Here is a 56,163-nt window from a genome sequence, read left to right on the forward strand (position 1 = left end):
GCTCGTATTTTTTAAGAAGATCGTAAAGCGTGCTGCGCGGGAAGCTCCCGCCGTCCGCTTCGAATGTCTGCTTATTTCCGACGACCCCGAGGAGCTTCTCCGGCGCGGCGACGTTGATTTTCTGATTATGCCGGAAGTGTTCATGTCGAAACATCCTCGCGCAGCCCTGTTCGAAGATATACTCGTATGCGTAGGCTGCGGCACGAACAAGCAGCTGTCAGAGCCACTTACATTCGACCGATACTTGTCGATGGGGCAGGTTGTGCTTAAATTCGGGGACACCCGGCAGCCCTCCATCGAGGAATGGTATTTGCTCGAGAACGGTTTCGAGAGACGTATCGAGGTCGTCGTACAGGGCTTTAGCATGATCCCGCCCCTTCTATCAGGCACCAACCGCATCGGGACAATGCCCTTACGGCTGGCGCAGCATTTCGCAAAATTAACACCCCTGCGGATTGTCGAACTTCCGCCGCCACTTCCTGCCGCATTCACGGAGGCCGTCCAATGGCCTGCGCTTCACAATAATGATCCGGCAAGCCTATGGATGCGGGAAATGATGTTGCAGGAGGCATCTCGTATGATTACCCCGCCTAAGAGCACCGGACGTCTCAGTTGTCGGCCGACGACCCCTCGGTTATGAGAGGAGGCATGGATGGCGATTGGGATTGGGCGATTCCTGCATTGTCGAGAACGATGCAGGGAGAGCAGATCCTTCAGCCTGAAGAGGTGGCAGCGATGCTGCCGCTGCATGAGCTTGGCTGGGGAACCGACGGGCGAACGAATTCGGGTGCGCTCGCAACACGGTGCCTCGGTATCTAAGCGAGGGCGGGACTGTTCCGTTTCGCAAGCCTGTGCGGCCGACCGCGTTTGACGGACTGGACGATTGGCTGCGGGAGCGCTTCTTCCCCCATGGCTCGGGCTGGATGACGATCTCGACCCGCTCCAGATGCGCCGGGAACGCCTTGCGCGGTCGCGCAGCACGTCGCGGCTCGCCTGTCGGTCTTGCGGCCTCGAGCTCGGACTCAATCGCGCCGAGCCCGGTCTGGATTTCGAAGGCGAAGGCCTGCTGGGCACGTTCGAGCTTCTCGGAGCTGCGACCGAAGCGGCGCGCTCCAGCTGCTTGACGATCCCATGAAGGTCGGCGATCCTCTCCTGGGCACGCTCGTTGAGTGTCGCCATCCGGACGATCTCGGCCTTGAGTGTTTCGCTCCGGAGTTGTTGCAGTTCGGCCTTCTCCGCCGCCATGGCGACGAACATCGCCTTGAGCGGATCGATTTCGTGGGGACGGGCCGAAGCGCTTCTCGTCATGACGCCGACAGGAGCTTGTTTTACACGGCCTGAAGCCCGCCTTTTGCGCCTGAGTCACTTCGCCACCGCCTTCCGGCCGGACGCCGTCGCCGTTCGGCTCGAACGCGCGTCCAGTCCATGCCTTCGACGAGCGCCATCAGTTTCGGCGCGGCAAGCCGATCACGCCGTTCTCCGCCAGCGGAACTTGTCCTCGTCCAGCGCTCACGGTGCGGGTATGCCGGCGTCGAGCAAACAGAGAGAAGTTTGGGGCCCAACCAGGACGGCCCCGTTACGAAGTTCGTCCTAGTCTAGTCCCGGTTTGAGTGTCGAATCTTCATCGATTGCATCGGCGACCAGCGTCCCCGCCGCCTGCGAGCCCGCAACTGCTCAGCAGAAGGAAGTGAACGTGAGTGCATCCATTTCGTAAATGCGTGTCTATCCAAGCAATCGATTTCTCTAATTATCCGATGAGGAATATGAAACGCGTCAGGCAGGGTGCATCATTAGGAGTATTTTCGATGGCAAACATTATCGAGGGTGGCCCGGGTTCCGAAACACTCCTCGGCACCAAGCTTGAAGATTGGATGGAGGGTTTCGGGGGCAATGACTGGATTGACGGTCGTGGCGGCAACGACGAGATCTCGGCTGGCGCGGGCAGTGACCGAGCCCTCGGCGGCGAGGGTAACGACCGCATCTTCGGCGGAGATGGCTGGGACGATCTCTCCGGCGACAACGGCCGCTTCAACGCGCGCATCTCCGGTGAGGACAATGACAGGCTCAGCGGCGGTCCCGGCCAGGATGTCGTCTACGTGGGTGACGGCCAGGACACGTTGACCGGGGGCACCGACAGTGACACGTTCGTGTTCCAGTTCCACAATCCGGTGCCTGGGGTCGTCCCGAGTGTCGGGTCGAAGCCGGACATTTCCACTATCACCGATTTCAACCCGGCGGAGGACAAGTTCGCCTTCGATGCGGTGGGCCTCTACAACGACGGTTTTGGCGCGAACTTCGTCAACAACGCCAGCATACAGTCCGGCTACCCGGTGAGCAGCTTCTACAGTGGTGCGGCCTCGGGTGCGAACGGCGAACACGTCGTGGTGATCACTGGCGAATCTTTCAACTCTGCTTCTGAAGCCGCGAGTGCGATCTCCGGCGAGCACGCCGGCGACATCATTGTCTACCAAAGCAGCTACACCGACAGAGTCGCAACTCTGGCCTATGTCACCGCCGACAACAGCGCGCATGAGTTCGTCCACCTGGGCGGTGTGGTCACCGTGGCCGACCTAGGCCTGACCGCGTCGGACTTCACCTTCGTTTGATCCGGAAAACCCATACGGAACAGCGCCCCGCCCCCCTGGGCGGGCGCTTTCCGTTTCCGCTACTTGCGATGGGCCGGGGCGCCCGGGAGCAGTCGCAGCGTGTACAGCTTGACGAAGCCCTGCACGTCGCGCTGGTCGTACACCGAAATCTCCCTGAACGCGTGGAGGCGGAAGCCTGTTCGGGCCCTTGCGGCCGGCCACGATGACGTTGCCCTTCCAAACCTTCAGCCGGACGGTGTTGTTGTTGACCCGCTCCATTAGATGCCAAATCAAACATATTCGGCGGGAGCACTGATCCTGAATCAGCGAGTCGGTTGCCGCTCGGGGAGCAATATAGGGAGCTGGGTCGCCAGATCCTCACGGAGACCTACGTGAGTAACCATTCCTTGAAGGATTCAGCTTTGAGACCTTTCCCTCTGACTTCCGCTATTTGGGGAATTCTGTTGATCAGCGGCGTGGTCAACGTGCTTGCGCTGATCTCGCCGCTGTTCATGCTTCAGGTCTACGACCGCGTTCTGGCAAGTGGCAGCGTATCGACGCTAGTGGGGCTCGTCGTGCTTGCTGCAGGGCTTTATGCGTTCCAATGCCTGCTCGACGTTTTGCGCGCCCGCGTGCTGCTGCGGATTGGCGAGCGTTTCGATGAACAGTTTTCCGGACGCGTTCACGATGCGATCGTTCGCCTTCCGCTTTTAACGCGCATGCCGGGCGACGGCTTGCAGCCGCTTCGCGATCTCGACAATATTCGCGGATTCTTAGGTGGAAACGGTCCGACAGCGTTCTTCGATCTGCCATGGATGCTGCTTTATCTTGCCATTTGCTTCCTCTTTCATTTCTGGATCGGCATGACGGCACTTATCGGGGCGATCGGTCTCACATCTCTGACACTTCTTACCAACACTCTCTCGCAACGGCCGATACGCGAGACCATTGCCCACGACATGGTACGCAATGGCCTACTGCAAGCAGCGCGTTGCAATGCCGAGGTCGTGCAAGCTCTCGGTCTCGGAAAGCGGATCGCTGCCCGATGGCACAAGGCCAATGCCGAGTATCTGGCCGCCAACCGGAAAGCTGGGGACGTGGCAGGTGGGCTGGGTGGCATTGCAAAGTCGTTGCGCGTGCTGCTGCAATCGGCCATTCTTGCCGTCGGCGCGTACCTTGTCATCAGGCAGGAGGCTACGGCCGGGGTCATGATTGCCAGTTCGATCATGATGGGGCGTGCGCTGGCTCCGGTCGATCTGGCCATTTCAAGCTGGAAACCCTTCCTCATGGCGCGCCAGGGTTGGGCGCGGCTGGAGGACCTCCTGGGAACGGTTCCTGAAACCGCTTCTGTTATGCCAATGCCTGCACCTGAACGCGAACTCCGCCTCGAAGGCGTGACAATCGTTCCGCCCGGCGAAAGGAAGCCGACCGTGACCGGCCTTGCGTTTGCCGTTCAGGCGGGAAGCGCACTCGGGATCATCGGTGCATCGGGTTCGGGCAAGTCGACACTCTCGCGCGCCATCGTCGGCGCATGGACGCCGGTCGCCGGAAAGGTTCGCATCGACAGCGCAAGCCTCGATCAATGGGACCGGGAAGCGCTAGGCCGTCATATCGGCTATTTGCCGCAAGGTGTTGAACTGTTCGACGGCACCATTGCCGAAAACATCGCTCGTTTTGAAGATAATCCTGACCCTGAGGCTATTGTCACCGCGGCGAAAGCAGCGGGCACGCACGAACTGATCCTCCGATTTGAGCACGGCTACGAAACTCCGATTGGTGAGGCCGGATCGGCACTTTCCGCCGGGCAGCGCCAGCGTATCGGTCTTGCCCGTGCTCTTTATCGAGACCCTTTCCTTGTTGTGCTGGATGAACCCAATGCCAATCTCGATGCGGAAGGCGAGGCTGCGGTCGTCAAGGCGATCGCCTCCGTGCGCGGGCGCAAGGGCATTGCGGTTGTCGTCGCCCATCGGCCGAGCGCCATCCGCGCCGTGGATTTTGTGTTGGTCATGGAAGGTGGACGGCAGCGAGCATTCGGTGCGCGTGATGAAGCGCTTTCCAAAGTCTTGAAGAGGGCAGCGATGGCACCAGGCGCTGGCGTCAAGGCCATCGAGTCTACACAGGATAACGTGGGAGAGCGCGCTGACATGGAGGATCCCGGTGGCCGGCATTCATCAGAATAATGACGTTTCCAGCTCCATTCGCCGGCACCTGGTGGCGGGCCTTCTGGCGAGCGTGATCTTTGTTGGAGGAGCCGGAGCCTGGGCGGCCTTCACGAATCTCTCCGGTGCGGTTGTCGCGTCCGGACACTTTGTCGTCGATTCCTATGTGAAGAAGGTGCAGCACCCGACCGGCGGGGTGGTGGGAGAAATCCTGGTGAGCGAAGGTGATAAAGTAAAAGCCGGCGACATCCTCATGCGGCTCGACGCCACCCAGACGCGCGCCACTCTCGCTGTAGTCACCAAGCGGCTCGATGAGCTGGCCGCCAACCTGGCACGACTCGAAGCTGAGCGTGACGATCTGGCGGAGATCGCCTTCCCGGACTGGCTGCTCGCCCGCAGAGATGTTCCGGACGTAGCTTCGGCAGTACATGGCGAGACGCGGCTGTTCGAATTCCGCAGACAATCCCGCGACGGAAGGCAGGCGCAGCTAGCGGAACGCATCACTCAATATGAGCACGAGATCGAGGGGCTCAAGGCGCAGGAAATCGCTTGTGAGAAAAGCACCGAGATTCTCCAAAAGGAAATTGCTGCCCTGAGTGGGCTGCGCGACCAAGGCATTGTCTCGGACCAACGCTTGAACAGCCTGAAGACGCAGGTTGCCACTTTCGGCGGCGAACGCGGTGAGAAGATTGCACATCAGGCACAGACGGCAGCCCGCATAGCCGAAACGCGCCTGCAGATCCTGCAGATCGATCCGGATTTCAAGACGGAAGTCGGCCAGGAGCTCAGAGAGGTTCAGGCGCAGGTTGGGGAGTATGTTGAGCGCAAGGTGGCGGCTGAACAGGAACTGCGACGGATCGATATTGTCGCGCCGCAGTCAGGCGCCATTCAACAACTCGCAGTTCATACGGTCGGAGGAGTGATCACGCCCGCCGATCCGATTATGCTAATCGTGCCGGAAGGCGACGATCTTGCGCTTGAAGCACGAATCACCCCGAAGGACATCGACCAAATCCAGCTTGGTCACAAGGCCGTGCTGCGGATGTCAGCCTTCAATCTGAGGACCACGCCGGTATTGAACGGATATGTCAGCCGGATCGCAGCCGATCTGGCGACGGACGAAAAAAACGGCGTCTCGTATTACCTGGTGCGTCTGTCGGTTCCGCATGCGGAACTGACGAAGCTCAAGGACCTGACGCTCGTGCCCGGCATGCCGGCCGAAGCGATGATCCAGACGGGCGAGCGTACGGCGCTTTCTTATTTTGTGAAGCCGCTGTCGGACCAAATCAGTCGCGCATTCCATGAGGAATGAAAGTGATCCACAGAAATATTTTGTTGGTATTCTTGTTGGTTGTTACGCATGCATGAAAGTCATAACCGTCTGAAAACACAACCATGCGTTCCTCAGTTGGATTGCGCCTCTGACTCAGATACGTGGTTCCGCGGTCATTTTGCCCTTGCAAGTCGCCGCCCATTCAGTTCTTGGCCTCGAGCGCATTAAGATACCCATCATCGTACACAAAGGCTGGAAAAGAGTCCGGTGTCTTGAGCGATCCTAGGTCTGGAGACCTAGGGTGAGCCTGCAAGCACAGGGCCAGGACATGATTGAGCGTCTGCAATATTCGGACAGGTGCATAGAAAGACAGGCAGGCGCCAAAGACGCGCTTTCAACGCACTAAACCGATGCTGCGCACCCCGAGCGTCTTGCCGCCCTCGCTCCCGCCGGTAGGAATCAATCGCGAGCAGGCTGCGACGTTCATCGGCGTAAGCTCAACGACCTTTGATGAAATGGTCCAGGACGGCCGGATGCCGCAGCCACGAATGCCGAGCAAGGGGCGCATTGTTTGGGACGTCGAGGAACTTGTATTGGCGTTTCGAAAGCTCCCTCACCGCCAAATCGGAGGAGCACCAAAGCTTGACGAAGATTCGCCGCCACTAGACAATCCTTGGGATCGAAAACCACGAACATGACGGATGAGCCCGTGAAGGTCGCTCTTAAGGGCGTAGTGAAGGACACTGATCGCCACGGCAATGATCGGTACTATTTTCGCGCACCGGGTCGGAAGAAGGTCCGGCTCCGTGAACCGACCGGCAGCGACGAGTTCCTCGAGGAACTGCGGTGCGCGCGCGCCGAGGTCACTTATGTTCGGCCCGGCACTCTTCCCGAGATTTGCCGGCGCCTCCCCAAGCCTTCCGAGCCAGCGAAGAAAGGCACGTTGCTGTGGCTTTGCCAGGAGTATTACCGTCGGGGCGGCACGGAAATCACCCAAGACACTATGGCGCGCCGACGAGCAATTCTGGAGCGCGTATGCGAATTACCTCATCCCCTCGAAGGTGACCCGGATCCTCAGTATCCCACCAAGGGATCTCTGCCATTCGCCGGTATGAAACGGTCTCATGTTAAGGAGATCAGGGACACCAGGCTCGACGCCCTTGGCGCGGCAAACAATATCGTAAAAGCCATCAGCGCGATGTTTGAGTGGGCAAAGGACACAGAGATTCCGGGCGTCGACTCCAATCCCGCCCGCGGCATCAGACGGCTAAAGAGCGGCGACGGCTGGCACCCATGGGACGTGTCGGAGATCGTTCAATATGAGAAGCGGCATCCGCTGGGTACCGCAGCCAGACGTGCGCTCTCGATCTTCATGTTTACTGGCCTGCGGTTGTCCGACGTCGCGATCTTCGGTCGACAGCACATCACGCTCGTCTACAACGAGGAGACCGAGCAGTGGGAGAAGTGGATCAGAATTAAGCCTGGGAAGACCAGTCGTAACAAGGATGCGGTGTTGGTGGAGCTCCCGCTTCTGCCCGAACTAGAGGCGGAACTTGAGCACACGCCCTCCGACCAGATGACCTTCCTGGTCAATGAGTATGGTCGCCCGTTCTCGGAGAACGGTCTGGGCAACAAGATGCGCCAGTGGTGTGATCAAGCTGAGCTGCCGCACTGCAGTGCTCATGGAATTCGCAAGGCCGGCGCGACGATCGCCGCTGAGAACGGCGCGACGCACGAGCAGCTGAAGGCGATATATGGGTGGACTACGTACCAGCAGCCCGACCACTACATCAAGAAAGCGCGTCGCCGGAAGGTAGCGAGAGCGGCGAAATACCTGCTGGTTATCGATCGAAAAGAGAACAAAATTGTCCCACTTTCTGAGGGGGTTGAAAGAGGTGGGACAAAAATGGCCAAAAAATCCAATTAAATCAACGGCCACAAAAGCCAATGGTGGGCCCGGAGGGACTCGAACCCCCAACCAAGCGGTTATGAGCCGCCGGCTCTAACCATTGAGCTACAGGCCCCACGGCGCTGGATTAGTGTTTTTCCCTGAACCGCACAAGGCTTTCCGAGGCCTTTCCGAGCAGGCGTTCCAAGGGGGCTGGCAGAGATCGCCCAAATCAGCCCATATTGATAACCTATTGCACGTCGCCCATTGGACGCCGGCCAACACTCGGCTGTCTTGGGATCCCAGATCGAGGAGATTTCATGACCAGACGTATTTTGCCCCTGGCGATTGCCGCCGCAATCGCATTTCCGGCGATCGCGGCCGCCGCCGATTCGCCACCGCCGCCGCGTATCGTCGTCACCGGTGAAGGCGAGGCGGCGATAGCACCCGATCTGGCTCTGCTGACGCTCAGCGTCATGCGCGAAGCCAAGACGGCACGTGCAGCGCTCGATGCCAATAACGACGCCATGGCCGCAGTGATCGCTGCCATGAAATCGTCCGGCATCAAGGAGCGCGACCTGCAGACCGCGGGCATCCAGATCAATCCGCGCTATAACTACACCAACAAGCCCGACGGCAGCCAGGAGGCCGAGCTTGTCGCCTACCAGGTGACCAACACGCTTTCGGTGCGCATCCGAGACATCGACAAGACCGGCGACATTCTCGATAAGGCGGTGTCGCTCGGCGTCAACCAGGGCGGCGGCATCTCCTTCTCCAACGACGATCCGGCGGCAGCCGTCACCGAGGCGCGCAAGAAGGCCGTCGCCAATGCCATGGCCAAGGCCAAGACGCTGGCCGAAGCGGCCGGCGTCGGCATCGGCCGGGTCCTGGAAATCACCGACCAGAATTTCGCACCACCGCCGATGCCGATCAACGCCAAGGCATTCGATGCCGCCGGTGCGTCGGTCCCGGTGCAAGCCGGCGAAAATTCCTATACCGCACAGGTGACGGTGACTTTCGAATTGAAATGATCATCGCTTGCAGCATGAAAAACCCCGGAGGATCGATCCTCCGGGGTTTTTTGAGCCGCGCTTCCTGGCGGAAAGGGCTCCGCTACTCTACCGGCTGCAAGTCAGCCGGCCGCAGGCCCGAAGACCTTAGCGATAGATGATCGGACAGCCGCGCTCGTTGGCGAATACGATCACGACGCGGTCGCCATACTGGCGGCCGGCGACCTTGACCGTGCGGCGGTTGATGTCGATGATGCGGGCGCGGTGCAGGCCCATGCGTTCGGCCTTGTCGATGGCACGCTCCGGCGAACAGGACCGGCGCCAGCCGCCATGACGGCGGTGTTCGCGATAGTAACCATCATCTTCGTCGCCGGTATAGACGCCGACGCGCGGATCCTGGTTGTTGCCGAAGCCGAGATAGATGCTGTCAGCATGAGCGGGGATGGCAGCAAGCGTGCCAAGGCCGACAAGAGCCGAAAGAGCCGCCGTCTTGATGGTGTTGAACATTGTCTTCTCTCCTTGTTGAGGGTTTCCACACGTTTTCGTCGAACCGATGGGAGGAGAATGCACCCGTCTGTCTGAATTTTTTGCGAACCGGCCGTTCATCTCCAGTTCATGAGGCAGAACCGGAATAGTCTCTCGCTTCTGGAACCGGTGTTATGGACGGCGGTGCTGCATAGGGTGGGCATGGTGGATGGACAACGTCCGTTTTGCCGTCGGTTCCGGATTCTCGATTTCGCGGTAAAATCCTAAGGCTCGTCCGCGAGCATATGGTCGAAATAGTCGTCCGGCTCGGCAAGGTCGGTCTCGCTGGCGCTGACCCGGCCGCGCATCGAGATGCCGGCCTCGTGCACGGTCTCGTCGCTTCCCGACACCAGCCTGTGCCACCAATAGAGATCGCGGCCCTCGGCCACCAGCCGGTAAGCGCAAGTCTTGGGCAGCCAGCTGATGGTGCGCACATTCTGCGGCGTCAGCCCGACGCAATCCGGAACACGCGCCAGCCGGTTGGCATAGTCGGAGCAGCGGCAGCTTCCAGCGTCGAACAGCCGGCAGCCGACGCTGGTCCAGTAGATCTCTCCGGTGTCCTCGTCTTCGAGTTTGGACAGGCAGCATTTGCCGCAGCCGTCGCAGAGTGATTCCCACTCGGCCGGGGTCATCGCCTCGAGCGTCTTGGTCTTCCAGAATGGCTTTTCCATCGTCGGCATGTGGCCCTCGGACGCTTCAAGGTCAAGCACGGCAACCGTGCACCCTCGTCCGAACGATACGCCGGGACAATACGCCGGAACATGCGCCAGGACCATACGAATGACATGAAGTCGCCTTCAAAACGCCGGTCAATCGCCCTGTGCCACAGCTAGAACCTACAAACAGGAACCAAACATGGTTGCTGAATGTTTGGGCAGGGATGGGACGCCACAAGGAGTGTTTATGATGAAACGCCAACCACGGATTCTGGCAGGCACGGCGCTTGGCCTGTTGATGGCGTCCGCGCCGTTAGGCGCGTTCCCGCTGCAAGGCAATGCCGCATTCAGCCCCGTGCAACGTACCGCGGCGCCGCTCATCCCAGTGCAATCGAGTTGCGCCGAGGGCGAGTCGGCGGAGGCCTGCGCGCATAGCCAGCAGGCAGAGCAGCCCAGAAAGAAGAAGCGCGACCAGCAGCAGCAAACGGAATCCGCTCCGGCCGAGCAGGCGGCTCCAGCCGAGTCCGAGCAACCCCGCAAGAAGCGGCGCAATCAGCAGCAGCAAACAGAATCCGCTCCGGCCGAGCAGATCGCTCCAGCCGAGTCCGAGCAACCCCGCAAGAAGCGGCGCAATCAGCAGCAGCAAACAGAATCCGCTCCGGCCGAGCAGATCGCTCCGGCCGAGACCGAGCAACCCCGCAAGAAGCGGCGCAACCAACAGCAGCAAACGGAATCCGCTCCGGCCGAGCAGATCGCTCCGGCCGAGTCCGAGCAACCCCGCAAGAAGCGGCGCAATCGGCAGCAGATCGAAGCGGCCCCATCGGAACAACCGGCCGAGCAGGCAGCGCCGGCAAACGACAACCAGCCCAACGTCAATCCGCGCAAGAAGAAGCAAAAACAGAACCAGCAGATCGAGGCTGCCCCGGCAGAACAGGCTCCGACTGTCGAGCCCGGACAAAAGCCGGGCAAGCGCAAGAAGCCTGCTGAATTGACCGGACCCGCCACGGAGGCGGAAGGCCAGCCGGCGCCGACCAATAAGGAAGCGACCCCACAGGCCCAACCGGCTCCGACCGAGCAGCAGGCCGCTCCCGTCCAGGGCGAACAGCCCCAGGACAAGATCAAGAAACGTGGCAAGAGGCCTGTCGGCGAACAGCCGGTGACAGGAGAGCAACAGCCCTCGACCGGCGAACAGCCTTCGACTGGCCAGGCCGCGCCTGTCCAGGGTGAAAATCCGGTCCAGGGTGAAGCCCAGGCCAATCCGAACGAGGCACCTGTTCTGGACAGCCAGAAGGATGTCTTGCGCAAGCGCAAGGGTGGCAAGGAGCGCGGCCAAAATGCTGGTAAGCAGCAGGGCAACCAGCCCGCCCAGCAGGGCGAGAACCAGGTCGAACCCCCGAAGCCGGCTCCGGTCGATCAGGGGCCGCCACCCACCGACGACCGGGCAGCCCAGCGGGAGATCAAGCCTGAAAAGATCGTTCCGGTGACCGAGGAAAAAGGCAAGCGCGTCGAGCGTGCGCCGGACATCGAGGATGTTCGCCGCCGTCCGCGCCCCCAGGGCGCCAACGTCGTCAGGGAATTCGGCGACCGCGTCATCCTCCAGTTCAACAACCAGACGTTCGTGGAAAGCAGCGATGCACCGCGCATGCACCGCGGCGCCAGGAATGTCTATTATGAGGACCTGTCGGGCGATCGCACCCGGGAAATCGTCGAGCGTGACAATGGTGTCCGGATCGTCACCATCCGCAACCGCTACGGCGACGTCATCCAGCGTTCACGCATCGCGCCCGACGGCCGCGAATATGTGCTGAGCTATGTCGACGAGCGGAACTATGACGATGATGCAGACTGGCGCGACCCGGGCGACGACCTGCCGCCGATGCGCCTTACCATCCCGCAAGAGGAATACATTCTGGATTCCGAAGAGGTCGAGGATCCGGACGACTACTACACCTTCCTCGAACGGCCGCCGGTCGAGAGGGTCCAGCGCCTCTATTCGATCGACGAGGTCAAGCGCTCGGCCCGCGTGCGCGACATCGCCCGCCGCATCGACCTCGACACGCTCAACTTCGAATTCGGTTCGGCCTCGATTTCCGACACCGAGGTCCAGAAGCTGGAGGGTGTTGCCAACGCCATGGACAAGCTGCTGAAGAAAAACCCGGCCGAGAGCTTCCTGATCGAGGGCCATACCGACGCTGTCGGCACACCGGAAGCGAACCTTGCTCTGTCCGACCGCCGCGCCGAGGCGGTCGCCGAAGCCTTGACCAACGCCTTTGGCATCCCGCCGGAGAACCTGACGACGCAGGGCTATGGCGAGGAGTATCTCAAGGTCAACACGTCGGGACCCAACCGCGAGAACCGCCGCGTCGCCATCCGCCGGATTACCCCCCTGGTAGCGCCGGTGGCCAGCGCCCAATAAACCGCAATGTGAACCGCGCGATTTGATCAACCATTGAATCGCGCGGTCATCAATCTTGAAACGCGCGGTTACCCATCCCAGATTCTGGAAAGGGCGTTCCCTGCCCTGTCCCGACTCCAGCGGGACACACGAGCCCCGCCGGTTCCCCTCCCCGGCGGGGTTTCGTTTTTTTGCAACCTTGCAAACCGCCGCAGCCTGCCCGAAATACGGCACTCCGACAACGGAGCCCGAATCGCCGCATGAAGCGCCTCGAACTCGCCATCGAATCGATCATTCTCGCCTCGCGCTGGCTGCTGGTCGCCTTCTATCTCGGACTGGGTGCGGCACTTGCCATCTATGCCGTGTCCTTCGGCAAGAAGCTGTTCGAGTTCGTCTCCGTCGCCTTCACGCTCGATGACACCGACACCATCCTGAAAATACTCGGCCTCATCGATGCCGCGCTGGTCGCCTCACTGGTGGTGATGGTGATCATCTCGGGTTACGAAAACTTCGTCAGCCGCTTCGATGAAAATGACGGCAAGGTGCATTGGCTGGGCACGATCGATGTCGGCTCGCTGAAGGTCAAGGTCGCCTCGACAATCGTAGCGATCTCCTCGATCCACCTCTTGCAGGTGTTCCTGAACTCGGTCTCCTACACGACCGACCAGCTGATGTGGCTGACCATCATTCATCTGGCCTTCGTTCTGTCGGCACTGATGCTTGCCTATATCGACCGGCTGATGGGTCTTGGCAAAGCCAAGAAAGCCGAGGACTGAGCACGCGTCTGTGCCGGTCTTTAAGAGACCGGTCTTTAAGAGATATGCCTGTCAGCTAGATACTTTCCGTCAGTAGATACCTTTGATTTTGGTATCCGTCCGGCCGAACACCTCGTCCGGCACAAAAAAGTCGCCGGCGAGCGGGCCTGTCGCACCCGGCGCATAGGCCAAGAAATCGCTGACGCCCTCAGCGCGCAGCACTTCTTCGTCAATGTAGAAATTGCCGGTCGCTTCACGCGACGGCCTGACCAGGATGGCGTATGCCGCATCGGCCATGATGTCGGGCGAACGGCTCATCGCCGCCACCGTCGCCCCGCCCAGGAGGTTACGCACCGCCGCGGTGTCGATGGTCGAGATCGGCCATAGCGAATTGACCGCAATGCCATCCCTGGCGAACTCGGCGCTCATGCCCAGCGTGCACATCGACATGCCGAACTTCGCCATCGTGTAGGCGACATGGTTCTTGAACCACTTGGCCTTCATGTCGAGCGGCGGCGCCAGATTCAAGATGTGAGGATTTTCCGCCAACCTCAAGTGCGGAATGCACATTTTGGAGACGAGAAAAGTGCCGCGCGCGTTTATCTGGTGCATCAGATCGTAGCGCTTCATATCAGTCTCCAGCGTGCCGGTGAGTTGGATGGCACTGGCGTTGTTGACGCAGATATCGATGCCGCCGAACCTCTCCACGGTCTTGGCGACCGCTTCGGCGACCTGTTCTTCATCCCGAATGTCGCACAGCACCGGCAGCGCCTTGCCGCCGGCCTGCTCGATCTCGTGCGCCGCTGTGTAGATCGTCCCGGGCAGCTTCGGATGCGGCTCGGCGGTCTTGGCCGCGATCGTCACATTGGCGCCATCGCGCGCGGCGCGCAGCGCAATCGCCAGCCCGATGCCGCGCGACCCGCCGGAGATGAAAAGCGTCTTTCCCTTGAGCGACATCCTTGCGCCTTCCTGCAACATGAAAGACACGATCCTTGCGCGGCTGAGAACCGCCGCGCAAGGCCCAACACACCGCATGCGGGTTACGCTGCGTCGGCCTTGAGACAATCTGAGCTAGACCAGCACCAGGCCCTGCCGCATGGCGATGGCAATCGCATCGGTGCGGTTGGCGGCACCGAGCTTCGTCAGGATCGCTGCGACATGGAACTTCGCCGTATGCACGGAGATGTTCAGCCGCCGCGCGATGACCTTGTTGGGGGCGCCCTCGGCCAGCAGCGCCAGCACTTCGCTCTCGCGCGGCGAAAGCGTCGGCCGGACGATCTGCTCGTCGGTCAGTTCCTCTTCGAACCGGTCGCTGTCATGGAAGATCAAATCGTGATGCCGATCGGATAGAGCATGGCTGTCGCGCGAAATCCGGTAGCCCGCAGCCGCGAGCCGCGCGGCGGCGGCGATCAGCAACTCGTCTGCTTGCACCGGCAGCACGGCAAACACTGTATCGGCCGGCCGTTCGCGGGCCGCTCGCGACGATAGCAGCACGCGAGGCATAGCCGCGTCGACGAGCCCGCCTTGTAGCCCATGATCATCGACGATGGCGACATCCGCCGCCTCACGCCCGTCGACTTCGCCGGCCAGAACCGGCCGCAGATCATCGGTCGCGGCGAGAACGGCGGACAGACTTCGCGCGCGCTCGACGTCACCGAGCGCGATCAGCACCGTCAGCCGTCTGCCAGCGACCTCACCGCTTACCATCTATCCCTCAGCTCAGTGGCTTTTCACCGATGGTCAGGGAAACCTCACGGTTCTCGCCGCCGCGCACCACGCCGAGTGTCACCAAGGCACCGGCGCTGTCCGGCCCGAGCTTGCGGATCAGCTCGCGCGGGCCATGCACCGTCTCTGCGTTCCACGACACGATGATGTCGCCGAGACTGAGACCGGCTGATTTCGCCGGCCCGTTATCGTCGAGGCTCATCACCATGGCGCCCTGGGTATCACCATTGCGGACCGGATGCAGGCCGGCGCCAAGATAGCCGCGCGCCACATGACCCTTCTCGCGCAGCGTCGTGACTGCCCGCTCGATCGTTTCGTAAGGCATGACCAGCGCCCGCCGGCGTGGCCCGAACAGCAGCATGCCGATCAGTCCACCCTTGGCGTCGAGCACAGGGCCACCCTCGAAACGGCCGCCGGCATTGACGGCAAGGTTGATGCGCCGGTCGATCGTGCCGCCGCGCATTGAACGCCAGGCCGGGCCGACCTCGCCGACCGTGCCGAAGGTAGCGAGCGAGGTGCCGTCGCTATTGCCCGCCACGACCGCCAGGTTGCCCGGCCGCACCGCATCCGCCTTTACCAGTGACGGGGCGCCCGGCGCGCCGGCCGGTTTCAAAACGGCCGTGCCGGTGGACGGGTCGCGGCCGACCAGTTCCGCCTTGACGGCTTCGCCCGAAGAAAACGTCAGCTCGATCTCCTCGCCGGCCTCGACCGCCTCCTCGGCAGTGACGAAATAGCCGTCCCGCCAGTGGAAAGCAGTTGACGTCCGGTGGTGGGTCGCGAAGCTGGCCGTCGCTGGTGCCGCGGCTGCCGCGATGTCGGCAATGGCGTCGGAAAACGTGCTCAGATTGAAATCGCTCATGATCTGTCTCCTGGGTTCTTCGTGACCCAGATATCGCCCGGCAGGACGTTGGCGGATACTCGCCTGACGGCTAGTTTGGGCATGTGACTGGCCATCTGGTCAGGTCGCGGCCGGTCCGGCCGCTCCGCACATATAGGCATTGTTCATCTTGTTCCAAACGGAGCCCTCGGATGGCCCTGCCCGCCCAGCAATTGCAATATGACGATGCCCTTCTCGATGCCTATTCGGCGACGGTCGCCGATGCCGTCGACCGCATCGGGCCCGCCGTCTGCCGCATCGAGCGCATCGGTGGCCCGGGCGGCCATGGCTCCGGCTTCGTCATCGCGCAGGACGGGCTGGTCGTCACCAACTTCCACGTCGTCGGCGATGCGCGCAGCGTGCGCGTATCAATGCCGGATGGCGCCTCCAGGGAAGGCCGCGTGCTCGGCCGCGATCCCGACACCGACATTGCGCTGGTGCGCGCCGACGGCAACTTTGCCGACGTCGCGCCGCTTGGCGATTCCAAGCGATTGAGGCGCGGCCAGATTGCTATTGCCATCGGCAATCCGCTCGGCTTCGAATGGACCGTCACCACTGGCGTCGTCTCGGCACTCGGCCGCTCGATGCGTGCCTCCACCGGCCGGCTGATCGACGACGTCATCCAGACCGACGCCGCGCTCAACCCCGGCAATTCCGGCGGACCGCTGGTGTCCTCGGCTGGCGAGGTGATCGGCGTTAACACCGCGATGATCCACGGTGCGCAAGGCATCGCCTTCGCGGTTGCCTCCAACACCGCCAATTTCGTCATCTCGGAAATCATCCGCTTCGGCCGTGTGCGCCGTGCCTTCATCGGCGTTTCCGCCGACACCACCAACCTGCCGCGCCGCGCAGCCCTTTTGTCGCAAGTATCGAGCAGCACGGCGGTGCGCCTGCGCACCGTCGAAAAGAACAGCCCGGCGGCCAAAGCCGGCCTCAGGGAAGGCGACATTATTGCCGCCATCGACGGCCGTCCGGTCACCGGCGTCGACGATCTGGTGCGCATGCTCGACGCCGAGCGAATCGGCCGCGAGACACTGTGCACGGTGGTGCGCCGCTCCGGCATTACTCAGGTCACCGTGATGCCGTTGGCGCGGGCGAGTTAGCGCGCCGCAGCACCCTGCGCATATTGCGCCATAAATTCTGGGCTCGGCGGGATCGGCCTGATCACGTCGATCAGCACGCCATTGGGATCCCTGGTGATGAAATGGCGCTGGCCGAAGGGTTCGTCGCGTAGCGTCCGCAGGATCGGCAGGCCAGCGGCGGTGATCCGCTTATAGATGGCATCCGGATCCCTGACCTCGAAATTGATCAGCAGGCCAGATGTGCGGCCCCGCCCTTCCTCCGGGATCGTCTCATGATCGCCCTGGACGATGCCGAGGTTGACGCGACGGTCTTCGGCCGAGCGCAGATGCACGTACCAGTCGGCCTCAAACAGCGGCTTGAAGCCGAAATGCGCAACATAAAAGGCTGCCGTGCCGGCAACGTCGCTCGTCATCAGCACCGGATAATAGCTCGTCGTCCTCATCTTTCCTTCTCCCGGCAAATAACATACAGTCTGCAGGTAAATGGAATTAACATACAGGCTGCATGTATGCAACAAGGATCCGCTCGTCGCTCCAACCGTGATCGCACCGCCGCGACACGCGCCGAGCTCATCGCCGCGGCTCGCAAACTGTTCACCGAAAAGTCCTATGCCGAGACCGGCACACCCGAGATCGCCGCCGCTGCCGGCGTCACGCGCGGCGCGCTCTATCATCACTTTGCCGACAAGCAGGCGTTGTTTGCCGCTGTGGTCGAACAGGAGGCGCAAGCCGTCTCGGAAGAGATCGAACGCGCGTCGCCGCCTTCGCTATTTGCCCGCGATGCGCTGATTGCCGGCTCGGATGCCTATCTGGCTGCCATGCGTGCGCCCGGCCGTACGCGGCTCTTGCTGCTTGATGGCCCGGCCGTGCTGGGCCGCGCCGCCATGGATGCGATCGACAATCGCCATGGCAACCGTTCGCTGCGCGAAGGCCTTGTTGCCGCGATGCGCTCGCACTCCATGACGAGACTGCCTGTGGAAGCACTGACCGCTTTGCTCGCAGCCGCCTTCGACCGCGCAGCGCTCGCCATCGAAACTGGAGCATCGATCGAGGACTATCGCGCCGTTCTCATGGCGCTGATCGACGGCCTGTCTCCGGCTGCTCCTCAGGTATCTCACCCGGTTCGAACTCGTTGAAACAGCCTAGCTGGCGCTTGAACTGGTCGATCAGCCAGGCGGCCGCCGGTTTCGGGCTGCGATCGGCGCGGTGCATGGCATAGAGCGGCGAGCGGACTTCGCTGTAAGGCTCGAGATCGAGTTCGACGAGCCGGCCGGTCGCCAGATCATCGGCAATCAGCCATCGCGGCAGCCCGCCCCAGCCCAGCCCCTCGCGCATCAGCACGTGCTTGGTGCGCACATCCGTCAGCCGCCAGGTGCGGTAGGCGAAGACGCCATAGTCACGCCCGCGCGTACGCTCGGACTGGTCCGAGACGACCAGTTGGATGTGTTCGCGGACATCCTCTAGCGCCACTGGTCTCGGCAGCAGCGCCAGGGGGTGATCAGGCGCTGCGGCTGGCACCAGGGAGAAGAAGCCGATGCGAAGCAGATTCACGTCCGTCTCACCCAGAAGCCCCCCGATGCCGAGATCGGCCTGTCCGCCGACAACATGATCGAGGATAAGGCCAAGCGAGCCGATATGGAGACGCAGCGTCACGGCCGGGAACTGCGCCTCGAATGCCTTTAGCACCCGAACCAGAACCGGCGACGGTAGCGTCACGTCGACCGACAGCGTAACTTCCGCCTCCAATCCCTGCCGGTATCCGTCGACACGCGAGCGGATGCGTTGCAGCACGCCGACCATGCGCCGCGCATCTTCCAGCGTCGCCTTGCCGACATCGGTCAGTTGCGGTTCACGCGTGCCCTCGCGCTCGAACAGCTTCAGCCCGAGCTGCGCTTCGAGGTTGGCGATGGCGTAGCTGATCACCGATTGCGCGCGATTCAATTTGCGCCCGGCGGCCGAGAAGCTGCCGGTCTCGGCCACCGCAACCAGGATCTGCAGTTGGTCAAGCGTCGGGTTCGGTTGCATCGTTCAATCCACATTTTAGATGGATAATATACAAAATACACCAGTTTTTCAAATGGGTCTGCGCACACATATTTGCCAGGAGATTTTAATCCAACCCTGGAGACCCCATTATGTCCATCCTTCTTGTCACATCGAGCCCGCGCGGCGCTGCCTCGCACTCGACCCGAATTGCTACTGAATTCGCTGAAAAGCTTGTTGCCGCCGATCCGTCGAACACGCTTGTCGTGCGCGACCTCGTCGCCAATCCGTTGCCGCACATCGATGCCGATTATGCGACCGGCATCTACACGCCGGCCGAAGCGCGCACCTCACGCCAGGCTGAAGTCGTTGGCGTCTCCGATGTCGTGCTGGATGAACTATTCGCGGCCGATACGGTGATTCTCGCCACCGGCTTCATCAACTTCAACATCTCCTCGACGCTGAAGTCCTGGGTCGATCACATTGCCCGTTCCGGCAAGAGCTTTGCCTATGGCGAGAACGGCCCCAAGGGGCTCGTCACCGGCAAGAAGGTCTACATCGTACTGGCTTCGGGCGGCATCTATTCCGAAGGTGCGGCCGTGCAGTTCGATCACGCCATTCCCTACCTGCGCAGCGTGCTTGGCTTCCTCGGCATGACCGATGTCGAGGTCATCCGCATCGAAGGGGTCGGCATGGGCGCCGATGCGGTGGCAGCAGCGCTGGCCAAGGCCTCGACCAAGGTCGACGCCATTGTAGCCGCGACCGGTAATGCCGAGCGCGTCGCCACCGCGGCGTAAAAGCGTCAGCATCGTCTGAATTGTACAAGGGCAGGCGCCCGGCGCCTGCCCTTGTTATCGTTGGCGACAACCTATTGTGGTGGGCCACACAACCGCCATTGGTTATTCCGCTTGTCTGCGCTATCGGTCGCGGATGTTCCTTTCCGTTGCCACAACGCACCGTCCGGCCACCGATCTCGGTTTCTTGCTGCACAAGCATCCGGATCGCCTGCACGAGACCGACCTGTCTTTCGGCAAGGCGTGGCTGTTCTATCCCGAGGCAACCGAAGAGCGTTGCGAGGCTGCACTCCTGCTCGATGTCGATCCTGTGGGACTGGTGCGGGGCAAGGGCCAGGCAGAAGGCCTGCTCGACCAATATGTGAACGACCGGCCTTACGCAGCATCATCCTTCCTGTCGGTGGCGCTGAACAAAATGTTGCGGACGGCGATGACCGGTATATCGAAGGAGCGCCAGGAACTGGCCGACAGCGAACTGCCGCTGGAAGCCGTGGTTACGCCACTGCCAATGCGCGGCGGTGAGGTTCTGGTTCGAAGTTTGTTCGAACCCTTGGGCTGGACAGTCGATCTGACGCCAATCGAAGGAATCGGGGGTGCTGCAGGCGAGCCCCAATACGGCCATCTGAAGCTGACCGGCACGGGTCGGCTCCGCGCCTTGTTGAATCACCTCTATGTGCTGATCCCGGTGATGGACGATGCCAAGCATTACTGGGTCGGCGAAGCAGAGATCGACAAGCTGCTGTCCAAGGGAGAGGGCTGGCTGGAAAACCATCCGGCCAAAGACCTTATCGTGCGCCGCTACCTTGGCAATCGCCGGGCTTTGGCCCGCATCGCCCTGGAGCGGCTGGCTCCCGAGACGGCTGGCGAGGCACAACCTGCCGAGCTGCGCGTTACGCCCGAGGAAGCGCTGGAGACGCCGATCCGGCTCAACGATCTGCGCATGGAAGCTGTAGTCCAGGCCATTCAGGCGACGGGGTCAACCTCGATTGCAGATTTAGGATGCGGCGAAGGCAAGCTGCTCGGTCGGCTCGTGCGCGAGCGATGGGTTCATAAGCTGTTCGGGCTGGATCCGGCGGTACGCGAACTGGAATGGGCCGCAAAGCGTCTCAAGCTGAACGAATTAGGCGGGCCGCCCGAAGGCCGGGTCACGCTGCTGCATGGATCGCTGACCTACCGGGACAGCCGTTGGGCCGCAGCCGACGTCGCCGTTCTGGTCGAGGTCATCGAGCATCTCGACGAGGACAGGCTGCCCCTGGTCGAACGCATCGTTTTCGGTGAGACGGCGCCCAAATCCGTCATCGTGACCACTCCGAATGCGGACTACAACGCTCTGTTTCCAAGATTGGTCCCTGGCGCATTTCGCCATCCCGATCACCGTTTCGAATGGAGCCGGGCTCAGTTCCAAGCCTGGGCGGCCAAAATCGGCGAGATCTATGGCTATGCAGCCACCTTCAGCGGTATCGGAGCCGAGGACCCGACCCTCGGCGCCCCCACACAGATGGCGGTGTTCACCCGATGAGAGAACCCGATAAGACCAACCTCACCATTCCTGACTTCGCCCTCGTCGTGCTGATCGGCTCGACCGGATCGGGCAAGTCGACTTTCGCCGCCAAGCATTTCCTGACGACCGAGATTATCTCCTCGGACCAGTGCCGGGCGCTGATCTCCGACGACGAAACCGACCAGGACGTCTCTGCGGATGCCTTCGATCTGGTTCGCGAAATAGCCGGCAAACGGCTTAAACACCGCAGGCTGGCCGTCATCGACGCCACCAATGTGCGAGCCGCCGACCGCAAGGCCTGGATTGAGCTGGCGCGCAAGTGGCACGCTTTGCCCGTCGCCGTGGTCCTCAATCCAGGCGTCGAGGTGTGCGTCGCACGCAATGCGGTGCGAGTCGACCGGCCGTTTGGCGCCGGGGTCGCCCAGCGCATGACAACCGAGATCCGCAAGGGTCTTGGCGGCCTCCAACGCGAGGGCTTCCGCCAAGTCTGGAAGCTTACCAGCGAGGCCAGCATCGACGCGGCCGAGGTGTCGCGACAGCCGCTGTGGACCGATAAGCGCGACGACCATGGCCCGTTCGATATCATTGGCGACATCCACGGCTGTTCGGATGAGCTTCATATCCTGCTCGCTCGATTGGGCTACAGCATCGTCTGGTCTGAGCATCAGGGCGACCGAACGGTCACCGTGGTCCCACCAGAGGGCCGCAAGATCGTCTTTGTCGGCGACCTCGTCGATCGCGGCCCCAACTCGCCCGACGTGCTGCGCATTGCCATGAGCATGGTCGCGGCTGGAACCGCATACTGTGTCCAGGGCAACCATGAACGCAAACTCAGCCGCTGGCTGGAAGGCCGCAAGGTCACGGTCGCTCACGGCCTCCAGCAGACCGTCGATCAGCTAAATGCACAGGACCGAGGCCTGCGCGAGGCGCTGCCGGCCTTTCTCGACGGCCTGCGCAGCCATGTCTGGCTCGATGGCGGAGGCCTCGCCGTCGCCCATGCCGGCCTCAAGGAAGAGATGATCGGACGCGGTTCCGGCGCTGTGCGCGAGTTCGCTCTGTACGGCGAGACCACAGGCGAGACCGACGAGTTCGGGCTGCCCGTCCGTGCCGACTGGGCCGCGGCCTATCGTGGCAAGACGGCCATTATCTATGGACATACGCCCACGCTATCGGCCGAATGGGTCAACAGCACCCTGTGCATCGACACCGGATGCGTATTCGGCGGCAAGCTGACGGCCTTGCGCTGGCCGGAACGCGAACTGGTCGAGGTGCCGGCAATCCAGACCTGGTCGGAGCCGATACGTCCGCTGGGCGGGTCCGGTCCCGGTAAATCGGCACAGGCCGACGCCGACGGCGTGCTCGATTATCAGGATGTCTCCGGTCGCCGTTGGATCGAGACCGGACTGAGGGGCCGGATTGTCGTGGCCGAGGAGAACGCGTCGGCAGCACTGGAGGTGATGAGCCGCTTCGCGCTCTCGCCGCAATGGCTGATCTATCTGCCGCCGACCATGTCGCCGTCCGAGACCAGCAGCCAGGACGGCTGGCTGGAACGTCCGGAGGATGCCTTCGCTTACTTCCGCGAGCGCGGCGTTGCGCAGATCGTGTGCGAGGAGAAGCACATGGGTTCGCGGGCAGTGATCGCGCTCTGCCGGAACGCGCAGGCGGCACGCAGCCGCTTCGGGGTCCCTGGCGACGAAACCGGCGCAATCTGGACCCGCACCGGACGCTCCTTTTTCAATGACAGTGCCATGACGGAGGACCTGCTCGCCCGTCTTCGCACCGAGGTCGACGCGGCGGATCTGTGGAAGGAATTGAACAGCGACTGGCTGCTGCTGGACTCCGAGATAATGCCTTGGTCGGCCAAAGCCGGCAGTCTGATCGAAAGCCAGTATGCGCCTGTGGCCACATCCTCTGCCGCCGGTCTCAAGGCCAGCAGCGAGGCGCTGGCCCGTGCGATGGCGCGCGGCGTCGATGCAGCCGCCCTGAACGCACGCCTTGAAGACCGGGCCGTCCGCGCAGCCAAATACGCCACCGCCTGGGCGCCCTACGTATGGCCAGTTTCGGGCGTCGAGGACCTTAAGGCCGCGCCTTTCCACCTGCTGGCCAGCGAGGGACGTGTTTGGTTTGACCAGGACCATGTCTGGCACATGTCGCTCGCGGACCGTCTGGCTGCCCGTGGCGGCGTGGTCACGCCGACTCGATGGCGTATGGTTGATCTGGCCGACGGCAGCGCGTGTGCCGAGGCCGTCGCCTGGTGGGAAGCGCTGACTGGCGTAGGCGGCGAAGGCATGGTGGTCAAACCACGCGACTTCGTCAGCCGTGGCAAGAAGGGGCTCATCCAGCCGGCGCTGAAGGTCCGCGGCCCGGAATATTTGCGCATCATCTATGGTCCCGAATATGACGCGCCCGACAATCTCGTCCGCCTCCGAGAACGCGGCCTGGCCGGCAAGCGCAGCCTGGCGCTCAGAGAGTTCGCGCTTGGCCACGAAGCGCTAACGCGATTTGTCGCCAAGCAGCCGCTACGCCGGGTTCACGAGTGTGTCTTCGCCGTGCTGGCGTTGGAAAGCGAGCCAATCGACCCAAGGCTGTAGTAGCCGATCTATCCGAAGATCTTCTCGCCTTGCTCGTCGACCAGCTGGATGCCCTTTTTGATCGAGATGTCGACAGCGTCATCAAGCCCGGCAAAGCGGTCGGCGCGGATGAATTTGTGCTCCTTCATCACGCCGTCGATCTCCTTCGAAACCACGCCGCAGGTCTGGTACTGGCCCTCCGCCTTGTAGGGCGTGGCGCTGATCAAAAATCCCTTGTGCTCGATCTGCTTTGCCGGCGCCGCTGTCTTTGGCTCGGCGGCTTCGTTGCCTCCGCCGAAAAGACGCTTCAGAAAAGACATGGGGTATCCTCCAACGGCAATCATCCTGCACTACATAGCGCGGTGCAGGATGATTTTCAGTACCGGTCCTTGGCCGAGCGGGCAAGGGCCGCAGCTGGCTTGGCAGCCAGAGATCAGTCGCGCGACAACGCTTCCAAGGCCTCTGCGGCAGCTTCCAATATGCTGATTGCCTCGGCCTGCTTTGCTTCAGGCGCATCGACGATCTCGCCGAGCGCGGCGCGCAGCCGGTGGCGCACGGCGCGAAACTCGTCGCGCTTTTCCGAGCGGCCGCGGCCGCGCCGGCCACCGTCGCCGTCATCGTTCCAGCCGAACCAGTCGCGCGCCTTCGCCATCTTGCGGCCGAAGCGCTCGAGATGTTCGAGCACGTGGTCGATCATCTCGCGATTTTCGTTGAGGTGCGCCTGCCCAGCCTCGGTGATTGAAAACACCTTCTTGTTGCCTTCCGCCGCAGAAACGGCGTAGCCGGCCTCTTCCAGGAAGGTCAGCGTCGGGTAGACCACGCCGGGGCTCGGGCTGTAGAAGCCGCTGGTGCGCTCCTCCAGCGCCTTGATGATGTCGTAGCCGTGCCGCGGCGCCTCGGCCAGCAGCGACAGCGTGATCAGCTTGAGGTCGCCGTCGGCCAGCATGCGCCCGGCGCGGAACATGTCGCCCGGCCCGCCGCGTCCGCCGCCTCTCATGCCATGCCCGAACGGGCCGAAGCCGCCGCGTCCGCCGAATTTGCCGGCCATATGCATGAAAACACGCTCGGCATGTTCGCCAAAACGATGACGCCCGAAATGATTGTCTTTGTGCATTGTCTGCTCCTTGAGTTATGTCTTACGATATATCTCACCTAAGTGCCCGCCACGGTCGAGTCAAGATATATCTTACGATGTATCTGAAAATGGCACCAGCAGGATTGATTTCGCCAGCGAGGGCAGCTAGAGGGTGCATGAGGGCCGAAGGCCGCTCCGTAAGCGTCTGACGTGAAGCAACGCATCCACCCCGGTCGTTCCGGGCAGTTACGCCGACAATACCGGCGAAAGGATGCAAGGCGACGAACCGGATGCTTCAGGGAAATCCAAATGACCATGAAAACCCCGCGCAGCAAGCTGCCTGCGCGCTATGCCGCCGTGCTCGGCCCGCTGGTGCTGTCGTTGCTGATGACGTTCATCGTGTCGTTCATCTCGACACTGAAAAGCCTTGGCTTCCAGCCCGACATGCTGGCCACTTGGCTGACGGCTTGGGGCCTGTCCTGGCTGGTGGCCTTTCCGACGCTGCTGCTGGTGCTGCCGGCGGTGCGCCGCATCGTTGGCTGGCTTTGCGAGCCCGTGGCTCGATAGCAGGGCACGCGAAAGGCCTGGAAACAATCTCCGGACCTTTCGGTGCGGAGCGAATAATACCCGTTACCAGCGGCCTTTGCGCCGGTTCCAGGCATAGAGCAGATCGGCAAAGCGATCATAGCCATAGCGCGTCAACGGCAGTGCGCCGGGATTGCCGAACAGCGTTGCGAGCCAGCCTTCGCCGGGCGTCGTCCGCCATACAGCAATGGCAACATCGGCGCCGGCCAGCAATTTGCCGTCGGCGTCGATCGCATACAGCCGGCGCCGGATGTCCTCCAGCCTTATGCCGTATCCGGCCAGCGCCGCCGGTTCGGCATTGATGTCGCGAAATTCGATCCGGCCGGCCTTGACCGTCTCGATCAGCCGCCGCTTCTGCCGGTTGATACCGGCATCACAGACCGGACAGCGCGTATTATACCAGACGGTCAGCAGAGGCTTGCTCATATTTCGAAACGGCACCAGAGGACACGCACGGATTATCCGAGAAATGCCGTTGCGCCGCAACGTGACACGATACCGGCGGAATGGCCGGTTTCGCTGATCCAGGTCGCCTAAAGGGTACGCAGCGGTTTTACGATAACGACATGCATAAAAAGAAGAGCTTAAAGCGCGTCGCAAAGGCCGTTCAGCGCGACGCGCTTCAGGAGCAGCGGCTCACCCGAGCGAGGTGATGATCTCGCGATAGGCATCCTCCGGGAAAGCCCTGAGCGTCCGAGTCCTGACGTTGCCAGCCGTCGCCAGCATTAACGAGAAACGAGCCAGGACGGCATCGTCGGGCGCTTCGAGCACCGCCACCATGTCGCAATCCCCCATGGTGAGATAAAATGCCTTGAATGATCCGCCCATGTCTCCCAGCATCTTCTTGGCGGCATCGAGCCGCTTCGGCGACTCGCGCACGTTTTTGGCGCCTTGTTCCGTCCAGTTGATCAGCACGATGTAAGTTGTCATGGCACACCTCCCTCCGGGGCCACGGAGCACGGCGTCAACCGCCGGGGCGGGCATCCGGGTTTGTCGCCCAGAAATGCATCCGATACGAAATTATCCTCCCGCAAGCCGCAGGCCGCAAGAGCGATAGCGTCGAATAGCCGATCGCCTATGCACAAACGAAAAAGGGCGCCGACGGCGCCCTTTGAATCCCTAACCCTTGTTGGCCTCAGCTGTCGAGGAAGCTTCTGAGCTTGCGCGACCGGCTCGGGTGCTTGAGCTTGCGCAGCGCCTTGGCTTCGATCTGGCGGATGCGCTCGCGGGTGACCGAGAATTGCTGGCCGACCTCTTCAAGCGTGTGGTCGGTGTTCATGCCGATGCCGAAGCGCATTCTGAGCACGCGCTCTTCGCGCGGCGTCAGCGAGGCCAGCACGCGCGTCGTCGTCTCGCGCAAATTGGCCTGGATCGCTGCGTCGATCGGCAGGATCGCCATCTTGTCCTCGATGAAGTCGCCAAGATGCGAATCCTCCTCGTCGCCGACCGGCGTTTCGAGCGAGATCGGCTCCTTGGCGATCTTCAGCACCTTGCGCACTTTTTCCAGCGGCATGGCGAGCTTTTCCGCCAGTTCTTCCGGCGTCGGCTCACGGCCGATCTCATGCAGCATCTGGCGCGAGGTGCGCACGATCTTGTTGATCGTTTCGATCATGTGCACCGGAATGCGGATGGTGCGCGCCTGGTCGGCGATCGAACGGGTGATCGCCTGCCGGATCCACCACGTCGCGTAGGTCGAGAACTTGTAGCCGCGGCGGTATTCGAATTTGTCGACCGCCTTCATCAGGCCGATATTGCCTTCCTGGATCAGGTCGAGGAACTGCAGGCCGCGATTGGTGTATTTCTTGGCGATGGAGATGACGAGGCGCAGATTGGCCTCGACCATTTCCTTCTTGGCGATCGCGGCTTCGCGCTCGCCCTTCTGCACCTGGTTGACGATCTTGCGGAATTCCTGGATCGAAATCGCCGTCTCGGTGGCGAGGTTCTGGATCTCGGCGCGCAGGTCGCGGATGGCGTCCTTCTCGTTCTTGGTGAATTCCTTCCAGCCGCGCGAGGTCAGATTGCCGATCGAGCGGGTCCAGTTCGGATCGAGCTCCGAGCCCTGATATTCCTTGAGGAATTCCTCGCGGCGCACGCCATAGCTTTCGGCCAGCCGCAACAGCTTGCCTTCGTTCTGCACCAGGCGCTTGTTGATGTCGTAGAGCTGCTCGACCAGCGCCTCGATGCGCGCCGTGTTCAAGGACAGCGACTTCACCGCCTTGATCAGTTGGTCCTTCAATTCCTTCAGCCGGCGGTCCTGACTGGGCGACAGCGTGCCGGCGGCGGCCAGCCGGTTCTCGACCTGCTGGTCCTGCAGCTTACGCAGTTTCTTGTAGGTGTCGGCAATGACGTCGAGCGTCTCCATCACCTGCGGGCGCAGTTCCGCTTCCATCGCCGCCAGCGACAGGCTCGCCTCGTCATCGTCTTCCTCGTCGTCGTCCACCAGGCCACGCGTGTCGCCGCCGACATTGGTGATGTCGTCCTCGTCCTCGCGCGAACGGCGCGACTTTTCCTCGGTCTTGGCTTCCTCGATACGCTCGACAACCGGCGCCTGCTTGGCCTCCGGCCCGGCATAGGTCGCCTCGAGGTCGATGATCTCGCGCAGCAGGATCTTCGATTCGTTGAGCTCGTCACGCCAGATGATGATGGCCTGGAAAGTCAGCGGGCTTTCGCAAAGGCCCGCGATCATCGTCTCGCGGCCGGCCTCGATGCGCTTGGCGATCGCGATTTCGCCCTCGCGCGACAGAAGCTCCACCGAGCCCATCTCGCGCAGATACATGCGGACCGGATCGTCGGTTCGGTCGGTCGGCTCTTTCTTGGTCGTGGTGGCGGCGACGGCGGTGCCGGTCTGCTCGGCGAGCTCGTTGGCGTCTTCCTCGGCATCAGCGGCGGTGTCGGCGGCTTCGGGCTCCTCGCCCTGCTCGTCGTCCTCGACCACGTTGATGCCCATGTCGGAAAGCATGGCCATCGTGTCCTCGATCTGCTCGGAGGTCACTTCCTCCGAGGGCAGCACCGAATTCAGCTCGTCCATGGTGACATAACCGCGCTTCTTGGCGGCCTTGATCATCTTCTTGACAGCATCGTCGGAAAGGTCGAGCAGAGGGCCATCGGTCGCGGCCTCGCGTTCGGTCTCGACTTCTTCCTTTTCTTTTGTCGCCATAGTCTTTATTTTCTCCAAGCGGCTGAGTATCAAAGCCGCGTAAGCTGCCGGTCCGGTCAAATTGGATGCGCTCCTTCCAGAACGCGCTTTACCGGGCCAGTAACTGCATCTCTCGTTAAGTCCAGATTAACCCTGATATCTGTGGCAAGCTGACTGCCTGTCCAGTGATCAGTACCTTACATCGCTGCATTCCCGTCGATGCCGGGGCGGGTTAACGTTTCGAATCGACCTGATTCCGCCATTCTGCCGGAAGGTCAAGCGCCTCTCGCATGATTCGCATGAAAAAAGCGAATCAATTACCCGACTTAGAGCACCGCACGCTTGATTCAACGCGCAAGCACGGCCTTACATTTCAGTCTTCTGGAGGCTTCGATCTAAACGCGCCCAGCTCTGCCCGACGATACGCCAAACCCTTCGATCAGCGCTTCCGTTGCCTGCACATCACGAAATTGCGCCTGGATTTCGACCAGGTGCCGGTAATTTTCGTCCGTGGGATCGCTGGCGAGCGCTGCTTCCGCCTGCTTCAGCTCCTTATGTAAGGTGCGCGCGCTGCGCTGCAAGTGGAGAGCTTGGCTGAACGCATCGCGAGCATCGTCGAGTGCTGCCGTTTCCAGCGCCGGCCATTGCCGCGCACGTTTGATCAGCGCCACCGCGCGCTGCCAGATCTCACCGCAGCCGGCCCGCTCGATCGTCGCGATTACAGCCTCGCGGTTGTTGGCCATATCGTGCGCCATGGCGTCGAGGATGGCCGCATGCAGCCGCTTCAGATCGGAATTGGCGAGATCGAGGAACTCGACATGGGCGAAATTCTCGTCGATCAGCACGGGATGGTTGACGAGGGCCGCAATGATCGTCGCCTCGCGCACCGACATGCCCTCGCCGCCGCGTTTGACCAGCGCCGAGCGGCCGAGGCTTTCGGTGATCGCGGTGCGCCCACCGGCACCGCCGCCACGTGCAAACTGTCCGCCGGGTGCTGAGACCCTGCCCGGGAAGCGCTCACCGGGCCGTCCGTCCTGACGTCCCTGGCGTCCGCGCTGGGCACCGAAGAAGCTCTGCACGCGCTCGCGCATTTCCTGTTGGTAGTGATAGCGAAGGCTCTCGTCGCGGATGCGGCTGGTCAGTTCGCGTAGCGTCTTTTCGAGCTCCGCCCGCCGTTCCGGCGTGTCGAAGATGCCGCCGGCGGTCTCGCGCATCCACAAGAGGTCGGCCAGCGGCCGCGCCTCGGAAAGCACGGCGCGGAACGCATCCGGCCCGTCACCCTTGACCAGATCGTCGGGATCCTTGCCCTCCGGCAGCAGGGCGAAGCGCACGGAGCGGCCTGCCTGGACCGCCGGCAGCGCCATGTCGGCGGCGCGCCACGCTGCCTTCAACCCGGCTTGGTCGCCGTCGAAGCACAGCACCGGCTCGCCAGCCATGCGCCATAGAAGTTCGAGCTGGTTTTCAGTCAACGCGGTGCCGAGCGGCGCCACCACGTTTTCGAAGCCGGCCTGCGCCAGCGCGATCACATCCATGTAGCCTTCGACGGCAATGACGGTGCCGCCCTTGGCCAGCGCCCCCTTTCCCAGTGCTTGCCGCGCACGGGCGAAATTGTAGAGCACGTTGCCCTTGTGGAAGAGCTCCGTATCGGGCGAGTTCATATATTTGGCCAGCGCATCCGGCGCCAGTGCCCGCCCTCCGAAGGCGATGATCTTGCCCCTGGAATCCGGGATCGGGAACATGATGCGGTCGCGGAACCAATCATAGGAAACCGGGACGTCGTCGCCATGGCGCACCAGCCCGCACGCCTCGATGTCGGCCTTGGGGACACCCTTGGCGGCAAGATGCTCCTTCAGCGCATTGCGGCTGTCGGGGGCATAGCCGAGGCGGAAAGACTGCTGCGTCGCCGGTGTCAGCCCCCGGTCGCGCAGATAGGCGCGGGCCTTTGCCCCTTCCGGTCCCTGCAGCCGTTCCTGGAAGAACGCCGTCGCCATCTCCATGACGTCAGTCAGGCTGGCGCGTTCCTTTTCGCGCCGCTCCTCCTGGGCATCGCGAACCGGCATCGGCACGCCGGCCATGTCGGCGATCTTCTCGACCGCTTCAGGAAAGCTCATCCCGTCAAGTTCGGTCAGGAACTTGAAATGGTCGCCCGAAACCGAGCAGCCGAAGCAATGGTAGCGGCCCTTCTTGTCCTCGCAGTGGAAGGACGGGCTCTTCTCGCCATGGAAGGGACAGCACGCCCAATAGTCGCCGCGCGGCGCGTTAGTCTTCTTCCTGTCCCACGCGACGCGCTGGCCGATCACCGAAGAAATCGGCACGCGGTCGCGGATCTCGTCGAGGAAAGCAGGTGGAAAGCGCATGGGGGGACAGCCCGTTTGGCCTCCATATAATCACACGGGCGAAGCCCGACGACTCCTAATGGCGATCATACCCGGTTTTCACAGGCCAAAAAGAGAAGGCGGCCCGCGGGCCGCCTTCTCGATCTAAACCGACGCAGCGCGGTCAGCCGTTCCGGGCTCATTGCGCGGCGATAGCACCGAAGATCAGGCCGGAGAGAACGCTGACCAGCAGATAGTCGTTGCCGACCCGGATCCATTCCTGCCCGGGACCCGGACGGCGCAGGCCATAGTGGCGATAGTCGCGGATCGGCTGGTGACGCTTCCAGCTGGAATATCTCTGGCCGTTGCGCCAATGGCTGCGCTTCACGACGATCTTTTTCTTCACTACGACGCGCTTGTTCACGTCGACATGCCTGCCGGGCCTTTGCCAGTCGACCTGGCTGTAGTTCGACTGCGGCGCGTTTGGTGTGTTCAGAGGTGCAGCCTGGCCCTGCCAGGTGGTTGCAGCCAGCATCGAGAAGGCAATGGCGGAAAGAACGACGCGTTTCATGGCGGGTACTCCTTGGTTGTCGATGCCTAGGGAATAGAGCCGGACGGATGAACCGAAACTGAACACCGAGATTACGTTTTCGTAATGATTTCTTATATTTAGAACGACTAATTCAGCGCTACCTTTAAAGCTGGCATCCGCGAATGGACGCATGACCCGCCGCAACTCCGCAGTCTATGCAACCATTTTGTCAGCCATCCATTTCCGACACGCTCCGTCGCGTGCCAACAGGCGTCGGAACCGGGCAAAATTTATTATTCGGCTAAAATAAATCGGAGTAATATCAACCTCTGCAATGTCCACGATTCGCGCCCACTTTTGCACCCTTGACGTCACGGCGCCCGCGTCGCTGGCATCTGTTGGGTTGCGGGGTCGGGCATGAGTGGCTCTGTCGTTTTGCTGCACCTTGCCGGTGCGGTCGCATTGATGCTGTTTGCCACCCGTTTGGTGAAGACCGGCGTCGAGCGCGCCTATGGCGATGTGCTGCGCCACAAACTGCGCGCCACAATGCGCAATCCGTTCATGGCGGTTCTGGCCGGCTGCGGCCTGGCTGTCGCGCTGCAAAGCTCGACCGCCGTCACCTTGCTGGTCGGCTCATTCGCCGGCTCCGGTATTGTCAGCGGCATGTCGGGCCAGCTTGCGGTGCGCGGCGCCGAGATCGGCTCAGCACTGGTGGTCAAGCTGCTCACCTTCGATCTGTCGCTGCTGGTGCCGATCTGCCTGGTCGCCGGCACCGTCATGTTCATGGCCACCGAGCGGCGCGACTGGCGCCAGTTCGGCCGCATCCTGGTCGGCATCGGCCTGCTGCTTCTGTCGCTGGAGATGATCGGCCAGGCGTCGGAGCCACTGCGCCAGAGCACGCTGATGCCGCTCATCGTCGATTACTTCTCCGGCGATCCGGTCACCGCCTATCTTCTGGCGGCGTTGGTCACCTGGCTGTTCCATTCCTCGATCGCCGCGGTGCTGCTGATGGTGACGCTGGCCGGCCGCGGCTTCATCCCGCCCGAACTCGGCATCGTGCTGGTGCTCGGTGTCAATCTCGGCTCTTCGATCATCGCGCCGCTTCTAACCCGCAACGCAGAACCCGGCGTTCGTATCGTGCCGATCGGCAATCTCCTGATGCGCGGCATGGGTTCGCTGATGATGCTGATCCTGTTCCTGACGTTCAAGCCGCCGGTCGCCTTCTTGGGCAGCACGGTGCCCGAGCAGATCGTCAATGCCCACATTGTCTTCAACATCCTGATCCTGATCGCCGGCCTACCGCTGGCGAGCCTGGTCTATCGCGCCTCGGAAAGGATCGTGGCGTTGGGCACCAAGCCCCAGGAAGCTAACGCGCTCGACGTCGTCGAGCTTTCGGCGCTCAACGAAAGTGCGCTCGACGTGCCGAGCCAGGCATTGGCCAACGCCACCCGCGAGGTGGTGCGGGTCTGCGAAACGGTCGAGATCATGCTGAAACGGATCATCGAGCTCTATGAGAGCGCCGATGCCGACAAGATCGGCGCGTTGGCCGCACTCGACGACCGTGTCGACAGGAAGCACGCTGCGATCAAGCTCTATCTGGCCAAGGTCACCAAGAACCCGTTGAGCGAGGACGAGGCGCTGCGTTGCCAGGAGCTGATCGGCGCCTGCGTCAAGCTGGAGCAGGTCGGCGACATCATCGTGCGCAACATGTTGGTCCACGTGAAGAAGAAATTCGAGCGCGGGCTGGAGTTCACGCCGGAAGGATGGCGTGAGCTTTGCGCCTTCCATGGCTTGGTGCTTGCCAATGCCAGGCTTGCCTTCAACGTGCTGGTGTCCCGCGATCCGGAGACCGCTCGCCAGTTGGTGCTGGAAAAGGACCGGCTGCGCGACCGCGAGAAGGAAACCAGCCAGAGCCATTTCGTGCGGCTGCGCGACGGCACCCCCAAGAGCGTCGAGACCAGTTCGATCCATCTCGACACCATTCGCGACCTCAAGCAGATCAACTCGCTGCTCGCCTCGATGGCCTATCCCGTGCTTGAAGAGCGCGGCCTGCTCACCGGTTCGCGGCTGAAGGCTGGATAGATTGCGTCCACAGGCCGGGTAGCTTCAGAACATCGCCTATGAAAATTGCTGTGGGCCAATGCGCAAAAATTATCTTTGCGCCACCTCCCGTCTGTCGGCTAATGATCGCCGCATCTACCGGAAGGAAAGTCGATGGACACCCATTCTCGCAGCTTCGCCAAAGCGCTTTCCTGGCGCGTCACCGGCACCATCGACACGATGATCATTTCGCTCGTCGTGACCGGAAGCATCAAGCTCGCCGCGGCCATCGGCCTGACCGAGGTCGTCACCAAGTCGCTGCTCTACTATCTTCACGAGCGAGCGTGGCTGAAAATTCCTTATGGAAGGAAGGCAGCCGCCTAGCTCTTGCCTCCGCGGCGGGCGCCTGACCGGCGATCAAGAAAAGCTAAAGCGGCGTCGACAATTTCTGGATTGCCCGCTGCCCTCATCCGTGGTTTGAGGCGACCTTATCTGAGGATCGCCTTTCCGCCATGCTCCCCCTCATTGCCCTGTTCATTGCCGCCTTCGCCTTCGGCACCACCGAATTCGTCATTGCCGGCGTGCTGCCGCAGGTGGCGGAGGGCCTTGGCGTCGCGATCCCGACCGCCGGCTATCTCGTTTCCGGCTATGCCGGCGGCATTGCAGTCGGCGGCCCGCTGCTGGCGCTCGCCACCAAAAGGTTCTCCCGCAAGGCCCTGCTGCTTGGACTGACTGCAGCCTTCACCATCGGCCAGGCCGCCTGCGCGCTGGCGCCCGACTTCGCTTCGATGCTGCTGTTGCGGATAGCGGTGGCCGTGGCGCATGGCGCCTATTTCGGCGTTGCCATGGTGGTGGCCGTCGGCCTCGTGCGCGAAGACCAGCGCGGCATGGCGGTGGCGCTGATCCTGTCCGGCCTCACCGTATCGAACGCAATCGGCGTTCCGGCCGGCACGGCAATCGGCAACATCTGGGGATGGCGTGCGACATTCTGGGTGATGTGCGCGCTCGGTGTGGTGGCCTTCACGGCAATCGGCGCCCTGCTGCCGCGCAAGACGGGATCGTCGAGCCCGTCGGCGAGCCTTGGAAGCGAGGTCCGCGTGCTCGCACGCCAGCAGGTCTGGACCTCGCTCATTATTATGCTGATGCTGATGATCGGCCAGTTCGGCCTGTTCACCTACATCACGCCGACGCTGCTTGAGGTCACAGGCCTCGACGAGAAATGGATACCTTGGGTGCTCTTGCTCAATGGGGTCGGCGCAACGATCGGCGTCTTCGTCGGCGGGCGGCTCGCCGACTGGAAGCTGATGCCGTCGCTCATCGCCATGCTTTTCCTACAGGCGGCAATGCTCGCCTTGATCTACGCTGTCAGCCCTTACCCGCTGCCGATGGTGATAGCGATCTTCGTCTGGGGCGGCCTCAACTTTGCCATCGGCACGCCGATCCAGACCCGCATCCTGACCTGGACCGCGGACGCGTCCAACCTTGCCTCGTCGCTCATCCCGTCGGGCTTCAATGTCGGCATCGCGCTCGCCGCATCGCTCGGCGCGGCGATGCTCAATGCCGGCTATGGCTATCGCAGCCTGCCGGTGGTTGGCGCGATCGCCATGCTGGTCGCGGTCGCGGTTGCGCTTGCCTCGCATGTCTGGGAATGGCGAAGCCGGGCTGCGCCGCCGCTGCCGGCTGCCGCCGAATAGGGCTACAGATCGATCCGGTAGCGCAGGCTTTCCGCGCCGCCATAGGCGGCGTCCTCGAAGAAACGCCCGACGAGCCGGCCGCCATTGGCCAGAACGACCTTCTGCGAGGGCACATTGTGAGGCTTGCAGGTGATTTCGACGAAGGGCAGGCCAACCGCCCTCGCCTCCACCAGCATCAGCCGCAGCGCCTCGGTCGCATAGCCGCGTCCCCGTTTCCACGGCACCACCGCATAGCCGATGTGGCCGAGCACATGCGACGGCAGCGCCGCGGTGCCGTGCTGCCAGCGCAGGCCGATTGAGCCTGCGACTTCCCCGTCCCAGATCCAGCGCCGGAATCCGGGCAGCCGCGGCACTGTCGAACCGTCGGGCAAGGTGATCGGCGGTCCCTTGCCATCGGAATCGTCGAGATCGCCAAGGAAAGTCGCTGGATCCTTTTCGATAGCCGCAAGCTGCTCGCGCGTCGTGTCGAGCAGCCGCACATTGTCCGGCGACCAGCCGCGCTCGAGGGCCGCCTTGTAGGACGGCAGGTGTTCAAGCGCCGGTTTGACGAGTTCGATCACGGGCGCGAGCTTTTGGCTGCCGGATTGCGGGCGCGACGGCAAGGGCCTTCGGCAGCTTACTGAAGCAGGCTCTTGACGATGCCGCTCGCCTTGGAAAAATCCATCTGACCGGCGTATTTCTCCTTGAGCGCCGCCATCACCTTGCCCATATCCTTGACGCCGCTGGCGCCGGTCTCGGCGATGGCGGAACGGACGGCGCTTTCCGTCTCGGCCTGACCCAGTTGCGTCGGCAGGAAGTCGCGGATGATGGCCATCTCGTCGCGCTCCTGCGCTGCAAGCTCCGGCCGCTTGCCGTCATCGAACGCCTTGGCCGACTCTTCGCGCTGCTTCACCATCTTGGCCAGGATCTGCAGGATTTCGTCGTCGCTGGCCGGCTCCTTGCCGGCGCCGCGATTGGCGATGTCGCGATCATGAATGGCCGCCTGGATCAGCCGCAATGTCGGCAGCCGGCGCTTGTCCTGCGCCTTCATCGCACTCTTCAGGGATTCGGCGATTTTGCCTCGCATGGTGCTTTCTCCTTCGAATGCCGCGGACAATAGTCGTGCCGATAGCTCAAGGCAAATTCGATAGCGTCCGGCAAACCGCTGATATTATTCGACGAAATAAATCCAGGCACGCACGGCGCGGCATCATTGACCGCCTTGGCGCCTTCCCCTATGTACTGGGCCTTGCATGAATTGAATTCTAGTGCACGTCGCCCAAAAATGCGTAGCGGTTTTGGGCAACGACAGGCACAAATGAAAACTTAGCGCGCCGAGGCTGTGAGATCGCCGCTTCGCGCCTTTTGTTGCGCCGACTGAGGGCGCGACCTTTAGGAGTGCCGCCATGGCAACGATGACAGCCGCGTCGACCCCCCCTTGGGCCAGCGAGAGGCCGACAGCCCTGCTGGTGCTGGCCGACGGCACTGTCATAGAGGGCCGCGGTCTGGGCGCCACCGGCTCCGCCGTCGCCGAGGTCTGCTTCAACACCGCGCTGACCGGCTACCAGGAGATACTCACCGACCCATCCTATGCCGGCCAGATCGTCACTTTCACCTTTCCGCATATCGGCAATATCGGCACCAATGACGAAGACATCGAGGACCTCAACCCGCTGGCCCGCGCCGGCGCGGTCGGCGCCGTGTTCAAGGCCGATGTCACCAACCCGTCGAATTACCGCGCCGGAACCGGTCTCGACCAGTGGCTGAAGAAGCGCGGCATCGTCGCACTTTCAGGCATCGACACGCGGGCGCTGACCGCGCTGATCCGCGAAAAGGGCATGCCCAATGCCGTCATCGCGCACGCGCCCGACGGTATCTTCGACGTCGATGACCTCAAGCGCCGCGCCGCCGCATGGTCAGGGCTCATCGGGCTTGATCTCGCCAAGGAGGTGACCTCCGGCCAGTCCTCGGTCTGGCGCGAGACGCCCTGGGTCTGGAACGAGGGCTTTGGCGAACAGGCTGATCCGTCGATGCACGTCGTTGCCGTCGACTACGGCGTCAAGCGCAACATATTGCGCCTGCTGGCCGGCCTCGGCGCCAAGGTCACTGTGGTGCCGGCAAAAACCGGCGCCGAGGAGATCCTGGCGATGCGGCCCGACGGCATTTTTCTATCCAACGGCCCTGGCGATCCGGAAGCCACCGGCGACTACGCCGTTCCGGTCATCCAGGATCTGTTGAAGACCGAAATCCCGCTTTTCGGCATCTGCCTCGGCCACCAGATGCTGGCGCTGGCGCTGGGCGGCAAGACCGCAAAAATGCATCAGGGCCACCACGGCGCCAATCATCCCGTCAAGGATCACACCACCGGCAAGGTCGAAATCGTCTCGATGAACCATGGCTTTGCCGTCGACGCCGACTCATTGCCGAGCGGCGTCGAGGAAACGCATGTCTCGCTGTTCGACGGTTCGAATTGCGGCATTGCGCTCACCGGCAGGCCGGTCTTCTCGGTCCAGCATCATCCCGAAGCCTCGCCCGGCCCGCAGGATTCGCACTATCTGTTTCGCCGCTTCGTCAATCTCATCCGCGAAAAGCGCGGCGAGCCGGCACTGGCCGAGCGTGTTTAGCGCATGCGTAAAAACGGATTTGATTGACGGCGCCGGCCGGGCTCCCGGCGCCGATCAAGCCCCGTCTGTCACCGCTTCCTGCGCGTGCATGCGTTTGACTTCCTTCGGCGTCGGCTTGGCCACCCTGGTGACGAAGACGACGAGCGCCAGCGTGAGGAAAATCGCGCCGAGCAGATACGGGGCACCGCCGAAAACCACCGGCGCGCTCGGCCCCGTGAACCAGGAAAAGATCGCCGTATAAAGCAGCGGCGTGATGATCGAGGTGATCGAGAAGACCGAGGTCATCGCGCCCTGGAGTTCGCCCTGGGCGGAAGGTGGCACCTTGGCGGCCGCCAGGCTTCTGAGCGGCGGGTCGGCCAACGCCTCGAGACATCCAACGACGATCACTGCATAGATCATCCAGCCTTGTGACGCGAAGGCGTAGCCGAAGGCGCTGAGTGCGGTAAATGCCAGACCGATTACCGCCGTCTTCCACTCGCCAAGCTTAGGGATCACGCGCGGCAGGACTGTCGCCATGACGATCGCCCCGCACAGGCCGAAAGCGCCGAGCGAGAAGCCGATCTGTTGTTCGCTCCAGCCATAGCGATAACTGGAGACGAACGACCAGACCGCAGGATACATCATGTGCCCCAGCGTCATCAGAAAGAAGACAAGTCCGATCCAGCCGATACCTTCGTAGTTGCGCATCTGGACGAGCGTGCCGACCGGGTTCGCGCGTTTCCACTCGAAGCGGCGACGGTGCTTGTTATCAAGTGTTTCCGGCAACAGAAACAGCGCGATCAGAAAGTTTGCGAAAGCAAGCCCGGCAGCGAAATAGAACGGCACACGCGGCCCGAACGTGCCGAGCAACCCGCCCAGAACCGGCCCTATGACGAAGCCGACGCCGAAAGCAATGCCGAGCAGCCCGAAATTCTTCGCACGATTTTCGTCGGTCGAGATGTCGGCAATGAACGCCGATGTCGTGGAATAACTGGCGCCGGAAATGCCGGCCAGCACGCGGCCGATGAACAGCATCGGATAGGACCAGGCGATAGCGCAGATCAGATTGTCGATAGCGAACGTCAGCACCGAGGCGAGCAGAATTGGCCGCCGCCCGAACCGGTCGCTCAACCCGCCCATCACTGGTGCGAAAACGAACTGCATCGCCGCATAGACGAAGAACAGCCAGCCGCCCTCGATAGCCGCCTCACTGATGCCGACGCCGGTCAATTCCCTGAGATAGGCCGGCAGCACCGGCATGATGATGCCGAAGCCGATGATGTCGAGCAGCAGGGTGGTGAAAACAAGCGCAAGGCCCCGCCTGGCGGTTTTGGGGTCTATCATGATGGTATATCTCCTCGGGCCGCCCGAGCGAACGGGAACACACCTTATAGGCGAGCACATCGCTGGGAACAATGAGGGAACGGGCCGAGTGCTTTCATCCTGACATCCCCTGACTGCGATCCAGTCTCTCGGATTAGCGAGAAAACCGGCGGTTCAGATCGGGTTGTTGAACGTGTCGCAGTCCGAAAGCTTGCCGTTCTGGAAGCCGCGCGCCAGCCAGGTCTGCCGCTGCTGCGACGTTCCGTGGTTGAAGCTTTCCGGCACGATGTAGCCCTGCATCTTCTTCTGCAGCGTGTCGTCGCCGATCTGCTTGGCGGCGTTCAGTGCCTCCGCCATGTCGCCCTGCTCCAAAATGCCCTTCTGGCCGGTGAAATGTGCCCAAATGCCGGCAAAGCAGTCGGCCTGGAGCTCGACCTGCACCGACATGTGGTTGGCGTCCGCTTCGCCCATGCTCTGCCGCATCTGGTTGAATTTGGGCAGGATGCCGACCAGGTTCTGCACGTGATGGCCGACCTCATGCGCAATCACATAGGCCTGTGCGAAATCGCCTGAGGCACCGAACTGCTGATCGAGTTGCTGGAAGAAGGTGGTGTCGAGATAGACCTTGCGATCGTTGGGACAGTAGAATGGTCCGGCCGCTGACGAGGCAGAACCGCAGGCGGAGCGAATCTGGCCGCTGAACAGGACCAGTTTTGGATCTTGATAGGTCAGGCCCTCGGACTGGAAAATACCAGTCCAGGTATCCTCGGTCTCGGCCAGCACGGTCGACACGAACTGCTTCATCTCGTCGGATGCCGGCGCACCGGTGCCGCCGTCTTGCTCGCCGCTATTGTCGGTGATCTGGCCGCCGCCGGGCTGCAAGCCGCTGTTATCGAGGATCTGACTCGGGTCGAAGCCGAAATACCACCCTGCCAGGAAAATCAACCCTACGATGATAATGCCTGACATGCCGCCGCCGCCGGCGCGACCGCCGATCGGGATGCGAAACTGCCCCGGCCCGCCGCCAAGCCCGCCGCTCTGGCCGCGCTCGTCCTCGACATTGTCACTCTGACGACGGCCCTTCCAGAGCATGGCAACCCCGTGATGCAATTTTCCGGCCGATCGGGCCGTGTCCCGGTTCGATCGGACACGACAACAATTATCTCAACGGTTACGCCAAGTCACAGTATTTTTCGTGCGAACAAGCAATGCTTGCTGACGCTTGCCTGCTCTGGCCGAGACATCGCAAGGTCTGTGCCGTTCACCCTGCTCGTGGGAAACGAGTCGCGCGAAGAGATACGCTGGCCGTGCTTTTCAGCGGGCGGCGATTATTGCCTTGCGAAAGGCTTCGAGCGTCTCGGCGCTGACATGATGCTCGATGCCTTCGGCGTCGATGCGCGCCGTCTCGGCACTGACGCCGAGCGAGCGCAGGAAGGCCTCGACCGTCTGGTGGCGAATGCGGCTCTCTTCCGCAACCTTGCGGCCGGCATCGGTCAGGAACACGCCGCGATAAGGCTTCCGGGAGACCAGCCCGTCGGCGCACAGCCGCGTCAGCATTTTCGCCACCGTCGGCTGAGCGACGCCGAGCCGTGCCGCGATATCGACCTGGCGCGCCTCGTTGCCATCCTCGATCAGGTCGGCGATGAGCTCGACATAATCCTCGACCAGCGCGCTGCGGCGCGCTTCACGCGTCTGCCTGAAGCCTTCCGAGTGGATTTCTGCGTCAGGCAGCGGCTTTTCGCGAGGAACCGGTCTTTTCTTCAGCGCCAATACGCGCTCCTCCCGGCAGTTTGAATCGACATTGCGGTCATAACACGGAACCCTATTGGTTCTGGCCGTTTATTTCCATTCGGTGGCCGGCGCAACCGGCGTTCACTGCCGTTCCGGCCGCACGGCCAAGCGACCACAAGAAAAGCTCAGACAATGAAATATAGCATATTGCATAATGTTCAGCCGTGGCATAGATAAGGAGACAACATCGATCGTCCCAGTGGAAAGCCATTTCATGTCGGAAGCCGAAGCCACCTCAGCCCCCCGGTCCATGTGGCGATTTGCCCGCCCGGAGGACGACGAGCAGCCCAGCCTTCGCGAAGTCAACGCAACGATCACGGTGCCGCACTCGGGGATCTGGCTTCGCCGGCTGTTCGCCTTCATGGGGCCGGGCTACATGGTTTCGGTCGGCTATATGGATCCGGGCAATTGGGCGACCGACCTCGCCGGCGGGGCCCAATTCGGCTACACGCTGCTTTTCATCATCATGTTGTCGAACCTGATGGCGATCCTGCTGCAGGCACTCGCCGCCCGGCTCGGCATCGCCACCGGCCGCGACCTTGCGCAGGCGTGCCGCGCCTATTATCCGCGACCGGTCAATTTCATGCTTTGGGTCGCTTGCGAATTGGCCATCATCGCCTGCGACCTGGCCGAGGTCATTGGCACGGCGATCGCCTTGCAACTGCTGTTCGGGATTCCGCTGATCGGCGGCGCCATTATCACCGCGCTCGATGCCTTCCTGCTGCTGCTGCTGATGAACAAGGGCTTCCGTTTCCTCGAGGCCTTCATCATAGCGCTTTTGATTATCATCTTCGGCTGCTTCGCCATTCAGATCTTTGCCGCCGCCCCGCCGGTCGGCTCCATCCTGCACGCGATGTTCGTGCCGTCGTCCGAGATCGTCACCAATCCGGCCATGCTCTACATCGCCATCGGCATCATCGGCGCCACGGTGATGCCGCACAATCTCTATCTGCACTCCTCGATCGTGCAGACCCGGGCCTACGAGCGCACCGATCGCGGCAAGCGCGATGCCATCAAATGGGCGACGACCGACTCGACCATCGCGCTGATACTGGCGTTGTTCGTCAATGCTTCCATCCTGATCGTGTCGGCGGTGGCGTTCCACGGCACCGGTCATCATGACGTTGCCGAGATCGGCCAGGCCTTCGAGCTTCTGTCGCCGCTGCTTGGCCTCGGCATCGCTTCCATCCTGTTTGCCGTAGCGCTGCTCGCCTCCGGCCTGAACTCGACGGTGACGGCGACGCTCGCCGGCCAGATCGTAATGGAAGGGTTCTTGCGGCTGCGCATCCCGCAATGGGCGCGCCGCCTGCTGACGCGCGGCATCGCCATCATTCCGGTGGTGGTGGTCACCGCGCTCTATGGCGAGAAGGGAACCGGCCAGTTGCTGGTCTTCAGCCAGGTAATCCTGTCGATGCAGCTCCCCTTCGCTGTCGTACCGCTGGTGCAGTTCGTCTCGGACAAGCGCAAGATGGGCAATTTCGCCATTTCCCGCGCTGTTGCCGTGCTGGCCTGGGTGGTCGCCGGGCTCATCCTGGTGCTCAACTTTAAGCTGCTCTACGATACGGTCGTCGGTCTGGGCTGAGCGTTTCTCTTCTCCAAGCCGACGCAACCATGTCGGCAGTCATCCGCCCTTCCAACCCTGGAAATTTGCCGGCCGCTGTCGAATAAATGTCCGTTCGCCCGTCCTTGGCTCGAACTCCGGCCATGACGGCACGGATCAGGGAAAGGGAGCTCCAATGAGGAAGATCATCGCCGCAACATTCGTCAGCCTCGACGGCGTCATGCAAGCGCCTGGCGGCCCGCAAGAGGACCCTGTCGGCGGCTTCAAATTCGGCGGCTGGACGTTTCACTACTGGGACGATGTGATGGGCGCCGCGATGGGCGAGACGTTTTCAAAACCGTTCGCGCTGCTTCTCGGCCGCAAGACTTACGACATCTTCGCCGCCCACTGGCCTTATCAGAAGAATGATCCGATCGCCGACATCTTCAACGCCGTCACCAAATATGTGGCGACGCACAGGCCGGATTCGCTGTCCTGGCAAAACAGCCAGCCGCTCGGCAGCGACGTCGTGGCGACATTGCGCCGGATGAAGCAGGAGGACGGCCCCGACCTGCTCATTCAGGGATCGAGCGAGCTGATCCAGACCTTGCTCGCCAATGACCTGATCGACGAGATCAACTTGCTGATCTTCCCGCTGGTGCTGGGCAAGGGCAAAAAACTGTTCGGCAGCGGCACGATACCTGCCGCCTTCAAGCTGACCCGTTCGCAGGCATCGACCACCGGCGTCCTCATGGCGAGCTATGAACGCTCCGGCGAGATCAAGACCGGGTCATTTGCCACGGAGCAGCCGTCCGAAGCCGAGATCGAGCGGCGCAAGAACTGGAAGTAGATGCCGCGGGGCGATCAAGGACGGCTGAACACTGGCCGTCCTTTTTGCTGTTTTTAAGCCGCCTCTCGTCGCCCTGCCAACCCATCGCGGAGGTGGCCCGCGAATGCCAGTGCAGCCGGCGCGACGTCGTGCTTCGGCAAATGCAGATTGATCGAAAAATTCGGCAATGACGGCAGCTCCGGATCGTTGGCCAGAATGTCAAGGTCGACAGGCACGGTCGACGCCAACCAGGTGGTGACGGCCAAGTCCGAACGCACTGTCGCCGTCGTCGCGTCGATGCTGCCGTTTTCGAATACGGTGCGCCATTCCAGCCCATGCTCGTTAAGCGCCTCCAGCACCACCGGGCGGAACGCACAGGTCTCGGCGACCATCGAAACCGGCAAGGGGCGTTTGCCGCGGGCGGCGCCGCCTTTGGCGCCGACCCAGCCACCAGCCGGTCGACAACAAGGCATTCGCCGGCCGACCGACCGATCGGCTCCTCGATCACCGCGAGCTCTATCGTGCCGGTCGCCAAGGCTGCGGCCAACTCTGGCGACGAAGCACAGACAAGCGAGATCTCGACCTGCGGATCGCTTGGAAGAGGTTCTCGGCTGCAGCCTGTTCGAGCGCGACCGGCGTGGATTGCGGCTGACCCGCTCCGGCGAGCGATTATTCGGCAAGGGCAAGCGCCTGCTTTCCCTCAATGACGAGATCCTGGCGGAGATGGCGGGTGATGCAGTTGCCGGTCAGGTGCGGCTTGGCGTGCCGTACGACCTTGTCGGCACCTTGCTTGCGCCGGTGCTGAAGGCCTATGCCGAAGCCTATGGGGCTGGGAGCGGCGGCATCCTTTGCCGCGCTCGCCAACGGGCCGCTGCGGCTCGCCGTGCTGCTCGGCACGGTCTTCGGTCTTGCAGCGGCCCTCTCGCTGGCGGCGTGGTGCGTGGCGGGCACGCTGCTCGCCCGGTTGCTGCGAACCGAGCGGCAGTGGCGCATGCTCAACGCCGTGCTTGGCCTGCTGCTGGCCGCCTCGATCATCCCGATGTGGCGGACAGCGTAAGATCAGTCTTTAGCCATGTCAGGCAGCGTAACGCGCCGCCGGCTTGCCCGCCAGAAGACTGCCGAAGAAGCCTTGCGGACGCGAAGAAAGGCACCCCCCCGGCAATATCGGCAAGACCCGGTGCCGTGAATGCTTCACCTTTTTCCAGGCCAACCAGCACTGCATCGACCAGATCGTCGGCGGTCATGACGATTTCTTGCGGAACGTCGGCGAGGTCGCTTCCGGCAACTTCCCAGAATTCGGCACTGGACGAAATCGCCGCGCTGGATTTTGACGCACCGCCGCCGCGACTTGAACTATCGGCGGCCGGCAGCCAAGCTTTGCTAACAAGCCTTACTCGGCCGGCATCGCCACCGGACGCGCCGCCAGGTGGCCCGCCAGCACGACGCCCAGACCGACGATCGGGAATGCCGCCGCGACCACGCCGAGGTCGGCCGGTGCGCCATAGCGCAGCACCGCGGCGCCGACCACGGCACCCAGTGCCACGCCGAGATAGAGCGCCGAAGCGTTCAGCGACAGCACGATTGGCGCGGCATCGGGCGCCAGCTTGATGATGCGGCTGGCCTGCGCCGGCGGGAATGCCCAGCCGACGATGCCCCACGGCACCATCATGGCCATCAATGCCGGCCCGGCGATCTCGCGCGGCAGGAACATCGGGATCAGCGAAAACGTGACCAGCATCGCGGCACTCAGCGCCAGTGACCAGCAGACGGTGCGCGTCGCGCCGAAACGGTCGGCGGCCTGACCGCCGCCGATATTGCCGATGACCGCGCCAACGCCGAAAGCGAGCAGCATTCCGGGAAGCGCGATCGGGTTCAGTCCGCCGCCTTCGATCGCGAGCGGCGCGACAAAGGCAAAGACGGTGAAGGCGCCGATCAGGGCCAGGATGGTCGTCACCAGGATAGGCATGACGCCGGGGCGAAGTGCCGCTGCCAACCGCATCCGGAGCGGCAGCCTGGTGCCGACGATGCCGCGCGGCAGCCGGTACCACAGGATCGCGCCGGCGAGCGCACCAAGGCCGGCGATGGCAAAGAAGGTGCCGCGCCAGCCGGCAACCGTCGCAACGAGCGCGCCGAGCGGTGCTCCGACCGCGACCGCAACCGTAGTGCCGCCGACGACCACGGCAATGGCGCGGGCGCGGTGATGATCGTCGACAAGCGCAACGGCCGTTCCCTGTGCGGTCGCCGCGAACAAGCCTGACGACAGCGCCATGACGATGCGCGCGATCAACAGCAATTCGAAGGAGGAGCTTAGCGCCGCGGCGACGTTGCCCAACACGAAGAACACCAGCGTCCACAGGATGACGCGGCGCCGGTCCCATTCGCCGGTCAGCGTTGCCAGGATCGGCGTGCCGATCGCATAGGCGAGCGCAAACGCGGTGATCAGCGTGCCGGCGAGCGGAACGGAGATGGCGGCATCCTTTGCAATGTCGGGCAAAAGGCTGGAGATGACGAAACCTTCGGTCGAAATCGTGAACGATCCGAGCGCAAGCCAGATGAGGCGCTTATCCATGGCAATTTCCTTAGTTCAAAGGTTATTGAACAATTGGACATAACAGGGCATGATGTCAATAAAGCCGCTGCAAAATAGCCGAACCATCCTGACAGCCCGGTGTCAGGACGGGGCGACGGGACGAAACTATGTGTCCATTAGCCACGAGAGAAGATGCGTTGAAATCGGCTCCGAATGTGCTTAATTCCTGGGCATGACCTTGCCCCATCCCACCGCCGACCAGATCAGCCTGCCGAACGTGCTTGCCGTGCTCGGCGACCCGACGCGACTGGCCATCGTGCGCTATCTCGCCAGCAAAGAGGGCGTGCCGCTGAATTGCAGCCGGTTCCTCGATCTCTGCTCGAAGACCAATCTGAGCTACCATTTGGCCAAGCTGCGTGAGGCCGGCGTCACCCGCACCGAGGCGGTTGGAACCAGCCGGCTGATCACGCTGCGCCGTGACGATCTCGACCGCCGCTTCCCGGGCCTGCTCGACAGTGTTATTGCCGCGGCCGGCGACGCATCGTTGCCGGCGGTCGGCGGCCACGAGATCGAAGTCCGCGCCTGAACGACCCGAAGCTGGGTTCCGCTCTCGCCCGCCTCGCGAGGCGAGCAAAGTAGCTTCACCCGCCCTCCAGCCATTCCAATTAACGGAGCCTGCCATGCGCATTGCCGTCCTCGCCGACATCCACGGCAATGTCCTGGCGCTCGACGCCGTGCTCGATGATCTGCGGCAGCGCGGCGGCGCCGACCTCATCGTCAATCTCGGCGATTGCGTTTCCGGCCCGCTCTGGCCGCGCGAGACCATGGAGAGGCTCGAGACGCTCGACCTGCCGACGGTGCGCGGCAACCACGACCGCCGCGTTGCCCGCGACACCGCCGACGAGACCATGTGGCCGTCCGACCGCTACGCGCAGGAACGGCTGACCGCAGGCCAGCGCGAGGCGCTGTTCGCGCTGCCCCTCACGCTGGAAGTCGCGCCCGGCATACTCGCCTTCCATGCCCGGCCCGACCACGACGAAAAATACCTGACTGACGCGATCGTCGACGGCCGGCTGGTGCGCGCGCCGCTGGTCGCAATCGAGCGGCGCCTCGGCGCGATCGATCCCGCCTGCCGCATCATGCTTTGCGGCCACAGCCATCGCAGCGAGCTGGTCCGCATTCCCGGCGGTCCGGTCATCTTCAACCCGGGCAGCATCGGCTGCCCGGCCTATCACGATGATACGCCGCCGGCGCATGTCTCCGAGCAGGGCTCGCCGCACGCCCGCTACGGCATCGTCGACTTGCACCCCGACAGTTTCGAAGCCATCGCCGTCGATTATGACCACGAGGCGGCGGCGCGCCAGGCCGAGCAGGCGGGACGGCCCGAATGGGCTCACGCGCTGCGCACCGGCTTCATGCCGGGCTGAGCTTGCTCATGCCTAGCTGAACGGATGACCGCCTTCGAGCGGCAGAAGTCGCGACCGGTCCAATCTTCAGTTGCCAGACGCGGATCGCTTCGATCGCTTGGCAGGACGTCGGGTGCTGGCCGCCGAAGTCTTTGAAGACTTTGGCCGTGACGTCTTGGGCGCCAGTTGCCTCGGGTTGAAAGTCTGTGCTGGAACCGATTCGGAGCCGGCCCGAATGTCGGCGTCGCGCACCTGCTGGCCAAAGTTCAGGCCGGTCAGCTCTTCAATCTCGGCCACCGTCGAAAGGAACTCCGATACCCTGGCAATTTCAAGCGGGTCATCGAATGCCTCGGCACGCTCGCCGAACGCTTCGGGCATCACTTCCAAAACCGGCTTCTGGTCCGCCAGCAGCGCGATGGCGCGCAGGCCAGCTTGATCGGACCACAGCGCGATCTTCCAGAACTTCAGCGGAACATGGCTGTCGAAGCGGTAGGGAGGATCGTCCTCGCCGAACACTGGCCCGGCAAACACCGTGACACGGCCTCGCGTCGTATAGGCGTTGCGCAGCACATAGGTTTCTACCGCGCGCCATCTCAACTTCCCTTTGGAGCCGGGATGGTTAAGCGAGCTTCCTTGATTGAAGAAGCCGACTTGCGGCGCAGCATTGGTATAAAAGAACGTGTCGCGTTCTGCCGCGACCGCCTCCTGATCGACGCCCCATGCGGGGTCGCCGCGAAGTGTAATATGGCCCTTCTGGAACATTCGAGCGATTCGTTCCTTGGATTTTGCGACGGGAAATCCAGGCACATTCTGGCTCGAATAGAATTCCTGGTTCATCTGCTCGCCAAGGTCGATGCGCCGATCCGGCCGGAAAGCATCGCTGGCTTCCGAACCGGAAATCGACTCCACCCCCAATTCGACAAGCGACGGGTTGTCGATGACCGTCTTGTCCTCACGATTGACCGCCTTGGTGCGGGATCCATCGATATTGCAGGCGGTGACGAAGGCAAGCCTGCGATCGGCGTTCATCAAGATCGAAAAATGATGGTAGCGCAATTCGTGTGGGTCCTCTCCCGGTTTGGCAAGAAGGTTTTTGGCCAACCGGTAGGGTGAATTGGTAACCGTCGGCATTGCCAGGACAAAGCCCGGTATGAAGCCGGGCTCATACCCTCCACGATCGTCGAAATCCTCTGTTTTCCAACCCGCGGCCTCGGCGATGGCCACCTTCCCGGGTTCGCTTGCCGGGCCTTTGCCGTCGTTTCGTCTCGCATCGCCTCCGTCGCGGTCGATCAGCGGCGCCCGGACATTTATCTCGACGGGAAAAGTCCAGGTGACCGAGCCATCGGCATTGTGTCTCGTCGCCGGCGGATTGCGATCCGGTTCCGGCCGCTGCACCGGCTTGTCCGGCACATCTTCGCGAATATCGGCGTTCAGCCGAACTGTCTCGTCCATCATGCGCGGCATGCCGGCCCAAATCGCCAGAGCTTGCGAAACCGCCGATGCCGAGGAGCCCGGCAGCTTGGACTTTCTAGCACCCAGATCGTCAACGATGGCGCTGATCCGTATGCCTTCGTTGATCTCACGCGCAAGCGCATAGCCACCTATGCCCGTCACCTCGTGGAACGGGCCGGCCCAATGGTGCAGGGCGATAGGTTCCCATTCATTGTTGAAGACCGGGGAGCCGGACGAACCCTGTTCGGTGTCGGCGACATAGTGCAGCACTTGCACCGTTTCGTCGCGGGCCACCAGCCGGTTTTCACGCAACACCAGTTCCTTGAAGCGGCCATCGGGATGCTGAACGATGTTGGCGATTTCGCCGAGCATATGCTTGTCGCGCGCATCCGACAGCGAGATAAAACCGAACTCCCCCAGTTCCTTTGGACCGGAACGCCGCTCGCCAACTCCGATCAGCGTATAGTCCAGACCCTCTATGCTATCGGTCACGAAACAGGATTCAGGATCGAACAGGAACGTCGTCGGCGTACGCACGGCATTCGCACCGTCCTGCTCATAATCGAACTGGACCTGGAAGCGCCGGGAATCCGCCGGCGACGAAATCACATGGTTGTTTGTGAGGAACAGCCTTGGCCCGACCAGAAAACCCGATCCTTGTGGATTGCCGTTGAGAAAGGCAACGCGGCCAACCGCATCGGCAGCACGGCGCCCACGCTCGAGGAATGCGATCCCGATGAAATCGAGCGTTGGGCCGAGAATTGCCTCCGGCCCTGGCTGCTTGGCGGCGGCCTTTCTTTCCCCGGCAGACCTCATGTCGATCGCTGCCGATATCATCTCCGCTTCGGTGCGGCTGAGCGACGCCTTTACCTGCAACCTGTCGAGGCGCCTGGAGAGGGTCTGTTCGGCGGCCAGCGGATTGCCGTTGGCGATGTGACCAAGTGAAGCCTCAATCTCGGCGCGCGTTTTCTTGATACGCTGGCGAACTATGTTTTCCACCTGCGCAAATATTTCAAGGTCGACCATATTTCCCTCCTCAACCTTACTTGAGAGAGTGCATATTTACATGAAATGTGCAATATTTTGCCGGCTGTTAGTTCACGGAAGTGGCCTGGTCGCGATTCAACACGCGGCACCTTTTCGGGCTTACACAGCGCCGTCTCGTCGCCTATAAAAACCGGCTGGCGTGCGATGGCGCTTTCGTGCCTGGCCGCGCCTTCGGCAATTGAACCTACCGCCATGGCAGATGATTAGGCGCACAGTAACACTCCCGACGACGCTGCTTGCGATGGTTGCCGCTCCGCTGATGCTGGCGGAGTTGCCGGCCAACGGCCAGGAGCCGGAGCCCATTATCTCGATTGTGACGGGTCTTGCTCCGGATGATCTCCTGAACGTGCGCGCCACGGCGTCGGCCATGGGCAAGATCGAGGCGCGGCTGCCGAGCGGTTCGAGCGTGAAAAATCTCGGCTGCGGCGACATCAGCGGTTACAAATGGTGCAAGGTTGAAGACATTGACGACCCCAAACTGAGCGGATGGGCGCCGGCGCGCTACCTCGATCCTATCAATCCCCAGCAAGTGACACCCCAGGCGGCGGCCAATACGGAGAGCCCTGCCTCTCAACCACTGCCCGATCTGACAACGCGCCTCGGCGCAACCGGTCCCGAAACGACGCTGAACTCCGCTGACGCGATCGGCAGGGTGGCTATCGAGGACGCTTACCGCTTGGCCCTGGCCGCTGGAAACCCCTCGACTGGACAGGTTGATGGATCGCCGCCCGTGGCTGCGGACCCCGTCCGGAATTTCGGCGCGGCCAACGCGGCGCCCCCGGCCGACGCACAGACCGTTGCGCGGCTTCAGCCGCCGGGGACACCGGTACCCGGTGCCGGCAACGCCATCCCCTGCGCGCGCTATCTCGGCCAGCCGATGACCAGCTGCAAGGCAGGCGTCGCGCGCACCGGCGACAAGACCGACGTGACCGTGACATGGCCCGATGGCAGCACGCGCATCATCAGCTTCCAGGCCGGCAAGCCGGCCGGCTCGAATGGGCCCGGCGAATTCCGCTTCACCCGCGAGGGCAGCCTCAACATCGTCCGCATCGGCGTTTCCGAACGCTTCGAGATCACGGACCAGTTTGCGCTGGGGGATAGTGGTAAGGGGAATAAGGCAGTAGGGCAGTAGGGCAATATGCTTAAGGGCGCTCGAACCTCTGCCCTACTGCCCTACTGCCCTACCCGCATTTTAGGGGGTTACATCCGGCAAAACTCTTCCCTATAAGGCCCTCCTAGCCTGATACCAGAATCGCGCGCACAACCGGCCGGGTCATCCCGTCCGGCTTTTTGTGCAAGCCGCCCGCCGAACGGACCCTCGACATGCCAAGACGCACCGACATCAAGTCGATCCTGATCATCGGGGCCGGCCCCATCGTCATCGGTCAGGCCTGCGAATTCGACTATTCCGGCACCCAGGCCTGCAAGGCGCTGAAGGAAGAGGGTTTTCGCGTTATCCTGGTCAATTCCAATCCGGCCACCATCATGACCGATCCGGAACTGGCCGACGCCACGTACATCGAGCCGATCACGCCCGAAGTGGTGGCCAAGATCATCGCCAAGGAGCGGCCGGACGCGCTGCTGCCGACCATGGGCGGCCAGACCGCGCTCAACACCGCTTTGTCGCTGCGCCGCATGGGCGTGCTCGACCGCTATCAGGTCGAGATGATCGGCGCCGACGCCACCGCAATCGACAAGGCTGAGGACCGCGCGCTGTTTCGCGAGGCGATGAACAAGATCGGCCTGGAAACGCCGAAGTCGATGCTGGCCAACGCCACCGACGTCAAGAATGCCGACCGCAAGACGCACGAGGCCGAGCGCGCCGCGCTGAAGGCGGAAAAGCCCGAAAATCTCGACGCCGCGCTCGATGCTCTGGAAACGCGCTGGAACCTCGGTGAGGGCGACCGCAAGCAGCGCTATATCAGCCATGCCATGGCGATTGCAGCACAAGCGCTCGACCATGTCGGCCTGCCCGCAATTATCCGCCCCTCCTTCACCATGGGCGGCACCGGCGGCGGCATCGCCTACAACCGCGCCGAATTCTTCGAGATCGTCCAGTCCGGCCTCGACGCCTCGCCGACCACCGAAGTGCTGATCGAGGAGAGCGTGCTCGGCTGGAAGGAGTATGAGATGGAGGTTGTCCGCGACAAAGCCGACAATTGCATCATCATCTGCTCGATCGAGAACATCGACCCGATGGGCGTGCATACCGGCGATTCGATCACCGTCGCCCCAGCGCTCACGCTGACCGACAAGGAATACCAGATGATGCGCAACGCCTCGATCGCGGTGCTGCGCGAGATCGGCGTCGAGACCGGCGGCTCCAACGTCCAGTTCGCCGTCAACCCGGCCGACGGCCGCCTGGTGGTGATCGAGATGAACCCGCGCGTCTCGCGCAGCTCCGCGCTCGCCTCCAAGGCGACCGGTTTTCCGATCGCCAAGATCGCCGCCAAGCTCGCCGTCGGCTACACGCTGGACGAGCTCGAGAACGACATCACAGGCGGAGCAACGCCGGCGTCGTTCGAGCCGAGCATCGACTATGTCGTGACCAAAATCCCGCGCTTTGCCTTCGAGAAATTCCCCGGCGCCGAGCCGGTGCTGACCACATCGATGAAATCGGTCGGCGAGGTCATGGCCATCGGCCGCACCTTCCAGGAATCGCTGCAGAAAGCGCTGCGTGGACTGGAGACCGGCCTGACCGGTCTGGACGAAATCGAGATCCCCGGCATCGGCCACGGGAACGCGCCGGCCAGCCATGTCGATGACCGCAACGCCATCCGCGCCGCCTTGGGCACGCCGACGCCGGACCGGCTGCGCATGGTGGCGCAGGCGATCCGCATGGGCACCTCGCTGGAAGACGTGCACGCAATGTGCAAGATCGACCCGTGGTTCCTCGAGCAGATCGCCGGCATTCTCGAAATGGAGGCGCGCATTCGCGAGCACGGCATCCCCGAGGACGCCGCCAATCTGCGCATGCTGAAGGCGATGGGTTTCTCCGATGCCCGCCTCGCATCCCTGGTCAGGAAGGACGTCGAAGAGATCCAGAAGATTCGCGAAAAACTCGACGTTCATCCGGTTTACAAGCGCATCGACACTTGCGCCGCCGAGTTTGCTTCGCCCACCGCCTACATGTATTCGACCTATGAGGTCCCCTTTGCCGGCGCGCTCGCCAACGAGGCGCAGGTCTCATCGCGGAAAAAGGTCGTCATCCTCGGCGGCGGCCCCAACCGCATCGGCCAGGGCATCGAGTTCGACTACTGCTGCTGCCATGCCGCCTTTGCGCTGCGCGACGCCGGCTTCGAGGCGATCATGATCAACTGCAATCCCGAAACCGTCTCGACCGACTACGACACCTCCGACCGGCTCTATTTCGAGCCGCTGACGCCGGAGGACGTGCTGGAGATCCTGCGCGCCGAGAAGGCGTCCGGCGAGCTGGTCGGCGTCATCGTCCAGTTCGGCGGCCAGACGCCGCTGAAGCTCGCCGATGCGCTGGAAAAGGCCGGCATCCCGATCCTCGGCACCTCGCCCGACATGATCGACCTGGCCGAGGACCGCGACCGTTTCCAGAAGCTATTGCACAAGCTCGGCCTCAGCCAGCCGAAGAACGGCATTGCCTATTCGGTCGAGCAGGCCCGCCTCGTCGCCGGCGAGCTCGGCTTCCCGCTGGTCGTGCGCCCGTCCTATGTGCTCGGCGGCCGCGCCATGCAGATCATCCACGACGAGGGCATGCTGCAATCCTACCTGCTCGACACCGTGCCCGGCCTGGTGCCGGAGGACATCAAGCAGAAATACCCCAACGACAAGACCGGCCAGATCAACACGCTGCTCGGCAAGAACCCGCTGCTGTTCGACACCTATCTCTCGGGCGCCATCGAGGTCGACGTCGATTGCCTGTGCGACGGCAAGTCGACCTACGTCTCCGGCATATTGGAGCATATCGAGGAGGCCGGCATCCATTCGGGCGACTCGGCCTGCTCGCTGCCGGTGCACTCGCTGCCCTCGGAACTCGTCGATGAGCTGGAGCGCCAGACGGCGGCCCTTGCCCGCGCCCTCAATGTCGGCGGGCTGATGAACGTGCAATACGCGATCAAGGACGGCACGGTCTATGTGCTCGAGGTCAACCCGCGCGCGTCGCGCACCGTGCCCTTCGTCGCCAAGACGATCGGGCGTCCGATTGCCAAGATCGCCGCCCGCATCATGGCCGGCGAGAGCCTGGAAGACGCCTTCGCCCATTACGGCGCCATGCCCGACCCGCGCAATCCCGGCCACATCGCCGTCAAGGAAGCGGTGTTCCCGTTCGCCCGCTTCCCCGGCGTCGACATATTGCTCGGCCCGGAAATGCGCTCGACCGGCGAGGTCATGGGCCTCGACCGCGACTTCGCGCTCGCCTTCGCCAAGAGCCAGCTCGGGGCGGGTGTTGATCTCCCCCGCGCGGGCACGCTGTTCGTCTCGGTGCGCGACGAGGACAAGAAAGGCATCCTGCCGGCGGTCAAGCGCCTCGCCGGCCAGGGTTTTAAAGTGCTCGCCACCTCGGGCACGGCACGCTTCCTCGCCGAAAACGGCGTCGCCGCCGAGAAGATAAACAAGGTGCTGGAAGGCCGCCCGCATATCGAGGACGCCATCCGCAACCGCCAGGTCCAGATCGTCTTCAACACGACTGATGGCCAGAAGGCGGTATCGGACTCGAAATCACTGCGCCGCGCGACGCTGATGCAGAAGGTGCCGTATTACACGACGCTGTCGGGTGCGGCTGCGGTGGCCGAGGCGATTGCTGCGCTGAAGGCGGGGAGCCTGGAGGTGCGGCCGCTGCAGGAGTATTTTGCGTAGGCGATTAGCCAATCTCCCTCCTTGTGGGGGAGATGGCCGGCAGGCCAGAGGGGGGCGCTGTCCCGCCAGCGCTGCGGCTCTTTCCAAGAGGAATCTTCACTAGGCATTTCTTCTGATTGGCTTGGAACGACAGCAGCATACAAGCGCCGCTCGAAGAACCTACTAAGCCTCATTTCACCAATTGGGTGGGATTACATTCAAATAGTTCACCTTCAAAAACGCATCTAGATCCCTATCAGTGGTTCTCGCAAGATGAAATATCAATCTGGAAACCTCGGTGACCGCATTCCTGGTTAGGTAGACTTGAGTTCCTTTTACCGGAAGCCAATTGAATCTAGGAATCGGAAACCCATGTGCGAAGCTATGTCGGACCCGTAAAATTTCGTTGAGCCTAACATTTACAAGTTGCCAATTCATTCCCCTCAGGGGCCAACTCCAACTAACTATAGGGTCAAACCCAGTACATCTAACAAAAAGTATTCTCGAGTTTTCGAAATTTGGGGTATTAAACTTGTCGATATTCAATTTCGCGTGGACAATAACAAGATTCCTTAAGGTCAGTACTTCAGCGTTCAACGGATCGCCAACTCTGCCTAAGGCCTCAGGTATTATTTGATTTAGATATGCATCCCATGCAGCCACTCGCGCAGCAATCTCCACATGGTAGAAAACCTGTCTTTCAAAATTCGACTTGTTCGCCAATAGCGTGGGATCAGTCAATGCGTAAGCGCTCCGCATTTGATCCTCGAAGAGAGTCAAAGCCCGCGACATTTGGAACCTCAGAGTCGCGAAATAAACTCGGACAGCGCCTTTCGATATCGATCCAACGGCTCGAAACGCGGCGCTGGGCTTACCCTCGTAAAGAGTAACTCGATTGTTTATGAAAGTATGTATCTTAGGGATATTTATTTGATCAGTATTTGCCCTTGCGGCGAAACTTATCCTTGCATATGCAGCGGTTTTTTCGTCGCCAATTCCGTACAATAAGGCAAAAACGTTCTCAATAGCACGACGACTGCTGTCATCAGCAGTAAAAGGCACTACGAGCTTTTCACTTGCGACCAAAGCCATTTGTGTATAGATGGAGAACGATGGATTACAATCGATGATAAAGAACGTCTCTTTTCTATCGTACTCCGCCCTAATCTGCAGGATAAGATCGCGAATCCAATTTATTACTTTTTTCCAAGCGTCCAAAGGAATTGTAAGCTGGGCCGCCTGCCGCATAGCTTCCGAGAAAACCTCCAAAATGTAGTCCCCAGCGATTAATCTCACATTTGGTGGAATGTTTTTGTTGTAATGAGTCGGGACTATTACATAGTCGTTAAAATTGGTATTGTTAAGAAACGGAGAATTTAGGCGAGCCTCTATGTAACCTCCTATCGTCTTTCTTGGATACGATGAAAGTAGACTAGAATAATTCTTTGATAATTCGTCAGAACCAAGTACTATTTCTGAAGAGTTTGCTTGTGGGCACAGATCTATTATAAATATATCGGTATTTGGATGATTGTTTGCATACTCGCAAGCCGCGACGAAAGAAAGATAGCTTTTTCCAACTCCGCCTTTGTTGTTCCAAAATGCATAGGCAGTCATAGTTCCCCCACATTACGTTCGCTTCGTCAAAAATATTTTGTCGCCTTGGAAATCTAGGTTCTTCGTATGACGCCGGTGGCGACAA

At 62.0% G+C, this 56,163-nt stretch carries 48 protein-coding genes, 1 tRNA gene and 4 pseudogenes (1 of these 53 only partly in view); 27 read left to right on the forward strand and 26 right to left on the reverse strand.

The features are described from left to right. Positions 1–640 carry the 3' portion of a LysR family transcriptional regulator gene (locus tag NKI17_RS18665; protein ID WP_023678269.1) on the forward strand. The gene continues 323 nt to the left of window position 1, outside the view, so only the last 640 of its 963 coding nucleotides appear in the window; its start codon lies off the left edge, out of view; it ends in the stop codon at positions 638–640. An 8-nt stretch (positions 641–648) separates the two neighbouring features. Next, positions 649–911 (forward strand): annotated as a pseudogene (locus tag NKI17_RS18670) (hypothetical protein); the annotation flags it as partial. Positions 912–940: 29 nt separating this feature from the next. Here the strand turns inward: NKI17_RS18670 and NKI17_RS18675 are convergent. Next, positions 941–1,099: pseudogene (locus NKI17_RS18675) on the reverse strand (IS66 family transposase); the annotation flags it as partial. Between the two features lie 32 nt (positions 1,100–1,131). On the opposite strand from NKI17_RS18675, the gene NKI17_RS18680 reads away from it, so the two are divergent. The 5 genes from NKI17_RS18680 (at position 1,132) to NKI17_RS18700 (ending at position 7,944) form a co-directional block, all read left to right on the forward strand. After that, a complete protein-coding gene (locus NKI17_RS18680) occupies positions 1,132–1,341 on the forward strand; it encodes a hypothetical protein (protein ID WP_023678271.1) in 210 nt (69 codons plus the stop codon). Between the two features lie 464 nt (positions 1,342–1,805). After that, positions 1,806–2,606 (forward strand): calcium-binding protein, encoded by an 801-nt coding sequence (locus NKI17_RS18685; protein ID WP_023678272.1) that lies wholly within the window; start codon positions 1,806–1,808, stop codon positions 2,604–2,606. Between the two features lie 386 nt (positions 2,607–2,992). Beyond that, positions 2,993–4,765, forward strand: a complete 1,773-nt coding sequence (locus tag NKI17_RS18690; protein ID WP_245274754.1) for a type I secretion system permease/ATPase — start codon at positions 2,993–2,995, stop codon at positions 4,763–4,765. Further along, positions 4,743–6,056, forward strand: a complete 1,314-nt coding sequence (locus NKI17_RS18695; protein WP_023678274.1) for an HlyD family type I secretion periplasmic adaptor subunit — start codon at positions 4,743–4,745, stop codon at positions 6,054–6,056. The genes NKI17_RS18690 and NKI17_RS18695 overlap by 23 nt, the downstream gene beginning before the upstream one ends. A gap of 670 nt (positions 6,057–6,726) precedes the next feature. Next, on the forward strand, positions 6,727–7,944 hold the full coding sequence (locus tag NKI17_RS18700; protein ID WP_245274750.1) for a tyrosine-type recombinase/integrase: 1,218 nt from the start codon (positions 6,727–6,729) through the stop codon (positions 7,942–7,944). A 21-nt stretch (positions 7,945–7,965) separates the two neighbouring features. Here NKI17_RS18700 and NKI17_RS18705 read toward each other — a convergent pair. Then, positions 7,966–8,041: transfer RNA gene (locus NKI17_RS18705), tRNA-Ile, on the reverse strand. Between the two features lie 184 nt (positions 8,042–8,225). Between NKI17_RS18705 and NKI17_RS18710 the strand changes: the two genes are divergently transcribed. Then, on the forward strand, positions 8,226–8,936 hold the full coding sequence (locus NKI17_RS18710) for an SIMPL domain-containing protein (protein ID WP_023678276.1): 711 nt from the start codon (positions 8,226–8,228) through the stop codon (positions 8,934–8,936). Between the two features lie 126 nt (positions 8,937–9,062). On the opposite strand, the gene NKI17_RS18715 is transcribed toward NKI17_RS18710, so the two are convergent. Together NKI17_RS18715 and NKI17_RS18720 are read right to left on the reverse strand one after the other, a co-directional pair. Further along, the gene (locus tag NKI17_RS18715; protein ID WP_023678277.1) at positions 9,063–9,422 is read right to left on the reverse strand and encodes a hypothetical protein; all 360 of its coding nucleotides are present in this window, start codon (positions 9,420–9,422) and stop codon (positions 9,063–9,065) included. Between the two features lie 242 nt (positions 9,423–9,664). Further along, complete coding sequence (locus tag NKI17_RS18720) at positions 9,665–10,111, reverse strand: YcgN family cysteine cluster protein (RefSeq protein WP_023678278.1); 447 nt, start codon at positions 10,109–10,111, stop codon at positions 9,665–9,667. 235 nt (positions 10,112–10,346) lie between these two features. On the opposite strand from NKI17_RS18720, the gene NKI17_RS18730 reads away from it, so the two are divergent. Both NKI17_RS18730 and NKI17_RS18735 read left to right on the forward strand, forming a co-directional pair. Continuing rightward, complete coding sequence (locus tag NKI17_RS18730) at positions 10,347–12,512, forward strand: OmpA family protein (RefSeq protein WP_502894543.1); 2,166 nt, start codon at positions 10,347–10,349, stop codon at positions 12,510–12,512. A gap of 239 nt (positions 12,513–12,751) precedes the next feature. Next, a complete protein-coding gene (locus tag NKI17_RS18735; protein WP_352457550.1) occupies positions 12,752–13,267 on the forward strand; it encodes a TIGR00645 family protein in 516 nt (171 codons plus the stop codon). A gap of 69 nt (positions 13,268–13,336) precedes the next feature. Here NKI17_RS18735 and NKI17_RS18740 read toward each other — a convergent pair whose 3' ends face one another. The 3 genes from NKI17_RS18740 to NKI17_RS18750 form a co-directional block, all read right to left on the reverse strand. Then, positions 13,337–14,203 (reverse strand): SDR family oxidoreductase, encoded by an 867-nt coding sequence (locus NKI17_RS18740; protein ID WP_352906605.1) that lies wholly within the window; start codon positions 14,201–14,203, stop codon positions 13,337–13,339. Between the two features lie 114 nt (positions 14,204–14,317). Further along, positions 14,318–14,953, reverse strand: a complete 636-nt coding sequence (locus NKI17_RS18745) for a helix-turn-helix transcriptional regulator (protein ID WP_352570981.1) — start codon at positions 14,951–14,953, stop codon at positions 14,318–14,320. 7 nt (positions 14,954–14,960) lie between these two features. After that, complete coding sequence (locus NKI17_RS18750; RefSeq protein ID WP_023678283.1) at positions 14,961–15,830, reverse strand: S1C family serine protease; 870 nt, start codon at positions 15,828–15,830, stop codon at positions 14,961–14,963. 170 nt (positions 15,831–16,000) lie between these two features. Between NKI17_RS18750 and NKI17_RS18755 the strand changes: the two genes are divergently transcribed. Then, positions 16,001–16,951, forward strand: a complete 951-nt coding sequence (locus NKI17_RS18755; protein ID WP_023678284.1) for a S1C family serine protease — start codon at positions 16,001–16,003, stop codon at positions 16,949–16,951. On the opposite strand, the gene NKI17_RS18760 is transcribed toward NKI17_RS18755, so the two are convergent. After that, positions 16,948–17,373 carry a VOC family protein gene (locus NKI17_RS18760; RefSeq protein WP_023678285.1) on the reverse strand — a complete coding sequence of 142 codons (426 nt, stop codon included), beginning with the start codon at positions 17,371–17,373 and terminating at the stop codon, positions 16,948–16,950. The two genes, NKI17_RS18755 and NKI17_RS18760, sit on opposite strands and share 4 nt — an antisense overlap. A gap of 66 nt (positions 17,374–17,439) precedes the next feature. Between NKI17_RS18760 and NKI17_RS18765 the strand changes: the two genes are divergently transcribed. Further along, positions 17,440–18,066, forward strand: a complete 627-nt coding sequence (locus NKI17_RS18765) for a TetR/AcrR family transcriptional regulator (RefSeq protein WP_023678286.1) — start codon at positions 17,440–17,442, stop codon at positions 18,064–18,066. Here NKI17_RS18765 and NKI17_RS18770 read toward each other — a convergent pair. Further along, the gene (locus NKI17_RS18770; RefSeq protein ID WP_023678287.1) at positions 17,999–18,955 is read right to left on the reverse strand and encodes a LysR family transcriptional regulator; all 957 of its coding nucleotides are present in this window, start codon (positions 18,953–18,955) and stop codon (positions 17,999–18,001) included. The two genes, NKI17_RS18765 and NKI17_RS18770, sit on opposite strands and share 68 nt — an antisense overlap. A gap of 110 nt (positions 18,956–19,065) precedes the next feature. On the opposite strand from NKI17_RS18770, the gene NKI17_RS18775 reads away from it, so the two are divergent. The 3 genes from NKI17_RS18775 to NKI17_RS18785 all read left to right on the forward strand — a co-directional run bounded on the left by NKI17_RS18775 (position 19,066) and on the right by NKI17_RS18785 (position 23,799). Continuing rightward, a complete protein-coding gene (locus NKI17_RS18775) occupies positions 19,066–19,710 on the forward strand; it encodes an FMN-dependent NADH-azoreductase (protein WP_023678288.1) in 645 nt (214 codons plus the stop codon). 133 nt (positions 19,711–19,843) lie between these two features. Further along, on the forward strand, positions 19,844–21,226 hold the full coding sequence (locus NKI17_RS18780; RefSeq protein WP_352829549.1) for a 3' terminal RNA ribose 2'-O-methyltransferase Hen1: 1,383 nt from the start codon (positions 19,844–19,846) through the stop codon (positions 21,224–21,226). Beyond that, entirely contained in the window at positions 21,223–23,799 is a 2,577-nt protein-coding gene (locus NKI17_RS18785) for a polynucleotide kinase-phosphatase (protein ID WP_352829551.1), read from the forward strand. The genes NKI17_RS18780 and NKI17_RS18785 overlap by 4 nt, the downstream gene beginning before the upstream one ends. Before the next feature lie 8 nt (positions 23,800–23,807). Here the strand turns inward: NKI17_RS18785 and NKI17_RS18790 are convergent, their stop codons facing one another. Both NKI17_RS18790 and NKI17_RS18795 read right to left on the reverse strand, forming a co-directional pair. Beyond that, positions 23,808–24,098, reverse strand: coding sequence for an HlyU family transcriptional regulator (locus NKI17_RS18790; protein ID WP_023678291.1), 291 nt, complete (start codon positions 24,096–24,098; stop codon positions 23,808–23,810). 113 nt (positions 24,099–24,211) lie between these two features. Then, complete coding sequence (locus NKI17_RS18795) at positions 24,212–24,892, reverse strand: PadR family transcriptional regulator (protein ID WP_352683770.1); 681 nt, start codon at positions 24,890–24,892, stop codon at positions 24,212–24,214. A gap of 270 nt (positions 24,893–25,162) precedes the next feature. Here NKI17_RS18795 and NKI17_RS18800 point away from each other — a divergent pair, with 270 nt between their 5' ends. Continuing rightward, complete coding sequence (locus tag NKI17_RS18800) at positions 25,163–25,420, forward strand: DUF2798 domain-containing protein (protein WP_031212108.1); 258 nt, start codon at positions 25,163–25,165, stop codon at positions 25,418–25,420. Positions 25,421–25,483: 63 nt separating this feature from the next. On the opposite strand, the gene NKI17_RS18805 is transcribed toward NKI17_RS18800, so the two are convergent. The 5 genes from NKI17_RS18805 to NKI17_RS18825 all read right to left on the reverse strand — a co-directional run bounded on the left by NKI17_RS18805 (position 25,484) and on the right by NKI17_RS18825 (position 31,460). Then, a complete protein-coding gene (locus NKI17_RS18805; protein ID WP_352906522.1) occupies positions 25,484–25,864 on the reverse strand; it encodes a thiol-disulfide oxidoreductase DCC family protein in 381 nt (126 codons plus the stop codon). A 210-nt stretch (positions 25,865–26,074) separates the two neighbouring features. After that, positions 26,075–26,368, reverse strand: coding sequence for a GYD domain-containing protein (locus tag NKI17_RS18810; RefSeq protein ID WP_352906524.1), 294 nt, complete (start codon positions 26,366–26,368; stop codon positions 26,075–26,077). Positions 26,369–26,573: 205 nt separating this feature from the next. Further along, entirely contained in the window at positions 26,574–28,595 is a 2,022-nt protein-coding gene (rpoD, locus tag NKI17_RS18815) for an RNA polymerase sigma factor RpoD (RefSeq protein WP_023678297.1), read from the reverse strand. Between the two features lie 374 nt (positions 28,596–28,969). Beyond that, positions 28,970–30,931, reverse strand: a complete 1,962-nt coding sequence (gene dnaG, locus NKI17_RS18820; protein WP_352567921.1) for a DNA primase — start codon at positions 30,929–30,931, stop codon at positions 28,970–28,972. A gap of 157 nt (positions 30,932–31,088) precedes the next feature. Then, a complete protein-coding gene (locus NKI17_RS18825; protein WP_352567922.1) occupies positions 31,089–31,460 on the reverse strand; it encodes an RcnB family protein in 372 nt (123 codons plus the stop codon). Between the two features lie 378 nt (positions 31,461–31,838). Here NKI17_RS18825 and NKI17_RS18830 point away from each other — a divergent pair, with 378 nt between their 5' ends. The 3 genes from NKI17_RS18830 to NKI17_RS18840 all read left to right on the forward strand — a co-directional run bounded on the left by NKI17_RS18830 (position 31,839) and on the right by NKI17_RS18840 (position 35,155). Beyond that, positions 31,839–33,503: a Na/Pi cotransporter family protein gene (locus NKI17_RS18830; RefSeq protein ID WP_352567923.1), complete on the forward strand. Its 1,665-nt coding sequence runs from the start codon at positions 31,839–31,841 to the stop codon at positions 33,501–33,503. A 132-nt stretch (positions 33,504–33,635) separates the two neighbouring features. Continuing rightward, complete coding sequence (locus NKI17_RS18835; protein ID WP_023678301.1) at positions 33,636–33,845, forward strand: DUF2061 domain-containing protein; 210 nt, start codon at positions 33,636–33,638, stop codon at positions 33,843–33,845. A 128-nt stretch (positions 33,846–33,973) separates the two neighbouring features. Then, complete coding sequence (locus NKI17_RS18840) at positions 33,974–35,155, forward strand: MFS transporter (protein ID WP_352906527.1); 1,182 nt, start codon at positions 33,974–33,976, stop codon at positions 35,153–35,155. Between the two features lie 2 nt (positions 35,156–35,157). On the opposite strand, the gene NKI17_RS18845 is transcribed toward NKI17_RS18840, so the two are convergent. Next, positions 35,158–35,715 carry a GNAT family N-acetyltransferase gene (locus tag NKI17_RS18845; RefSeq protein WP_352757111.1) on the reverse strand — a complete coding sequence of 186 codons (558 nt, stop codon included), beginning with the start codon at positions 35,713–35,715 and terminating at the stop codon, positions 35,158–35,160. Positions 35,716–35,771: 56 nt separating this feature from the next. Next, on the reverse strand, positions 35,772–36,221 hold the full coding sequence (locus tag NKI17_RS18850; protein WP_023678304.1) for a GatB/YqeY domain-containing protein: 450 nt from the start codon (positions 36,219–36,221) through the stop codon (positions 35,772–35,774). Positions 36,222–36,540: 319 nt separating this feature from the next. Between NKI17_RS18850 and carA the strand changes: the two genes are divergently transcribed. Beyond that, positions 36,541–37,758, forward strand: coding sequence for a glutamine-hydrolyzing carbamoyl-phosphate synthase small subunit (gene carA / locus NKI17_RS18855; protein ID WP_084641355.1), 1,218 nt, complete (start codon positions 36,541–36,543; stop codon positions 37,756–37,758). A 54-nt stretch (positions 37,759–37,812) separates the two neighbouring features. Here the strand turns inward: carA and NKI17_RS18860 are convergent, their stop codons facing one another. The 3 genes from NKI17_RS18860 to mntR form a co-directional block, all read right to left on the reverse strand. Continuing rightward, on the reverse strand, positions 37,813–39,081 hold the full coding sequence (locus tag NKI17_RS18860) for a TCR/Tet family MFS transporter (protein ID WP_352906529.1): 1,269 nt from the start codon (positions 39,079–39,081) through the stop codon (positions 37,813–37,815). 153 nt (positions 39,082–39,234) lie between these two features. Next, on the reverse strand, positions 39,235–40,152 hold the full coding sequence (gene ypfJ / locus NKI17_RS18865) for a KPN_02809 family neutral zinc metallopeptidase (protein ID WP_352906531.1): 918 nt from the start codon (positions 40,150–40,152) through the stop codon (positions 39,235–39,237). Between the two features lie 222 nt (positions 40,153–40,374). Beyond that, positions 40,375–40,830, reverse strand: a complete 456-nt coding sequence (mntR, locus tag NKI17_RS18870) for a manganese-binding transcriptional regulator MntR (RefSeq protein WP_023678308.1) — start codon at positions 40,828–40,830, stop codon at positions 40,375–40,377. 235 nt (positions 40,831–41,065) lie between these two features. Here mntR and NKI17_RS18875 point away from each other — a divergent pair, with 235 nt between their 5' ends. Both NKI17_RS18875 and NKI17_RS18880 read left to right on the forward strand, forming a co-directional pair. Next, entirely contained in the window at positions 41,066–42,433 is a 1,368-nt protein-coding gene (locus NKI17_RS18875) for an Nramp family divalent metal transporter (protein ID WP_352683793.1), read from the forward strand. Positions 42,434–42,587: 154 nt separating this feature from the next. Next, a complete protein-coding gene (locus NKI17_RS18880) occupies positions 42,588–43,241 on the forward strand; it encodes a dihydrofolate reductase family protein (RefSeq protein WP_352697653.1) in 654 nt (217 codons plus the stop codon). Positions 43,242–43,294: 53 nt separating this feature from the next. Here the strand turns inward: NKI17_RS18880 and NKI17_RS18885 are convergent. After that, a pseudogene (locus tag NKI17_RS18885) lies at positions 43,295–43,809 on the reverse strand (LysR substrate-binding domain-containing protein); the annotation flags it as partial. A gap of 234 nt (positions 43,810–44,043) precedes the next feature. Between NKI17_RS18885 and NKI17_RS18895 the strand changes: the two are divergent. After that, positions 44,044–44,277 (forward strand): annotated as a pseudogene (locus tag NKI17_RS18895) (LysE family translocator); the annotation flags it as partial. Here NKI17_RS18895 and NKI17_RS18900 read toward each other — a convergent pair. Both NKI17_RS18900 and NKI17_RS18905 read right to left on the reverse strand, forming a co-directional pair. Continuing rightward, positions 44,252–44,464, reverse strand: coding sequence for a hypothetical protein (locus tag NKI17_RS18900; protein WP_352906533.1), 213 nt, complete (start codon positions 44,462–44,464; stop codon positions 44,252–44,254). The pseudogene NKI17_RS18895 and the gene NKI17_RS18900 sit on opposite strands and share 26 nt — an antisense overlap. A 146-nt stretch (positions 44,465–44,610) precedes the next feature. Further along, the gene (locus NKI17_RS18905; RefSeq protein WP_352457527.1) at positions 44,611–45,789 is read right to left on the reverse strand and encodes an MFS transporter; all 1,179 of its coding nucleotides are present in this window, start codon (positions 45,787–45,789) and stop codon (positions 44,611–44,613) included. A 193-nt stretch (positions 45,790–45,982) separates the two neighbouring features. On the opposite strand from NKI17_RS18905, the gene NKI17_RS18910 reads away from it, so the two are divergent. Together NKI17_RS18910 and NKI17_RS18915 are read left to right on the forward strand one after the other, a co-directional pair. After that, positions 45,983–46,336 (forward strand): ArsR/SmtB family transcription factor, encoded by a 354-nt coding sequence (locus NKI17_RS18910; protein ID WP_352457526.1) that lies wholly within the window; start codon positions 45,983–45,985, stop codon positions 46,334–46,336. Positions 46,337–46,430: 94 nt separating this feature from the next. Further along, positions 46,431–47,177 carry a metallophosphoesterase family protein gene (locus NKI17_RS18915; RefSeq protein ID WP_352577729.1) on the forward strand — a complete coding sequence of 249 codons (747 nt, stop codon included), beginning with the start codon at positions 46,431–46,433 and terminating at the stop codon, positions 47,175–47,177. Between the two features lie 66 nt (positions 47,178–47,243). On the opposite strand, the gene NKI17_RS18920 is transcribed toward NKI17_RS18915, so the two are convergent. After that, on the reverse strand, positions 47,244–49,634 hold the full coding sequence (locus NKI17_RS18920) for a DNA/RNA non-specific endonuclease (protein ID WP_352906536.1): 2,391 nt from the start codon (positions 49,632–49,634) through the stop codon (positions 47,244–47,246). A gap of 262 nt (positions 49,635–49,896) precedes the next feature. Here NKI17_RS18920 and NKI17_RS18925 point away from each other — a divergent pair, with 262 nt between their 5' ends. Both NKI17_RS18925 and carB read left to right on the forward strand, forming a co-directional pair. Further along, positions 49,897–50,787 (forward strand): SH3 domain-containing protein, encoded by an 891-nt coding sequence (locus NKI17_RS18925; protein ID WP_352757104.1) that lies wholly within the window; start codon positions 49,897–49,899, stop codon positions 50,785–50,787. A 191-nt stretch (positions 50,788–50,978) separates the two neighbouring features. Next, positions 50,979–54,482, forward strand: coding sequence for a carbamoyl-phosphate synthase large subunit (carB, locus tag NKI17_RS18930; protein ID WP_352906538.1), 3,504 nt, complete (start codon positions 50,979–50,981; stop codon positions 54,480–54,482). Positions 54,483–54,656: 174 nt separating this feature from the next. Here the strand turns inward: carB and NKI17_RS18935 are convergent, their stop codons facing one another. Continuing rightward, positions 54,657–56,078 (reverse strand): ParA family protein, encoded by a 1,422-nt coding sequence (locus NKI17_RS18935; RefSeq protein ID WP_352906540.1) that lies wholly within the window; start codon positions 56,076–56,078, stop codon positions 54,657–54,659. Positions 56,079–56,163: the final 85 nt, after the last annotated feature.

It is taken from the genome of Mesorhizobium sp. M0816, from assembly GCF_040320005.1.
In the GTDB taxonomy this organism is placed as follows: Bacteria; Pseudomonadota; Alphaproteobacteria; order Rhizobiales; family Rhizobiaceae; genus Mesorhizobium.

What these genes read in the sequence shown, in the direction of transcription:
- NKI17_RS18680 (WP_023678271.1), top strand. Translation starts at nt 1,132, where the DNA reads ATGAAGGTCGGCGATCCTCTCCTGGGCACGCTCGTTGAGTGTCGCCAT.
- NKI17_RS18685 (WP_023678272.1), top strand. Translation starts at nt 1,806, where the DNA reads ATGGCAAACATTATCGAGGGTGGCCCGGGTTCCGAAACACTCCTCGGC.
- NKI17_RS18710 (WP_023678276.1), top strand. Translation starts at nt 8,226, where the DNA reads ATGACCAGACGTATTTTGCCCCTGGCGATTGCCGCCGCAATCGCATTT.
- NKI17_RS18715 (WP_023678277.1), bottom strand. Translation starts at nt 9,422, where the DNA reads ATGTTCAACACCATCAAGACGGCGGCTCTTTCGGCTCTTGTCGGCCTT.
- NKI17_RS18720 (WP_023678278.1), bottom strand. Translation starts at nt 10,111, where the DNA reads ATGGAAAAGCCATTCTGGAAGACCAAGACGCTCGAGGCGATGACCCCG.
- NKI17_RS18730 (WP_502894543.1), top strand. Translation starts at nt 10,347, where the DNA reads ATGAAACGCCAACCACGGATTCTGGCAGGCACGGCGCTTGGCCTGTTG.
- NKI17_RS18735 (WP_352457550.1), top strand. Translation starts at nt 12,752, where the DNA reads ATGAAGCGCCTCGAACTCGCCATCGAATCGATCATTCTCGCCTCGCGC.
- NKI17_RS18740 (WP_352906605.1), bottom strand. Translation starts at nt 14,203, where the DNA reads ATGTCGCTCAAGGGAAAGACGCTTTTCATCTCCGGCGGGTCGCGCGGC.
- NKI17_RS18745 (WP_352570981.1), bottom strand. Translation starts at nt 14,953, where the DNA reads ATGGTAAGCGGTGAGGTCGCTGGCAGACGGCTGACGGTGCTGATCGCG.
- NKI17_RS18750 (WP_023678283.1), bottom strand. Translation starts at nt 15,830, where the DNA reads ATGAGCGATTTCAATCTGAGCACGTTTTCCGACGCCATTGCCGACATC.
- NKI17_RS18755 (WP_023678284.1), top strand. Translation starts at nt 16,001, where the DNA reads ATGGCCCTGCCCGCCCAGCAATTGCAATATGACGATGCCCTTCTCGAT.
- NKI17_RS18760 (WP_023678285.1), bottom strand. Translation starts at nt 17,373, where the DNA reads ATGAGGACGACGAGCTATTATCCGGTGCTGATGACGAGCGACGTTGCC.
- NKI17_RS18765 (WP_023678286.1), top strand. Translation starts at nt 17,440, where the DNA reads ATGCAACAAGGATCCGCTCGTCGCTCCAACCGTGATCGCACCGCCGCG.
- NKI17_RS18770 (WP_023678287.1), bottom strand. Translation starts at nt 18,955, where the DNA reads ATGCAACCGAACCCGACGCTTGACCAACTGCAGATCCTGGTTGCGGTG.
- NKI17_RS18775 (WP_023678288.1), top strand. Translation starts at nt 19,066, where the DNA reads ATGTCCATCCTTCTTGTCACATCGAGCCCGCGCGGCGCTGCCTCGCAC.
- NKI17_RS18780 (WP_352829549.1), top strand. Translation starts at nt 19,844, where the DNA reads ATGTTCCTTTCCGTTGCCACAACGCACCGTCCGGCCACCGATCTCGGT.
- NKI17_RS18785 (WP_352829551.1), top strand. Translation starts at nt 21,223, where the DNA reads ATGAGAGAACCCGATAAGACCAACCTCACCATTCCTGACTTCGCCCTC.
- NKI17_RS18790 (WP_023678291.1), bottom strand. Translation starts at nt 24,098, where the DNA reads ATGTCTTTTCTGAAGCGTCTTTTCGGCGGAGGCAACGAAGCCGCCGAG.
- NKI17_RS18795 (WP_352683770.1), bottom strand. Translation starts at nt 24,892, where the DNA reads ATGCACAAAGACAATCATTTCGGGCGTCATCGTTTTGGCGAACATGCC.
- NKI17_RS18800 (WP_031212108.1), top strand. Translation starts at nt 25,163, where the DNA reads ATGACCATGAAAACCCCGCGCAGCAAGCTGCCTGCGCGCTATGCCGCC.
- NKI17_RS18805 (WP_352906522.1), bottom strand. Translation starts at nt 25,864, where the DNA reads ATGAGCAAGCCTCTGCTGACCGTCTGGTATAATACGCGCTGTCCGGTC.
- NKI17_RS18810 (WP_352906524.1), bottom strand. Translation starts at nt 26,368, where the DNA reads ATGACAACTTACATCGTGCTGATCAACTGGACGGAACAAGGCGCCAAA.
- rpoD (WP_023678297.1), bottom strand. Translation starts at nt 28,595, where the DNA reads ATGGCGACAAAAGAAAAGGAAGAAGTCGAGACCGAACGCGAGGCCGCG.
- dnaG (WP_352567921.1), bottom strand. Translation starts at nt 30,931, where the DNA reads ATGCGCTTTCCACCTGCTTTCCTCGACGAGATCCGCGACCGCGTGCCG.
- NKI17_RS18825 (WP_352567922.1), bottom strand. Translation starts at nt 31,460, where the DNA reads ATGAAACGCGTCGTTCTTTCCGCCATTGCCTTCTCGATGCTGGCTGCA.
- NKI17_RS18830 (WP_352567923.1), top strand. Translation starts at nt 31,839, where the DNA reads ATGAGTGGCTCTGTCGTTTTGCTGCACCTTGCCGGTGCGGTCGCATTG.
- NKI17_RS18835 (WP_023678301.1), top strand. Translation starts at nt 33,636, where the DNA reads ATGGACACCCATTCTCGCAGCTTCGCCAAAGCGCTTTCCTGGCGCGTC.
- NKI17_RS18840 (WP_352906527.1), top strand. Translation starts at nt 33,974, where the DNA reads ATGCTCCCCCTCATTGCCCTGTTCATTGCCGCCTTCGCCTTCGGCACC.
- NKI17_RS18850 (WP_023678304.1), bottom strand. Translation starts at nt 36,221, where the DNA reads ATGCGAGGCAAAATCGCCGAATCCCTGAAGAGTGCGATGAAGGCGCAG.
- carA (WP_084641355.1), top strand. Translation starts at nt 36,541, where the DNA reads ATGGCAACGATGACAGCCGCGTCGACCCCCCCTTGGGCCAGCGAGAGG.
- NKI17_RS18860 (WP_352906529.1), bottom strand. Translation starts at nt 39,081, where the DNA reads ATGATAGACCCCAAAACCGCCAGGCGGGGCCTTGCGCTTGTTTTCACC.
- ypfJ (WP_352906531.1), bottom strand. Translation starts at nt 40,152, where the DNA reads ATGCTCTGGAAGGGCCGTCGTCAGAGTGACAATGTCGAGGACGAGCGC.
- NKI17_RS18875 (WP_352683793.1), top strand. Translation starts at nt 41,066, where the DNA reads ATGTCGGAAGCCGAAGCCACCTCAGCCCCCCGGTCCATGTGGCGATTT.
- NKI17_RS18880 (WP_352697653.1), top strand. Translation starts at nt 42,588, where the DNA reads ATGAGGAAGATCATCGCCGCAACATTCGTCAGCCTCGACGGCGTCATG.
- NKI17_RS18900 (WP_352906533.1), bottom strand. Translation starts at nt 44,464, where the DNA reads ATGACCGCCGACGATCTGGTCGATGCAGTGCTGGTTGGCCTGGAAAAA.
- NKI17_RS18905 (WP_352457527.1), bottom strand. Translation starts at nt 45,789, where the DNA reads ATGGATAAGCGCCTCATCTGGCTTGCGCTCGGATCGTTCACGATTTCG.
- NKI17_RS18910 (WP_352457526.1), top strand. Translation starts at nt 45,983, where the DNA reads ATGACCTTGCCCCATCCCACCGCCGACCAGATCAGCCTGCCGAACGTG.
- NKI17_RS18915 (WP_352577729.1), top strand. Translation starts at nt 46,431, where the DNA reads ATGCGCATTGCCGTCCTCGCCGACATCCACGGCAATGTCCTGGCGCTC.
- NKI17_RS18920 (WP_352906536.1), bottom strand. Translation starts at nt 49,634, where the DNA reads ATGGTCGACCTTGAAATATTTGCGCAGGTGGAAAACATAGTTCGCCAG.
- NKI17_RS18925 (WP_352757104.1), top strand. Translation starts at nt 49,897, where the DNA reads ATGGTTGCCGCTCCGCTGATGCTGGCGGAGTTGCCGGCCAACGGCCAG.
- carB (WP_352906538.1), top strand. Translation starts at nt 50,979, where the DNA reads ATGCCAAGACGCACCGACATCAAGTCGATCCTGATCATCGGGGCCGGC.
- NKI17_RS18935 (WP_352906540.1), bottom strand. Translation starts at nt 56,078, where the DNA reads ATGACTGCCTATGCATTTTGGAACAACAAAGGCGGAGTTGGAAAAAGC.